The sequence below is a fragment of the Cohnella silvisoli genome, assembly GCF_021190915.1.
GTDB lineage: Bacteria > Bacillota > Bacilli > Paenibacillales > Paenibacillaceae > Cohnella > Cohnella silvisoli.
Map to the genome: position 1 here is coordinate 516,675 of NZ_JAIOAP010000002.1, position 57,671 is coordinate 574,345.

Here is a 57,671-nt window from a genome sequence, read left to right on the forward strand (position 1 = left end):
ATAATAACCCGTTGTCTGATAGCCCCATGAGCGATCAAGCGGATGCTCGGTGATTGGCATTACTTCGATATGGGTATAACCCATAGAACATACATAGTCGACAAGCTCTTGCGCCAATTGTTCGTAGCTGCGCAATTGCTCAGGTGCGTCCATCCGCCATGAAGCGAGATGAACCTCGTAAATAAGCATCGGCTTCTCGTAGGGGGGATGTTTTCTTCTATTGTCTATCCAGTCCCGATCCTGCCAATCATAATGATTGAGCGAGGCAACGACGGAAGCCGTATTCGGGCGGAGCTCGCTTTGGAAACCGAAAGGATCGGATTTAAGCAGACGCTCTCCGCCGGCGTTCACGATCTCATACTTGTAGCGGTCACCTTCATTCAGGTCGGGACTGAACCCAACCCATACGCCTGTAGTCCCTACTTGCGCCAAATTCACGGGACGGCTAGCGCTGCTCCAGCCATTGAAATCGCCAACGACGGATACTTCACGGGCCGAGGGTGCCCATAGAACGAAACGGACGCCCCGACAGCCTTCGTATTCCATTGGATGTGCCCCGAAAGTGCGATAGGCGCGGAATAGCTGCCCGGTATTGAACAAGTACAGGTCGTCGGATGAAACCAGAACCGGCGAAGCCTGCATGCGAAGTCACCTCCCGACGGATAGGGCTTGCTGACAAGCGCTGACATTTGTACGTTTCGTGTTAACTACGTTAACTATCTGTTAATATTCCTAACAAATTACACGAAACTTACATTTATTATAGCGAAAATTATGAAAAGTTTCACCTCATTTTCAAAAAAGTCGTAAGAAAGTTCGCGGCGCTATCCTCCACGATCTCCTAAGCCTATGCAGATGGATCGATGGCTATTCCAAATTTCAATTTAAGGGAGAGGGCTAACTACTATGCCGCAAGGAAAATGGTTTCGCATCGGTTACGGATTAATCGTTATCCTGCTTATCGCTTTTCTAGCCTCGAAGGTTGACTATCTGTTTGATCCGATAGGCTCAATGCTCGCCGCGTTATTCGTACCTATCGTGATTTCGGGATTGTTCTATTACATGTTCCGTCCGCCCGTTCGGCTGCTCGCGAAGCGGCTTCCGCTTTCCTTGTCTATCGTTATTGTCTACTTATCCGTACTCGGCCTCATTTTGCTGTTTTCCTGGTTGATCTGGCCGCCTATCCGCGATCAGTCGCTTACGCTTGTGCAGAATTTCCCGGATATCGTCGAATCCGTCAAACAGTGGTTAATCTCGGTCCAGAAACACCAATGGGTGCAAAATATTAGCAAAGACGATACTTTCTCTACCGGAAATCTTTCGTCTCAGCTATCTACAATGCTAGGGGATTTACTGAACTCGGTAGTCGGAAGCGTGCGAAGCGTATTCAATATCGCGATGAATTTTTTCTTGCTGCTCGGGCTCGTTCCGTTCATCATCTATTACATGCTTAGTGAAGGCCACAAATTCCCTGCTCTCGTGCTGAAGTTTATTCCCGATCGTTGGCACAACGAAGTACTGCCTACTTTGAAGGAAATCGACACGTCTATCGGTTCCTTCATTATGAGCAAAGTCATTACATCGCTCATAATCGGAACGCTCACTTTCTGCGGTTATTTGATTATCGACCTTCCTTATCCGTTGCTTCTTGGACTCGTAGCCGCGATAACTAACGTTATCCCCTACTTGGGTCCGTTGTTTGCAGCCGTCCCTACCGTTATCGTTGCTCTAACCATATCTCCAATAACGGTTCTGCAGGTATGCGCGATAATCGTCATTTCCAATCAGATCGAAGCGAACTTGATAGCACCGAAAATCATGGGCAAGCAGCTAAATGTCCACCCTCTTACCATCATGCTGCTTGTCATCGGCGTGGGAGCGATCATCGGGCCGCTCGGCATGGTTATCGTTGTTCCTACTTACGCCATCCTCAAGATAATCGTGATCCGCGTGTATAATTTCAATAAGAACAACAGAATTAATAAGGAGCCGAATCTGCTCCCTCCGCCCCCTCGGGCGAAATGACAACCAAGACCGGCAGTGGATAGCCGTATAATAAATACCCCGTCCTCAGAGTGAGTGAGACGGGGTATTTATCCGTTATCCGATTATACATCATTAACATTATGATGAATGTTTACTTCCAAGCAATCTGACTCCAACGCAGCTCGTTGCGGAATTGAACCGGATTCGTATTGCTGTCGATCACGACGCACTCTATGCCGACGATTTCGGCGAAGTCGAGCATTTGTTCCGTCGTAACGGCGAACGAATATACGGTATGGTGAGCTCCTCCGGCTAAAATCCACGCTTCGGCTCCTTGCTGCAACGACGGTTTCGGCTTCCACAACACGCGAGCGACAGGAAGGTTCGGCATGGCTCTATCTACTTTTAGGCCATCTACTTCATTGACGATCATCCGGAAGCGATTGCCTATGTCGACGATAGAAATGTTAATGGCGGCTCCGCCTTTACCGTCGAAAACGATACGTGCCGGATCTGATTTGCCTCCGATTCCGAGCGGATGAACTTCAATGCGCGGTTTGGATGCCGCTAAGGTTGGGCATATCTCCAACATGTGCGCACCAAGAACCAACTCGTTGCCAGGCTCGAAATGGTACGTATAATCTTCCATGAAGGAAGTGTCTACGCCGCCGGCGATTATTTTTACGAGGCGGGTAAGCGCGGCGGTTTTCCAGTCGCCTTCCCCAGCGAAACCGTATCCTTGCTCCATGAGGCGCTGAACGGCTAGACCCGGCAACTGCTCCAATCCGTGCAAGTCCTCGAACGTCGTCGTGAAAGCGGTAAAACCGCCTTCTTCCAAGAACGATTTGAGCCCAAGCTCGATACGCGCTTGGTAAGCGATCGCATCGCGAATTGGCCCCGGCGTGCGACCCGCTTCTACAATGTCATATTGCTCGGCATACTCCCTCAGAAGTTGATTTACCGCTTCTTGAGGTATTGCACGCATGCGCTCTACGAGATCGCCTACGCCGAAACCGTTCACAGCCCAGCCGAATTTAATTTGTGCTTCGACTTTATCGCCTTCAGTAACGGCAACCTGTCGCATGTTGTCTCCGAAACGAGCAACTTTAAGCTGTCGGCTTTCCGCGTATGCTGCCGCTGTACGAACCCAACCACCGATTCTCCCCCGCACTTGAGCATCCTTCCAATGGCCGACGACGACTTTGCGGGCGATGCCCATCCGTGCACCGATAAAGCCGAATTCGCGATCGCCATGAGCAGCTTGGTTCGTGTTCATGAAATCCATATCGATCGTATCCCAAGGGATATCGCGGTTATACTGCGTATGGAAATGAAGCAACGGCTTGCGTAATTCGGATAGTCCGGCAATCCACATTTTAGCCGGCGAGAACGTATGCATCCATGTGATAATTCCCGCGCAAGTTTCGTCCGAATTCGCCTCGATGCATATTTTACGGATTTCCTCGGGCGTCTTGACGACCGGCTTGAATACGATTGGAAACGGAATACTTGCATCTTCCGCCAATCCCTTGGCTATTTCTTGGGAGTGGGCTGCGACCTCTTCCAAAGTCTCCGGGCCGTAGAGATGCTGGCTGCCTGTTATAAACCAGAATACGTATGGCTTCAATTGCAACATAAGGAAATCCTCCTGATAAAATATTGTCTAGATCGTTCAACTTGTACGTACATCATTCAAGTCTTAGTTTATAGCTAATTATGAGTAATTACAACAATTTATTTTGTTAAAAATGCAAAATACACATTCATGGTTTATCTATAAACACATGTTGTACATACGAGTTTTCTAATGAAAAAGGAACATGGAATTAGCCTGGTTTTTCGAGTAACTCACCCCCTATAACCCATCCACGCACGAATTAGCCGGATTCTTCGAGTAACTCACCTCCTAAAACCCATCCACGCACGAATTAGCCGGATTCTTCGAGTAACTCACCCCCTAAAACCCATCCACGCACGAATTAGCCGGATTCTTCGAGTAACTCACCCCCTAAAACCCATCCACGCACGAATTAGCCGGATTCTTCGAGTAACTCACCTCCTAAAACCCATCCACGCACGAATTAGCCGGATTCTTCGAGTAACTCCTCGCCTATAACCCCTCCCGCGCAAGAATTAGTCGATTTCGAACAACTCTCCGCCGAAAACCCTGCCGATGACGCAAAAAAAGTAATCTGGTTTTCATTTTTCGTCACGCAAAGAAACCGCCTTTCGGCGGTTCTTGGGTTGCCTTCTAGAATGTTGGCAGCTGATCTAAATTGTTGTCCGTGCGTCCATCCGCGTCAGACCTCAGATGCTCATCGCCGTCGCGACCCTTAAAAACGTTAACATTCTCGATTTGGTCATTTTTGGCCATCTGCTGGGCTTCTTTGTACCCAACGACCTGACCGGACGACAACTGCAGTTCCACGATGTCGCCATCGCCGTTCTTACGTACGGCGACTATTTGCTGCTTTCCGCTTTCCTGATCCATTTCGACCACCTCCATTACATAGTCTTTGAAAAAACGAAACTATTTATGCAAAAGAGAAGGTTTGATACAGCATGCGATACGCGGAGGCAATTTTGTGACCTTCATGACATGGAGATGCAATACACTCGAAGAGCGTAGGCACTTTTTTGGCCTTCGCAATGCGGAATCTCCATCCCACCGAAGAGCGAGGGCACTTTTTTGGCCTTCACAGCGCGGGATCCCCATCCCACCGAGGCGTGAGGGTACTTTATTGGCCTTCGCAATGCGGAATCTCCATCCCACCGAGGCGCGAGGGCACTTTATTGGCCTTCACAGCGCGGAGAATGCAAACAGCCCCCGACTTATTGAAAAGTTGAGGGGTTGCACGATTCATAACTCACACGCGGATAAAGCGCCACACAAAGCTCTGATAATCGCCTTGGAGGCGAGGGACGGGAAGTCCGGCGTACATAAGTTGATCGCCAGCGTATATAACTCCGCTGCCGGCAAGACGATACTTCGCTCCCGCGTCAAGTCCCTTGAACTTCAGCCAATCGAGCGGTGCAGCAGGTTCAGCCAGCACTCGGAAGTACGCAGCGAATGCCTCAGAGCCATCCTCGGCGACCATCATCCATCCGGTATCGTTTCCTTCGAACGGGCTGCGAAGCCGGAAGAAATCGCCGAATTGCACGAGATGGCGGATTTCTTTGTATTGCTCGATCTGAAGCTTTACTTCCGCTTTTTCCTCCTCCGACATTTGGGTCAAATCCAACTCATAGCCGAAGTTGCCCGACATCGCGACATTACCGCGGGTTGATAACGAAGTCATGCGATGCACCTGATGATTGGGCACGGCGGACACGTGGGCACCCATCGTGCTAATCGGATACACCATGCTTGTGCCGTATTGTATCCGCAATCTGCTGACGGCGTCGGAGTTGTCGCTTGTCCATGTCTGAGGCATGTAATAGAGCATGCCCGGGTCAAACCGACCGCCGCCGCCTGAACAGCTCTCGAACAGAATGTTAGGAAACTCGGAAGTGATCGTCTCCAACACCCGGTACAATCCGATCATATAGCGATGAGCGGTCTCGCGTTGCCGTTCGGGCGCTAATAACGCTGAGCCGATTTCCGTCATATTGCGGTTCATGTCCCACTTCACGTAGGTAATCGGTGCGGATCGAAGCACAGAACTAACCGACTCGATCAAATAATCGCATACGTCCTCGCGCGATAAATCGAGTATGAGCTGTTTGCGGCCCTCGGTTCTCCGACGATCCGGAACGTGCAGACACCAGTCCGGATGAGCCCGGTACAAGTCGCTATCCGGAGATACCATCTCCGGCTCGAACCACAGTCCGAACTGCATATCCAAGCCGTTCACGCGCGACGCCAAATCAGCCAACCCGCCAGGCAATTTACGATAATCCACTTTCCAGTCGCCTAACGAGGAATCGTCGTTATCCCGTTTTCCAAACCACCCGTCATCCAGCACGAATAGTTCGATGCCGAGCTCTTGTCCGACTTTGGCGATACTCTCGATTTTATCCGCGTTGAATTGAAAATAAGTCGCTTCCCAGTTGTTCACGAGCACCGGTCTCATCTTGTCCCTGTAGATGCCGCGGCATAACCGACTCCGGTATAGACGATGGTAGATTCGCGACATTCCGCCCAGCCAAAATTCACCAGTTTTACGGATCTCACGATGGCGTCATGTTCAGCGAAAGCAGTATAGGAAAGCACGACGCGAAGTCCCGTTTTCCCATCCTCTAGCGTAAGCTCCAGCGTCTCCGCTTCCTCCGCCTTCTCGGCATACGTGGATGGCAAGCCTTCAAGCCCCGGTTTCCCTTGTACGATCCGATGCCCCACGTAAGCAAGTTCCGTAATCGTTGATCCGTCCGCTAATTGAACCTGATAAGCAGGATGGCGGAAATCGCTCGTTCCGTATGCCGGATATTCCTGGGGAAGCGTATCGAAGGAAACGGAACGATCGTCCGGATACGGGTTAGGCGAGAAGGATGCTCTCTCCTGATAGTCCAACATGCCGTCCCAAGGAGCGTCAGCGACTTTACGCCCCCAATAGGCATGCACGGGAACACCGCTCTTATTCAACTGAATGATATAGCTCGTATTCGGAGTCTGTAGATGAAATAATCGATTTTCTGAATGATATCGGATACTCATTTGATGCCTCCTAAAAATTTTCTCACGATCAGTTTAATCGATAATTCCTTTCAGCACAAAAGAATAAGCGTACGTTCTGTTCGCGTGTAAAATATATATGAAAAACATTTATGCCGTTGCGATAACAGGACGCCCGTTCGTCGGCATGGAATGCTCGAAGCTTCTATACGCCTTTCTTCTCGATCTTATGAGAAACGTATGGACTAGCGCACCCTCGGCGACGCACAGCTACTTGAAGCTTCACCCGGTTATCCAATTTATCGAAGCTAATTGCCATCGCGCCATTACTATCGACGAGATGGCGAGTTGTATCGGCGTAAGCGCCCAGTATCTCTGTCATCTATTTAAAATAACGCTGAAGATGCGGCCGATGGAGTACGTGAATCGGGAGCGGATTAATAGAAGCAAAGAGTGGATGTTCCTCGAGCCTAGCTTGAGGATGCAGGAAATTGCCTCGCGGACCGGTTTCGATAACGCGAGTTATTTTAGTTCGGTATTTAAGAAGGTAGAGAGAATGAGTCCGGAGCAATTCAAAAAGTTTCATCGAGCCATTTCCCAAAAATCCAAGCTTTGAACGACAGCAGTACCTCCAACGGAAAACAACTCGATCCCCGTACTGGCCGGATCGGGGAAAATAAAGCCGGACATCACGGCGTCGCCTTCGTTAATGAATAATTCCAATGTAGACCGATCAAGGAACAATTGCAGCTTCAACGTCCTATCCCGATCCGCTTCGACCGCGCATTCTCTCACTCCTTTGTCCCCTTCGCCGGAATGGGTTCGATCGATCGAGACGCTTCCGGTTTCGGCATCATAGCTGACGACCGTTTTCTCACGTCCATCCTTCGACCTACGTACATGCAAACCGAATTGCTTCGCATCCGTTCTGTGCAGATCAAATACGACGATCATCTCGATACAATCTCCCGAAATTCCCCGGAACGCATGACGGCGATGATCCGTAATGAAGTATTCTTCAACCTTCAGATGATTTGTCCGCAGCAATTTCATCTCATCCACAGGCTGTATTTGCAGCCTGTTTCCGCCTGTATATTTCAATTCCCTTGGGAGGGTCATGCAGCCGGCCCAGCTTTTGTCCAAACTCTTGCCGTTCATCGGCATCCAACCGAATAAGATCCGCCGGCCCCGATCGTCCGTCATCGTCTGCGGCGCATAAAAGTTGAATCCATAATCCAAGCGCCGAAAAGCTCCATGACGGAAAACCCCTTTGTCGTAATCGAGTTCTCCGATACTATAACCGGATAAACTTTCCCCTCCCACGCCCTCCGGCGAATAAAGCAGCACGTCCTTTCCTCCGAGCGGGAAAAGATCCGGGCACTCGTGCATGTGGCCAAGCGTGCCGTCGCTCTCGGTCAATACGCCAAGAAACTGCCATTGTATCAAATCTGCGGAATGATAAAGTACGACTTTTCCCCGTCCGTGTTTTTTCGTGCCGAGCACCATGTACCAAGCATCCCCGCGCTTCCAAACCTTCGGGTCGCGGAAATGATTGGTCTGACCGATCGATTCGGGCGGAGCCGCGATTACGGGATTTTGTTCGATTTTGTCAAAGTTGATTCCGTCTGAAGAGACGGCGACGCACTGCTGCTGTATCAAATCGTCGGGCAAGCCTTTCGCAGACGTGAACCGATTAGCCGTGTAAAACAAATACAAGCGGCCCTCATGCTCTACGGCGCTCCCGGAAAAACAACCATCGCGGTCATATTCTTCACTGGGCGCCAAAGCCATCGGCAGGTGCTCCCAATGAATAAGATCCTTGCTTTTCATATGCGCCCAATGAATGGATCCCCACTCGACTCCATAAGGATTATGCTGATAAAACAGGTGATACTCCCCTTGATAATAAATCAAGCCGTTCGGATCGTTCATCCAAAAGACCGGCGCGCTTGCGTGATAGGTTACACGATGCGGATCTTCCATTACGAATCCGACGGCTTCTTCCACCGAAGCTCCGGCAATGTTCAGTGCTTCTTGATGAGATAATCGATTCATTTGCAGACACCTTTTCTTTAGCTATATTTTGGATTAAAGGAAATGACCGACATTACCCTTTTACGCCAGTGCTGGCAATGGAGCGGATGAATTGCTTTTGAAACAACAAAAACAGCAGAAGAATCGGCAATGTCGCCATCGTGGCAAATGCAAAAATGTCCCCCCAATTGTTACGGTTGATCGTAAACAGCGCCTGCATCGCGAGGGGAAGCGGACGTACATCTTCACCGCGGGTAACGAGCACCGGCCACATGATGTCTCCCCAACGGCCCAACGCGTTGAAAATAATGACGGATGCAAAGACCGGCTTGGACAAAGGGAGTATGATTCTTCTATAAATTCCAAAATAACTGCTCCCGTCGATAATCGCCGCCTCCATGATTTCTTTGGGAAGCTCCTTGAAAAATTGATAAAACAAAAAGATGAAAAAGGGTTCCGCGACAAACGGGATGATCTGAACCGCATAAGTGTCGATGAGTCCCATTTTATTTACAAGCAGAAGCAACGGTATGGATAGCGTTTCGCCCGGAACGATAATAAGCGCAATCATGGCCGGCAATAAAATGTGTTTGGCTTTAAACTCCAGTTTGGCCAGCGCGTAAGCAAACATGCTATTGAAGCAAATACCGACAACAATTGTGGATACCGTGATAATGACCGAGTTCGTGAAAAATTTGAAGAAATTCATGCGTTGAAATACGTTTACATAGTTCTCAAATCCCATCGGTCCGTTCGGCAAAAAAGCTTGGATGCTGCTCATATCTTTAATGATTTGTATTTCATCTTCCTTAAACGAAGACAGAATCATTAATACGATCGGAGAAATGAAAATCAAAAAGAAAAAAATCAATAAAACGTAATGATAAACGTTCTGCCTTATTTTTTTGACCTTTAATCTGCCTATCCGTTTCATTTATTATCCCTCCCGGTTCACTTTCGTCAGCTTCATTTGGACAATGGAGATGAGCAGCACGATAAGGAAGAACAGCACTCCGATGGCGGAGGAGTATCCGATCTTCATTTTGGTGAACCCTTCGGAATACAGTAGATAAACGAGAGTCAATGTTGAATCCTGCGGTCCGCCATTCGTTAATACAAGAACTTGAGTAAACAATTTGAAGGCGAATATCGTCGTTGTAATCATAATAAAAACGGATGTATTTCTTAATTGCGGAAGGGTGACATAAAAAAATTGCTGTATTTTGCTCGCCCCATCCAACCCGCTCGCTTCGTACAAATCTTTCGAGATATACTGCAAGCCCGCCAAAAAAATAATCATTTGAAAACCGACGCCCTGCCAAATGGAAAACATCATAATGGCGTACAGTGAAGAATGTTTGTCAAACAACCAGGCTTTCGGTTCAAAAGCGCCGAAGGTAATATGACTGAGAAAGGAATTGATGAATCCTTCCGGACCAGGAGCCAGCAGCAGCGACCAAATAATCGATACGACAACCATCGTTATGACGACGGGGCTGAAAAAAACGGTCCGGAAGAAGTAAATGAACCGGAGTTTCGAATTGATCAGCAAAGCTAGAAGCAAGGCGAGCGTCGTCTGAACCGGGACGACAACCAAAGCGAATTTCAAAGTATTCATTAAAGCAATGAAAAAATCGTTCTGCTCGAGAATTCTCCGATAATTTTCCAAGCCGAGAAACTTCGTAGATAGATGCGGAGGCATGATCAGCATACGGTTCGTAAACGAAAAGTACACGGACATCAATAACGGTACGATCATAAACAAGAGTAAAATGATCAGAGCCGGAGCACTCATGAACCATGCTGTCATTTCCTGCCTTAAATATTTGTTGGTTTTGGTACGCATTCGAACCACCTCTTCATCGGATCCCGTTTCGGGAACATTCTGCTCGTTGGCAAACATAAGGAGTTGTCGACCCGTCGCCTTAAGGATGACCGGTCAACAACTCCATTGCTCCGCTACCGGATGTTTACTTACTTATTGTTGTAACCCGCATCGTTGATGCTTTGATCAATCGCTTTAGCTGCTTTGTCCAGCATTCCTTTTACGTCCGCGCCGTTCACGATGTCCATGGCGGCTTGGCCGATCTCTTTTTGGAATACGGAGAAAGCGGGAGTGACGGGACGTACGATGCCATTCCCCTTCTCCAATTGCTCACGATACAAATACAGTCTGCCGCCCTCCTGATAATCAGGAATCTCGTTCAAGACGGAAATCCTCGCGGGAACCGCACCGTTCGCGGCACTGACGTTCTTGATATTCTCCGGTGACATGAAGTGGCTAAGCACTTCCCAAGCCTGTTGATCGACGCCTTTTTCTTTAGCGCTGGCGGTAATGGTCCAGCCCAAGCTTCCGATGCCGGTGAAGACGCCTTTGCCGAAATTAGGGAACGGAACAAGAATGGCGTCATCCCCCAATTCTTTTTTATGCGTAGGCTCCATCCAATGTCCGACCAATGACAGCGCGGACACTTTCTTGCCGAAGAAATCGTCATCGTTCGTTTGCGTCGGATTGACATAACCTTTATCAATCAATGTTCGCAAATATTGAAACGCTTCGACGGTTTGCGGACCGTTTAACGTTCCTTCGGACAATTTCGTGTCGGCGTTCATATAGTTTCCACCAAAACCGGCAACCCACGGCAGGTAGGAATAAATCCAGTATCCGGCACCATAGTTGATTTTCAAATCCAGCGGAAATTTTATTTCCGGGATCGCCTTCAACTTTGCAAGCGCATCATCGAATTCCGTTTTCGACCAAGCATCGTCTATCCCTTTGGGAATTCTGACTTTTGCTTGTTCTAGCATTTTTTTATTCGCCCAGAAGCTTAAACCGCTGTCGAATTGTCCAAGCAAATAGAGCTTACCATCCGAATACGTTCCCTGCTTGATCAGAGATGGCAGAAGATCCTTCTTCAAATCGTCTGGCAAGTACGTGTCCAAAGGCGCAAGGAACCCTTGATAAGCCATGTAAGACATTTCCGTTCCGTCGAGATAAAGAAGATCCGGAAGTCCTTTCGAGAGTCCCGCGGCATGAACTTGATCATGATAAGTATCGCCCGGGAAAGTCGTTTGCTTGATTACCAGCTTCTCTTGGCTTTTATTGAAGGAATCAACAAGTTCATTGAAGTATTTGTCTTCTTCTGGAGAGCCTATAGTCCTCCACATGGTCACTTCCACTTTTTTACCGCTGCCTTGAACCGCTTCCTTGCTGGCGGTTTCGCCGTTTTTGGAAGAGCCGCATGCAGCCAACGTAAACACTAGAACAAGACTAAGGATCATCAATACATTTTTTCTCAAATTCATTACCCCCTGAAAATAGTTGATTAGATTTTTGCATCAATTCGGAAATGATTCATTTCAGCAGACGGGATCGTTATCTAACCACCTCCAACTTATAATCTGGTAAATTATATCAGGAAAACCTTTTCCCAATTAATCAAAAAAAGAGGAATTCCGCTTGACGAAGCTCCTTTTAATTCCTTTCGCTTACACTGTTTCGAATCGAAAGCGACGGCATCAACAGGATATCGCCGACTACCTCATCCGGTTGCCGATTTAACAGCTTCAGCAGTTGTTTGCCCGATTGGAATCCCGACTCCACATAATCTACATTTACGGTCGTTAGAGACGGTCTGAGCAACGAGGAAACCTCAATGTCGTCAAATCCGATGACCGAACAATCTTCAGGTATAGAATATCCATTATCGTAAAGATAATTCATAGCACCGATTGCAATGCGGTCGGTGGCCGCGAATATTGCCGTTGGCTTGACAGACAGCTCCATTAGTTTTTTCGCGGCGTCATATCCGCTGCTTGTTTTGAAAGAGTCTGCAACGACAACGCTCTGTCTGGAGATCGGCAATTGCCATTCCTTCATCGCTTTCTTGAAGCCTTCCAACCGGTTCACCCCGACCGCAATGTCAAATAATGGAGCTGAAATATACCCGATTTTTTTGTGCCCTTTATTTAACAAATAGGTTGTTGCCATATGGGAGCCTGCGACGTTCTCGATATTCACGAAAGGAATTCCGGAATCCCGGAATTGCTGGCCGGATACAATGATTGGCATCCGGGTTTTCTGGAAAAAGTGTTTATGGTTTTTCGAATAGCTGACACCGGACAAGATAATGCCGTCAATTTGCTTATCTTCAAACAATTGCAGGTACTTCAATTCGGTTTCTTCTTTTCCATTGGTTATTCCTAGAAACAGACTGTAGCCATTCGGTTCTAAAACGCTTTCAAGACCGTTTACAAAACGAGAAAAAATCTCGTTGGATATATCGGGTATCATAACACCAACAACGTTCGTTCTTTTACTGATCAAACCTCTCGCCAACGCGTTTGGTCTGAAATCGGTAGCTTCGATAACCTTCATCACTTTTTCCCGCGTTTCCGGATTGACCCGTTTCGTCCCATTCAGGACCCTGGAAACGGTAGCAATCGATACGCCGGCCAATCGGGCAACATCTTTAATGTTAAATTCCTGCATTAATCTAACCTACCATCATCGGAAATTAATAACGGGAAAACGTTTACATTGATAATTTAGCATGGCCTATATTTGATGTCAATAGTAAGATTTCATTTTGTAAGATGTCATTTCTACCGTTCGTTCGATTGACACTTGATCTTCTATTGGTTAGGATTAAGTCAATAAATTGACTTTTGGAGTAATCGTTGTGGATAACCAAGACCAGCTTCACGGCAGTATCGTCGTTAATATTTTCCGCTGCTCGAACCTGCTTGAGCGGATTGGCCGCAAGCTCGTTTCCGAGGCGGGACTTACGAGCGTGCATCAGTGGTTTATTCTATCGGCTTTGTCCAACGGCGACCTTTCCTTGAAGCAATTAGGGAAAAACACGCTCGTGACGAAGCAAAATATGACCGGAATGATCGAACGCCTGAAGCAAGGCCAGTACGTAACGACTTACGAGGCGCAAGGCGACCGCCGGGTTACTCTGGTAAGCCTTACGGACAAAGGGAAACAAGCGTTGCATCATCTCGATAGTTGCGGCATTGCCAACAACGAAGCTTCGTTCGAGCATATTAAACTGGAGGAGCTCTCTTCCTTCAACAAATGCCTGAAGCAATTGATCGAGAATATGGACGACAAGTAACACGCGCATGCAAATGGAGTTGCAGGTTTCTTATGCCTATATGGTCAATATATTGACCATAATTTACAGAATGGCACGAACGCAGCTGCACAATTAGGGAGGTATTTATCGCATGAACTCATCCAACTCCGTAACTTTATCCATCCTTGATCTCGCATCGATTACCGAAGGCAGCACGCCTGCCGTCTCTTTCCACAATACGCTAGATCTTGCCCGCCATGCCGAAAAATGGGGTTATCACCGCTTCTGGGTTGCGGAGCATCATAATATGCCGGGTATAGCTAGCTCGGCAACTTCCGTCGTCATTGGATATATAGCCGCCGGAACGTCGACCATTAGGGTCGGCTCCGGCGGCATTATGCTGCCGAACCATGCCCCGCTCGTTATCGCGGAGCAATTCGGCACGCTTGAATCGTTATATCCCGGCAGGATAGATTTGGGATTAGGCAGAGCTCCCGGATCCGACCAAGCCGCTTCGCGCGTGTTACGCCGAGGGTTAGGAACCGGCGGCGAGGACTTCCCCGAGCTCTTAAGCGAGCTTCGGTCTTATTTCAACCCTGCCGCCGGAACCGTAAACAATGCCGTTCGGGCCATTCCCGGCGAAGGCCAGAACATCCCGATATGGCTGCTCGGCTCCAGCGGATTCAGCGCGCAATTGGCCGGTCAATTGGGATTGCCCTTTGCTTTCGCTAGCCATTTCGCCCCCGACTATTTATTGCCTGCCTTACAGTTATACCGCAGCAACTTCAAACCATCCGAAGTATTGGAAAAGCCGTATGTCATGGTTGGAGTGAGCGCCATTGCCGCCGATACGGAGCAGGCTGCCAAGCGATGGGCGACTTCCCAGCAGCAAACGTTTCTAAATCTCATCCGCGGCCGTTTCGGTCAGCTCCCCCCGCCGGTCGACAGCATGGATGAACTATGGTCGCCTCACGAGGAAGCCGCCGTGCGCAAGCAGTTCAGCTATTCCGTCGTCGGCAACAAGGAGCAAGTAAGCAACCGACTTCAAACCATTGTCGATGAGACCGGCGCCGACGAACTCATCATCGCTTCAATGGTTTACGACCATCAAGCTCGTTTAAGATCTTACGAGATTATGGCTGAAATCACACCAGAGCTACGCTAACCAATAACGCGATGCTTATCGTCAATACAGCAATGTCAGCAGGGCGTATCCGGTATTCACTTATCGGAGTACGCCCTTCTTCCCCCCGATATCCGCGCGACTCCATCGCGATCGCTAAATCCTTCGACGAATAAAAAAACCGAAGATACTTAGCGCTTACGCTAAATATCTCCGGTTCGTCCGGTAGATATCATACTTATCCGATTGGTTTTTATTAATATAGCACAAAAACAGACCGTGTCAATGGATTGACAGCGAATTGCGAGGGTGGTATGATCGTCACTATTATTCATAGTATTTCCATAGGATATTGGAGGATTAAACATGAAAAATCATTTACAGCTAGGCACCAAATTGCTTCTCGCGTCCGCCATTTTATTGTCTACTACCGCTGTAGGCTCCAACTCGCTGGCTACAGCATCCGGCGTTCCTGCTTCCACTGTCAGCTTAGCATCTTCAGCCATCGCTAAGGAATACGCCCTTTTCCTCAAGGAAAAATACAAAGTCATCCTTCAAGAGAAGGTTACGCGAGGGCAATATGCTTCAGCTATTGTGGCCGTTCTCGGAACAAATCCCTCCATTGCCGCCGTCTCCGCATCGGCCAAAGCATCCGAGCGTCTTAGCGCGATTGAGGCCGTGCAACTTGCATTGAATGCATCGGGTCTCGAAGAACTCGCCTATACATACCCGAAAGTCAAAGTTCAGAAAACTCTCGCCTCGTTAAAGTTAAATTGGAAGGCGAACGCTTACGGCTCCAAAGTCGCACAACAGCTAGCCGCCGCCGTTGATACCGGACTTCTGACCGCCGATTATTATGGTTTAATCAAGAACAATTCCGCTGCATCTTCCTCGCTAACAACCGTATTATTAGGTAAAGTCCTGGAGGCTAAAGGCGAATATAAGCACTACATCGGTTATTCTTCGGATTCCGATATCTTCAGCAAACTAAACGATGCCTACAGCACATCCGATATCATTAAAGCTCCCGAGCTGCAGAAAATCGTGGACGAAGCGCTTAAGCAAAATCTCGTAACCGGCTATAACCTGAAGGACAGCCGCTTCGACGCCAACTTCATTGACTCCTTGTCGCTTACTTACGGTCACTCGGACCTGAAGCACGCGCTCCAGCTCATCGGTCTTCTCCGCAGCGAAGGGATCAAAGCCAAAGTCCAATTCGAGCCTAAAACTTCCGCCTTCATCTACTTGAAGGAGTGGGGAGATCCCGGCGTGTCCGACCTGTATGAAGTCGTTCAGATCGAGAACGGGAACTATATCGAATATGCCAAAGAGTACGATATCGCCTTTGAGTTCGGTACGGCGTCGGACAAAGCTAGGTTCGATCAAATCGTACTGCAATATGCCAAGAAGAACGAAGACAAGCAACCCGGGCTCATCTATGGCTCATGGTGGCAGCCGCTGTACTACTCCTTGACGGAACTTAATAACTACAAGAAAATATCCAACAACAAAATCGAAAAAGGCCATTATTACGCCCAGTCCTTCTCCTTGAAGGAGCAATCGGCGACGGTTACGTCCGGATTCAAAAAACTCGATCCGACGGTAAAGGTTATCAACTATGATTTCTGGGTAGATGGACCGTTCTTTAATTACTTAAATGGCGAATCCAAATAAGCAATAGAACGCTCAAAACCTCCAACTTCGCCATCGCGGTGAGATTGGAGGTTTTTTTGTTTCATTTTTATGTATTGTCTAGCTTTACAACTAGCTTCTCGACCTCGCCTCCACCATCGAACGGCTAAAGGCATTGGCAAGTCCTTCGAGGTAGTTGTAGTCCGTCACTCCGATCATTTCCTTCTCGCCCGAAGAGAACACCAGCATGAGTTTGTGTACGGGTTTAACGAAGATATAAATTAAGATCGAGGCGATCAAGCCAAGAAAACCAAGCAGCGTTACGAGCGAATGAAACTGAAAATCCCAGACGAATCCGGAGGCAATCAGCAGCAATTCGATAACGAGCAACGTATACGGAACCTGCCTTTTGGATTTAATTAATTTTATCGAACACAAGTGTTGAATGGCGAACCGAGTATTGCCGCTAATGAACAGTTCCTTCGTTATCGTAAAATTATTATCTTTGTAGATAGGCTGATTGTCCATTCGACTTCCTCCTCAAAGATGGGTTCAACTTGTTATTTCGACATTCGAATGGAAATACCTACTTCATCTTCTGATCGGAGTTAAAAATGGGGGGGTCGGCCAATAAAAATCCCTATACAAAGGTTTCATAGCAACCGATAGCGATCAGCAAAATGCTTCCAAACCATTCAGAATACCGCCCCATCCAACTATTCGCCATTTTTAATCCGATACGAAAACCCAAGCCTACAGTAATTAGAGAGAAGATGCCGACTGACAAAGCTGTGTACACCGGAGAGACTCCGCTGGCGCCGGCCCCGAAACCGGTAGCGATGCAATTAAGCGCCAGCGCCAAACCTAAAGAGATGGATTCTCGCCAAGAGATGACGTGATTTCGGTCTTTATCAGCTCTTTCTGGATTCCGCGCAGAACGGCGGCTGTTCTGGCCTTCCCGCGATCTTAAACTGGACAAAATTCCCCATCCACCCATCATGATGATTATGATGCCGCCAATTAAGTTCGACCTATCGGGAGGGAGTATCCTTGATATTAAAATTCCTGCCGACATCGCGATATACGTCGCAATCATTGAAAGCAGCGCGATGACCAAGTTCGACATGATCGTCACCCTCGTTGACCGTGCGCCGAACGCCAACCCGATTCCTAAATTATCCACGTTCGAGGCGATTCCAATAGCCAAGATGGAAAACCAATGCATTGCTATTACCTCCGATATTTGTTAAGTCCTTTACCTTATGCACAAAGAGCCCAGATGGCACGAAAAAAAAGCAACCGTACACAAGCGCGTGAACGTAATAGGTCAGACTATTTTCTAACATGCTTGTTCCTTGATAAATCATACTGATTTGCTATATTGAGATATATAGTACGCGAAAGAAGGGTTAGTTTGAACGATTTCGCAGCACGCATCTTCGAACGCGGGAAAAAAAACGTCAAGTTTGTTTTACCCGTCCTGATTTTATTATTTCTATTCTGGCAGACGCATCAATTCCTGCAGGAAATCAAACCCGGCATCGCGCTGCATATTATGGGCCGTTTGAAATTCAGGGACCATCTGTTGCTGCTCGCCGTCAGTCTTTGTGCCGTCGCGGTCATGACTGCATACGACTTTTTGCTGCTGAGATGGAATCAGATGAAATTGCCTCTTCTCACGCTCTGGAAAATCAGTTGGATCGCTAATACATTCAACAATGCAATGGGTTTCGCCGGTTTCACCGGAGCGGGCTTGCGTCTGATGATGTATCGTAAAAGAGGATTGCAAACCGCCGGCCTGCTTAAATCGGTGTTGTATCTGACTCTGTCCATGATGACCGGGTTGTCTTTTCTGGGAATCCTTCTTTTAGCCGGCGTGTGGTCCGATCACGGTATGCTGAAAAATCATTTATGGATGACAATCGTCGCTATCGCTTTTTCCGTTTATATCGTTGTATTTCTCTTGCTTCCACGAATGCCAAAGTTGAAAAATGCGATCGGTTTGGAGAGTGAAACCGATTCCCGTTGGACTGTTGCCGTTGGGACCGTCTTCACTTCGATCATCGAATGGCTGGCAGCCTCTTTTACTTTCTGGGTGGTTGTACATACGCTCCATATTCACCTCGATTTCAGAGAAACGACAGGCATCTTTGTCATAGCCGCAATGGCGGGAATCGCTAGCTTCGTCCCAGGGGGCCTCGGATCCTTCGACGTAATCGCCCTGCTAGGCATGCAATACTTCGACGTAATGCCTGGCCGTGCGTTCGCTGCTATTCTGCTGTTCCGGGTGTTCTATTACTTTATCCCATGGACGATCGGCCTTGTACTTGCGACATCGGAGTGGATGCCGAATCGGGAAGTGCGGGATACCGCCACCCAGCAAATACTTAAGCCCGCTGTCAAGCGTTGGCACGCCTTCTGGCATTGGCCCGATCAGGCGGTCATTCTGAGAGATATCGGCAATTGGGCGCTTTCGGCACTCGTTTTTATAAGCGGGCTGCTCTTGCTCTTATCGGCGGCAACGCCGGGAGAATGGCACCGAATGCAGCTTCTAGAGCAATATGTGACCCCGGTGACGATGAGATTTTCCCACCAGGTCACTGTTCTTGTCGGCCTTCTGATGCTCATCGTCTCGGAAGGAATCTGGTTGCAAGTGAAGCGGGCATACTATGCGACGCTTGTTCTTTTAATAGCTGGCTCTATTTTTTCACTCCTGAAAGGTTTTGACTATGAAGAGACCCTTTTTTTCGGAATCGTTTTCCTTCTCTTATGGATATCCAAAAGCCGGTTTCATCGCCAACAAGCCGTGTATCCACTCAGGAAAATGATGCTCTGGACAGCAGTTATGCTTCTCGTAACCGTACTCTATTTGTCGGTCAGCAACTTGACCAACAATGGTCCGAAGTGGTGGTTTCCCGCAAAGTTGCAAGACCGCTATTTATTAAGGGATCAAGAGCTTGTCCGTGAAGCCCTTTTTGCACTTCTGGCAAGCTGGATGGGCTTGACGGCAAGATGGCTGCTTCGTCCTCAGCTTCCTTCCAGTCCGCTGCCGGAAAGCCGGCAATTCGCCAAGCTTCAACATTTTCTGCAGACGAATAGCGGGAATTATTTGACTCATCTCCATTTTCTTGGGGACAAAAGCTTCTTCTGGACGACGGATGAGAAAGCGATGTTGGCATATGGCCAAATTGGCAAATCGTTGATCGCCCTCGGCGATCCGATTGGGGATCCTGCTTCCATCCGGCTTGCCGTCCGGCAGTTTCGGGAATTCGCAGATCAACATGCGGCGGTTGCCGCCTTCTATCAAGTAAAAGCCGAGTTTTTGCCGATGTACCACGAATTCGGATTCCGTTTCTTCAAGCTGGGAGAGGAAGCAGTCGTCATGCTGGATCAATTTCATATGAGCGGCCGCAGAAAAGCAGACTTGCGAGCGGTTAGCAACCGATATGAACGGAAAGGCTACGTTTTTGAAATCGTCCTGCCCCCTTTCACTCCACTGCTGATGATGGAAATGAAGGAAGTATCGGATGAATGGCTCAAGGAACGCAATGAAAAAAGTTTCTCTCTCGGAGCGTTCCAAGAGATCTATTTAGAGTTGGCACCGGTCGCGCTGCTGCGAGATCGGGAAGGACGGCTTACCGCATTCGCGAGTTTGATGCCTACCTATGAAGGCAAAAAATCCATTTCCATCGACTTAATGCGTTACCGAATGGGCCTGCCTAACGGAATTATGGACATGATGTTCGTGCATCTCTTGCAATGGGCCAAATCAGAAGGATACGAACGATTTAACTTGGGGATGGCACCTCTATCCAGTGTTGGAGAATCGGTCTATTCCCATCGTGGGGAACGGATGGCACGTTGGATCTTTTTGAAAGGCGATCATTTCTATCGTTTTCAGGGAATTCGCCAATTCAAGGAAAAATTTGATCCGGTCTGGGAACAAAGATACTTGGCCTATCCGAAAAACGCTTCCTTCTCCAAATTAGCGTTTCAAGTGACAAGACTTATTGCAAGAAGAATATCCTCTCTGAAAAGATAGAATCAAGTGTTTATCCTATAACAAAAAGCCCGCGATAAACGCGGACTTCTTTGTTATCCCGTATTCACAAAGTACCTTACTTGATTTCTTCCAAATATTTATCCAGATTGTCCCAAGTTTCGGTAATACCTTGGAGCATTCCCATATCCATAACGGTCTTGAGTGCTTCGGCCGATGCATATTGAGCGTGATTAATCAGTTTTGTCTTGCCTTCATGTTCGACGAAGGTCATCGTGATCAGCGTTTCCGGCATATCCTTGACGATATGGCCTTCCGCATCGGAAAACGAGTCGACGTAAACAATCCGCTCCGGCTCCACAATTTCGTGGTAGACGGTTTTACCCCAAGATTCTTGGCCGTAATATTCATTGCTCTCATCTGTGCATTTCATGCAGTAATGCCAGACCCCACCCGGACGGAAATCGAGGTTGCTAACCGGAAGTGTCCAGCCTTTCGGCCCAAACCAGCGCTTTAAGTGTTCAGATTCCGAGAAAACCTTAAAAACTAGCTCGCGTGGCGCATCGAAGATACGCTCCAGTATAAGCTCCCGGCCTTCTGCCCTCGAAGTCATTTTATTTGCGGCGTTATCGGTGGTCATTACAGTAGTTCCTCCTCGGTTGATTTCATAATGATTTTCTAATGTTCTGCATGTTTTTACTCTTGCTGCAATTCCGACAGGTAAGAATCTAAATCGTCGAATCTCTCGTTCCAACCGCGTCGGTAAGAATCCAACCAGTCGTCCAGTTCTTTGAATGGCTCTGGACGCAACTTGTAGATACGGCGATTGGCGACTGCTTGTAGCTCGACTATCCCTGCTTCAAGAAGGACGCGGAGATGTTTGGACGCTTGAGGCTGTCGGAGCCGAAGCCGATCTGCGATAACCCCCACAGTGAGAGGGCCTTCGCGCAATAGTTCAACTATGTGTAAACGGTTGGGTTCAGCAAGTGCACTCAATGTTGTCGTATCCATCACACGGTCATCCCCTCACAGACCGATTGTCCAGTCCTCCTGCCTTCATTTCTTAAGTCTTTGTATTTATATTGAAAATATACATGATAAAGAATATTCCTGTCAAGGAATACTCTTTATACTCTAAAAATTCGGCTCTGGTATTGCAAAGTTAGTTTATGGCAGCTATATATTTCTACGTCCATACACAAGGATAGAGATGATCCAAGATATGAACATACTAACCAGACAAATGCCTCCCTCCCAATAAAGATTTTTTTCACGGTATAAATGATCTAGAAGAATATGCGGATCTTCTTGGTTGCGAAGAAAAAAGATAGGTATTACCGCTAGGGCAAAAGCGATAATATATTCGATAATTTGTATGATCCGAGCGCCGAATGCAAAGTAGACGGGGAGCCAGAGCAACATAGTCAGGAATGCCAATATGGTGAACATAATGATTCCCCAATACTTGGCGGTTACAATATCCCGTCTGCGAATCGGCAATGAAGCTAGCATTCGCCCATTGTTATTTTTTCATCCGATTTACTTGAAGTTAAAATAAGTACGTAGCTGAAGAGCGCTAACGGCAAGGCAAGCGGCAACCCTTCCAAAGCGCTGTTTGTTAAATATAAGAATAAACCCGTGCAAATCCAAGCAGAAAATATTGTTTCGAAATTCTTTCGATTCTACATATGCTTTTATTTATTTAACTCTAGTCGCCAGTCGTTGCACTGCATGATATTCCCTGGCGGGTATTCAAATTCGCACTGACTCATCAGCGAAAAGTTGAGCTTCCGACAAACCGCGTTCGACGCCGGGTTGTGAATAGACGGGAACGCATGAATAAACCTATGCTTCTGCTCAACACCGGCACTGGCTATAGCTTCTGCGACTCCTGCGGTCGCTAAGCCTCTGCCTTGATATGGCGGCAGGATGCTCCAGCCTATCTCATAGACGCTCTCTTCTTTCCACTTGCGATCCCAGTACCCGACACTGCCGACGGCTTCGAATTCCGGAAGCAAAACAATACTGAACATGCGGCCGGTCCCTCGTCCGCCGATTTCGAGATACCGCTTGTCGCATTCATTTGATCAGACATTTCTCTCACTCCAAAAATTGAAATAAGTAATAAATGTATATAACTGAAATATACCCGTCTGCTTCTGTAAGATATCGCTTATAATGGTAGCATTAACGAACAAGGAGGCAATTTACATGGAAAAATTGATGAATCACGCCACCATACCAGCATATAAGGGTGGAACACTTACTTAAATTTGTTAACGGTGTACGCCCTTATATGTGTTATTTAATTAACACGAAAAAGGGGTAAAACCATGCATTTTCCAGTAAAAAAGTTTTTTTCTTATTACAAACCGTATTTATCGTTATTTCTTTGGGTATTGGCCTGTGCTTTTGTCGTATCTGCTGCGACTTTGGTGTTTCCGTTGCTTGTACAGCATATTACGAAAGTTGTTCTGAAAGGGGACTTATCCTCTGCGCTAAGCAGCGTGTATAGGATTGGCGGGCTGATGCTTGTTTTAGTCGCGATCCAGAATATCGGGAACTACTTTATAGACTACAAAGGTCATGAAGTCGGCGCTCGTATGGAAAGTGATATGCGCAGCGAGATGTTCGCGCACATGCAAACTTTTTCCTTTGGTTTTTACGATAAGGAAAAGACAGGTCGGCTCATGTCTCGAATAACGAACGACCTGCTGTTGCTTTCCGAGCTATACCATCATGGTCCAGAAGACTACGTCAAATATCTCGTTCGCTTTATTGGAGCATTTGTCATTTTGTTCTCGATTAACGCGCCCTTAACCATTGCCGTATTCTGTTTCTTTCCGATCTTAGGTGTCTATTCATTGTATTTCAATAAGATGTTGAACAAGGCATTAAGAAGAAACAAAGAACGAATCGGGGACGTAAACGCTCAAGTAGAGGATAGTTTATCGGGAATCCGCGTAGTCAAATCGTTTGCCAACGAGCATGTCGAGATCGAGAAGTTTAACCGGGCAAATAATCGTTTCCTCGATAGCCGGAAGAAAACGTACAAGGCTGAAGCGTATTATTTCAATGGTGTCGAAACGATTATCCAACTGATTACGATCACGGTGATCCTCTTTGGCAGCGCCAGTATCGTCGGCAACACGCTCGATTTAGCGGATTTGATTACTTTCTTGCTATATATCAGCTTTATGATTGAGCCCATTCAACGATTGACGCATATGAGCACTCAGTTTCAAGAAGGAATCACGGGCTTCCAGCGTTTTATGGAAATCATGAATTTGAAGCCGACGATCGAAAACAAACCGAATGCCTTGATCCTTTCGGAGGTACATGGCGAAATTGAGTTCAAGCAAGTTTCCTTCCGTTACGAAGACCATTTGGACAGTGTATTGGTAAACCTGTCGCTTCGCGTGCAACCGGGAGAGTACGCTGCGTTGGTGGGGCCGTCTGGTGCGGGAAAAACGACATTATGCTCGCTCATCCCTCGCTTTTATGAAGTGACCCATGGGGACGTATTACTAGACGGGATTAGCGTCCGGGATATCGATCTTCGGTCATTAAGAAATAACATCGGGATCGTACAGCAAGATATTTACCTTTTCGCGGGAACGGTAATGGAAAATATCCGCTATGGAAATCCAGCTGCGAGCGAAGAAGCAATTATCGCGGCCGCCAAACACGCCAATGCCCATGACTTTATCATGAACTTGCCGAACGGCTACCACTCCTATATCGGACAACGAGGTGTCAAGCTGTCCGGCGGTCAAAAGCAGCGGCTAAGCATCGCTCGCGTATTCTTAAAGAATCCACCCGTTCTCATCTTTGATGAGGCAACGAGCGCGCTTGATAACGAGAGCGAGAGCATTGTCAAGGAATCGCTTGAATCATTAGCAAAAGGGCGTACAACCATCGTCATTGCCCATCGTCTTTCCACGATCCGCAATGCCAAGCGAATTATCGTATTAACTGAGGACGGTATTGCGGAACAAGGTACGCACGAAGCGTTGCTGGCACGCGATGGCGTGTATGCGCACCTTTATTCCAAGCAGTTTGAATTAGCGTGAAATTGATGAAACTTACCACAAATCTTTGACTTCGATCGTCCACACTTGCGTTTGTTTATCGGTTACTTTAAGAACGCCATTGGCATCATACTCGCCAACTCCGAAGTCGTTATCGTTCGCGATGACGATCGTGTTCTTGTTCAGTACGGTTAAGCCCTCGAATTTCTCAAACGGATAGTTCAGCTTGGTAAGATCGAGAACAAGTTCTTTCGGAGCTGTTGCGATGCCTGCAGCCTTAAGTTGATCCAATGAAGTTCCTTCGACGGTTTTGCTGATTTCGTTAGTTAGAATGTTCGTCGCTTTGGATAGATCAATTTTGTATACGCGTTTGATTTGCGCGGCTGCGCCTTCGTTTTTGTCGCGCTCGTCAACAAGAAGCACATCGGCAGCCAAAGCGTGAAGGTCGGAAATGACGACATCCTTCTGGGCTACGTTAACGAAAGATTTCGCGTCTTCAGCGGCATATACGAATTCGCCTACGATTTGCTTTGTCGACAAATCCATTTTCAAAATTCGAAGGTTGCGGGAAGCTTCGCCAGTCGCTTTATCCGGCACGGCCATTGGGCTTTGGATCGAAGCGTACAGAAATTTACCGTCCGGAGAAATCGTTACCCCTTCAAATCCGCGGTTAACGATACGTTTGGAGTAAATAGCAGGAATAGCTTCATAAATAGGCGTTTGCGCGCCTTTAAGCTTTTCTTTGTCGCCGAATGGAACATAGCGGCCAAGGAGAGTACCATCGCGTTTGATTTGAATAAGGGAAGGACGGTACTCGTCGCTTATCCAGAACGTATCGTCGGACGGGCTGTACGAGATGCCTTCGAGATCCAATCCGTCCGGATCTAGAGGAAACAGCACCTTACCTGTGTTGTCGTATGATTTCTCGTCCGTGCCAATATTGCTGAAACCCGTAATGTAACGGTTTTTCGTATACACGTCAGCTTTGCCTTCGGGCAGTTGCAGCTTTACTGTCTCCAGAATTTTAATTTCCGAGTCTTTTAACTGGATTTTGTAGAAACGCGGAGCATAATCGGGTGTTGGGAACGTACGGTTCACAGTCTTATCTACCGTGATTTGCCCATTCGGTCCACGGTCGGCGATCGAGTAGAATACGTCATCCGGATCGCCCGGAATGTGAATCAGTCCGGAGAAGCCGCCTTCCTTCAGGCCTAACCCGAGATCCGGAGCGTTTTTCCAAGTGTAGACGCCTGAAGTAAACGGATATTGTTGCAGCGTAAGCGTTTTGTTGACGTTGTCCCAAGTCGCTTTTTGACCGAGAGCGTCTCCAAACGCTTTAACCGGAATATATAAACTGCCGTTAACGATGACGGGCTCCTTGGCAAGCTTTACTTCCCCGCCGTTGATGATGACTTTGGCTTTGACGGAAATGGCTTTCAACGCGAACTCGGTTGCTTGCGCGATTTGTGTACTAAACAAGAGAACGAGAACCAACGTTAATGATAATAACATGAATCGTTTTTTCGCGAGAAACTTCATTCTTTTCTCTCCCTTGATAAATATGGTTTTATAATCTAAATAATAGAGTTCCAATGTTAACTTATGGTTCGATATTTGTTAAAAATTGTAAACCTAACATTAAAAAACCCTGAGCCCACTTATGAGTGGAGATCAGGGTTTCATTGATAAACAGCCTATCGTTACTCCTTAATTACGCCTTTTTTCAAAATCAAATTCGCGTATAATGCCCCTTCGCCTGTCGCGACGATGGCATAGGCTTTCTTAGCCCGCTCGTAGAAGGCGAAACGCTCCACTTCCTCGAAGGGAGCCGTTAATCCCGTGCGAGCTTCAATAATTTCACCATACGTGTCCCATATCGGCGTCTTTACCGTATCTCCCGGCGTAACCTGCATAAGCGAAACCGGTTTGTCTACGTAAGGATCGAGCGGGAACAAGTGGAGTATGGCGTCCAGCAATTCGGGAATGCCGTGCCCATCCGCGCGGATCAATCTTTGCGCATGGCTGGCTCCGGGGAAGTTGCCGTCCGCGATCACGATCTCGTCGCCGTGGCCCATCTCCATCATGGCTTTCAGCAACTCCGGTGAAATCAAATTCGATATTCCGATTAACATGGCAACCCCTCCATTTATACCCTGCCGAATCCGAGAAACAACTCATAAGCTGCAGACCAATCCATATCCGCGTTCGGCTCATACGCTTCAGTTGGGAATGAGGCGGCAACGAGCTTGCGGGCTTCCTGCAAATCTTTGCATTTCCCCTGCGCGATCAATTGCAGCAGCATATTTCCGATAGCGCTGGCTTCAATCGGCCCAGCCCACACCGGGCGTCCTAATGCATTTGCCGTGAACTGGCATAACAGCTCATTCTGAATGCCGCCTCCGACCATATGCAATCCGCCATAACGAATTTCGGTCAATCTCTCCGCCTGTTCAAGCGCTTGCCGGTACCTTAAAGCCAAGCTCTCCAAAATACAGCGGACGATTTCTCCCTCGGATTGCGGAATCGGTTGATTCGTCTCACGGCAGAACGATTGAATCTTCTCCACCATACCGGACGGGGAGAAAAATCGCGGATCGTCCGGATGAATGAGACTGCGGAAAGGGGCGGCATGTTCAGCCAACCGAACCAATTCCGGAAAGCCGATCTCTTTGCCTTGCTCATCCCATTCGCGTTTGCATTCTTGAAGCAACCAGAGACCCATGATGTTTTTGAGGAGCTGGTAGGTCCCCCCGACGCCGCCTTCATTGGAAAATTCCAGTTCCATCGTCTCGCGGCTGAGCAATGGCTTGGCCATTTCCGTGCCCAACAACGACCAAGTCCCGCAAGCGAGATAGGCAAACGGCTCGTCTCCCGCCGGCACGGCTGCGATCGCGGACTCCGTATCGTGCGTCCCGACGGCTACCGCTTGGATTGCGGGCACGCCGAGCTCCGCGGATACAGCGGGCGTTAGGGGTCCAATCATCGTTCCCGGATGAATCGGCTTCAGGAACAGCCGCGACGGAATACCGAGCCTTTCCATTAACTCCGAGTTCCAGGCTTGCGTCTCGGGGTTAAACAGTTGCGTCGTCGTTGCCATCGTAAATTCGCATACTTTAACACCGGTTAACAAATAAGCGAGCAAGTCAGGAGTTAGCAATAACGTCTGCGCAATGTCCAGCTTCGGAGAAGCGGCTTTTTTCATCGCATAGAGTTGGTACAAGGTGTTAAACGGCATAAACTGCAGCCCGCTTTGTTGGAACAAAACCTCTTGACCGACCAAATCGCTGACTTCATCTATAAGGCCTTCCGTATGCGAATCGCGATAATGATAAGGGTTGCCAAGCAGTTCCCCGTTGGCGTCAAGCAAGCCAAAGTCGACTCCCCACGTATCGATGCCGAACGTCGAGGGCGCGTACCCTTTTTGGAAAGCAAGACGGATCCCCTTCTTCATCTCATGCAGCAGCCGCAAAATATCCCAGTGCAAGTGGTCGCCGACTTGGATCGCATGGTTGGGAAAGCGATGGATTTCCGTCACCTGCAGGGTCTGATCGCCGGCGGAATTGTCCAGCAACTGCCCAACCAGAGCCCGCCCGCTGCTGGCGCCCATATCGAACGCCAATACTGTCGTACCCGTTGTCATCTGCAATCCCCCCGACGTTATTTCATTTTCTGCAGCAATTCAATCCGATAGGCTTCGCTCTCCAGCGAAGCGATTTCCTCGAACTCTTCTTTGGTAAGCACTTTCGGCTGCTTGATCGCAGTCGCAATCAGGAAAATCTTCGCGCTTTCCTCGACCACTTCGGTGCGATAGTAAGCTTCGCGTAGGTTGCGACCGGTGGTCACTAAACCATGATTGCCAAGCAATATCGAGGCATGTTCGATTTTAGCGACGACGGCATCGGCCAGTTTGTCGGTTGTCGGCAAGACGTAATCGACGTAAACCGTTTTGCCGACAAGCGCGGCTTGGTCCGGGAACATGATCGGCAGTTCTTTTTCCACGAGCGTAAAAGCAATGCAATAAGGCGGGTGCGTGTGCACCATAGCGCCGATATTAGGGTTTTGCCGGTAAGCGTATAAGTGCATGAGTACTTCGGAAGAAGGACGAAGGCCGATATCGGTAATATGACCCGTTTCAATGTCAACTTCAACCCATTGCTCGGGCTTGATTTCATCCAAAGCGAATCCGCTTGGGGAAAGATACATTTTACCTTCGAAACGAGCGCTAAGATTGCCTCCGGGTCCTACGACGAGTTTGTTGGACACCGTTTTTTGCGCGTATTTGCATAATTCCTCGCGGATGGCTTGGCTGCTCATAAGTTTTTTCTCCATTCTATGGACAGACAACCGCCGCCTGCTTCGACGAGGAAACAGACGGACGGTGTCGTCATTTTATTATTTGTATAAAGGTCCAAAGTTGTTGCATGCACGGTAGTCGGCGCTCTCGGCGTTGTCTGTACCGAACAAGCCCCATACGCGAGGACGGAAAACTTGATCCTCGGGAACGTTGTGCATGGCGACGGGAATACGCAGCATGGAAGCAAGCGTGATCATATCTGCACCGATATGGCCGTAGCTGATCGATCCGTGGTTTGCGCCCCAGTTGTCCATAACGTCGTACACGCTGCTGAACGAACCTTTGCCTGTCAAGATCGGAGCGAACCATGTGGTCGGCCAAGTGGAATCCGTACGTTTGTCGAGCGTATCGTGCACGTCGGCTGGCAGATCCACGGAATAACCTTCCGCGATTTGCAGAACCGGTCCGATTCCTTTAACCAAGTTCAAACGGGACATCGTCATCGGCATTCCGCCGCGAGTCAGGAAATCCGAAGAATAACCGCCCCCACGGAAGTATTCAACCGACGCCGGACGCCAAGATGTGACATCCAAGCACTTCTGCGCTTCTTCCGCGGAAATTTCCCAGAACGGCTTCATTGCCGGTTTACCGTCTTTCGTTTGCTCGCCAGTACCATCGAGCGTGGCCGGGCCGGAGTTGATCAGGTGAAGCAAGCCGTTGGCGGCCGCACCCGTAAGTTTGTGACCCGTTACGCGTTCAACGGAATCCGGGCTCCAATACGTGCGGACGTCCGCAAAAATCTGCGCCGTATTCGTCAGCAAGTTGCCGAACAGCATAACCGCTCCGTTCAGGCTGTCATTTTCCGTTGCAACCATGTAAGGCGCGCGGATGCCATTCCAGTCGAACGAGGAATTGAGGATGGCTTCCATGAAGTCGCCGTTAGGAAAATGATCCGTCCATTGGCGTTGCCCTTGGAAACCGGACACGATTGCATTATGTCCTTGCGCTTCTTCGCCAAACTCAAGTTCTGCCAGACGTGGATTGCCGACCATTAAGTCGCGGGCGATGATCGTCATCTTGACGACTGTCTCCCAGTCCTTGTCTTTGCGTTCGCGGGATGTCTGGATTTCCGGCGGATTGTTGTCCGGACCTTCGATGCAGTTTTCTTTAACCCACGCGAGCGCTTCCTCGAATTCCACCGGATCGTAGATTTTCTCGTCCATGCGGCGCACGAACTCGCTCATATCCACGTATTCGGTACGCAAGCCCAAGTACTCTTGGAAGAAGCTGTCGTTCACGATGGATCCGGCAATACCCATGGATACGGAGCCCATCGACAAATACGATTTGCCTTTCATCAGCGCAACCGCAAGTCCTGCTCTTGCGAATCCAAGCAATTTGCCCTTTACGTCTTCCGGTACATCGGTCGTACCTGCATCTTGTACGTCTTTACCGTAGATGCCGAATGCGGGAAGTCCTTTTTGCGCGTACGCGGACAATACGGCAGCGAGGTAAACCGCGCCTGGACGCTCCGTGCCGTTAAAACCCCATACCGCTTTAGGAATAGCCGGATCCATATCCATCGTTTCGGTACCGTAACACCAGCAAGGAGTTACCGTTATCGATACCCCGACGTTTTCTCTGGCAAACTTGCTCGCAGCCGCTGCGGATTCCGCAACGCCGCCAATACACGTATCGGCTATGACGCATTCCACCGGCGATCCATCCGGATAGCGCAAGTTTTCCGAGAAAAGCTTGGCAACGCCGATAGCCATGTTCATCGTTTGATCTTCAAGCGACTCGCGAACGCCTTTGCGTCTGCCGTCAATCGTAGGACGAATACCGATTTTCGGAAACCCGCCGCTCCATCTGAAATTTTGCTCTGCCATTGTTTGAACCTCCATTGGGGTTAAATAATGTTACCGATAACCTTAAATTATCAGGGTAAGCGCTTGCTGTCAATTCTTTAATTTTGTAAGATAAGAGTAGATATTGACGAGAAGGAGCGCAACTTATGGTTACGATATACGATATTGCGGCCAAAGCTGGTGTCTCCGCGATGACGGTTTCTAGAGTTATCAATAACACTGGAAAAATCAGCGACAAAACAAGGGCGAGAGTACGACGCGTTATGGAGGAACTGAACTACGTTCCGAACCAAATGGCCCGCAGTTTAGTGCTTCAGCAGAGCAACCTATTGTTCCTGCTCATTACGGACATTACGAATCCTTTTTACACGACATTGGCCCGGGGCGCGGAGGATGCCGCCAAGAAACACGGCTACCGCCTGCTGTTCGGAAACTCGGACGAGAACGTGGAGAAGGAAAAGGATTACGTAGACACGATCTTAACGACGAGAGCGGATGGCGTCTTGGTCGCTCCGGCGGGAGATCCTTCATTGCCGCACTTGGAGACGCTGCGCAGGCATCAGGTTCCATTCGTGCTGCTCGACCGGGAAGTACCTGGAATGGACAGCGATGTCGTGCTCGGAGACAGTAAAGGTGGAGCCCGAAAGCTGGTGGATCATCTCACCTCCCAAGGGCATCGTCGGATCGCTTTGATTAATGGTTCGCCTTATGTATCAAGCGCTCGCTTGCGGTTGGAAGGCTACCGGGAAGCTTTGAAGCTTAATGATTTGCCTTATAACGACACCTATGTTCTGGAGACGGCGTTCGAACCTCGCAGCGATTTATCCGACATCGAAGCTTGGTTGGACCGGATGAACCCTTTGCCTACGGCAATCGTAGCCGGAAACAACGTGCTTGCCGTAGAAGTCATCCGGACGCTGCACAAACGCGGAATTAGGGTGCCCGAACAAATGTCACTAGTATGCTTCGATGATTTGGGTCCCTATTCGGAAATCGACCCTTTCTTGACGGTCGTCGCCCAGCAAGCCTACCAATTCGGTTACCTCGGCATGCAGATGCTCGTGGAACGCATACAAGAACGCGGAGAAACCGGAATGCCATGGAAGAAAATCGTCCTGCCGGCCGACATGATCGTTCGCCGCTCGGTGTCGACGTTGTAGCACACAAAGAAGAGCCAATCCTCTGCGATTAACTCGCTGGGATTGGCTCTTCTTTGTACGATCCGTCAGCCTTCAAGCCAGACAGTCTTGGCGGTGCCCGGGATACGCTTGGCGGCAGGTGGCTGCATGTCGGGGTAGCCGACATAGATGAACCCGACGACTTGTTCGTTTCCCTCAAGTCCCAGCGCTTGCTTCATCTTCGGGTGATACGCCGGATCTCCTGAGCGCCATACCGCGCCGAGCCCGTTTGCATATGCCGTGAGCAGCAAATTCTGCACGGCTGCGTGGGTAGCGGCAAGTTCTTCAGCAAAGATCACGCGCGGCGCATCCGAAGGCACGCATATTGCCGCAATGACAACCGGTGCACGGAAAGCTTTGGCAACTCCCTTGTCCAGACGCTGCTTAAGCTCCTCTTCCGGCAACTCCTGAATCGTCTCGTTGGCGATGTCCGCATACGCCTGACCTAACGTCCGCCTGCCTTCGCCAGTCATAACAATAAATTTCCACGGTTCGGTATGATGATGGTTCGGCGCCCAAACCGCAGCTTCAATGAGCTTTTCCACAAGCGCCTTCGGTACGGGCTCATCCTTCACTTTTCCGATACTCCGCCGTCCGCGAATAATCTCCTCTAAGCTAGCCATGAACATCTTCTCCCTCATCCGAATGCCACTGTAACTCTCGAATCTCAACCTACGCTCTGCTGCAAGCCTCCGCCCACAAACTGACTATTGTATAGATCGGCGTAGAATCCGCCTTGGGCGAGCAGTTCGTTGTGCGTGCCTTTCTCGATAATACTGCCCTGATTCATGACCAGAATCAAATCCGCATCGCGAATCGTCGATAAACGATGCGCAATAACGAAACTCGTTCTGCCTTGCATTAACACATGCATCGCTTTCTGAATATGCACTTCCGTCCGCGTGTCAACGCTGCTCGTCGCTTCATCCAGAATTAAAATGGCCGGATCCGCCAATATCGCCCGCGCGATCGTAAGCAACTGCTTCTGACCTTGCGATAAGTTGGATGCCTCTTCATTTAACACCGTATCGTAGCCCTCCGGCAAGGTACGAATGAAATGATCCGCATGCGCCGCTTTGGCCGCATCGATAATCTGATCCTCCGCCGCGCCTTCCCGTCCATAAGCGATATTGTCACGGATCGTTCCGTTAAATAGCCATGTATCCTGAAGCACCATTCCGAACAGACTGCGCAAGCTGCCCCGCTTCATCCGAGTAATATCCGCTCCATCCACCGTAATGCTGCCCTCGTTCACTTCATAGAAACGCATGAGCAAGTTGACGAGCGTTGTTTTGCCCGCGCCGGTAGGTCCAACGATGGCGACCGTTTGCCCGCTCCGAACGTCAATGCTCATATTCTCGATGAGCATGGCGTCTTCCTTATAGCCGAAATTCACATGATGCAGCGACACGTCTCCACGAGGAGCCGCAAGTTCAATCTCCAAGCCCCCGCTAACCTCCGGTACTTCCTCCTTCTCATCCAAAAGCTCAAACACCCGCTCCGCGGATGCAATCGTAGATTGGATAATGTTCGCGATATTAGCCGTTTGAACGAGCGGCATGGAAAACTGCCTGGAGTATTGAATGAACGCTTGGATATTCCCGATCGTGATCGCGTTTCTCGTGACCATAATGCCGCCGACAACGCTTATGAATACGTAGCCTATATTGCTGACCATGCTCATAAGAGGCATAATATTTCCGGAGACGAACTGCGCTCTCCATCCGGAATCGTAAAGCCGTTCATTAATCTGATCGAACTTGGCGACGGAAATATCTTCGTGTCCGTAGGCTTTAACGATTTTGTGCCCGGAATACATTTCTTCAACATGTCCGTTCAACTTCCCAAGCTCCATCTGCTGCGCCTTAAAATGTTTCTGGGATCGGCCTGCGGCTCCTTTAATCACGATAAAAGATAGCGGCAGCGTGAGCAATAAGATCAGCGTCAGCCACGGACTAATCGTTAACATCATAATGATGACACCCAGAATCGTGATCAGAGACGTAATCAACTGGGTCAAGCTTTGCTGCAGCGTATTACTGATATTATCCACGTCGTTTACGGCGCGGCTTAGAATTTCCCCATGTGTTTTGCTATCGAAAAATTTAAGCGGGAGTTTCCCCAGCTTCTCATTCACTTCATTACGCAAGCCGTACACCGTTTTCTGTGCGACCCCGGCCATTAGAAACTGTTGAATATAGCTGAAAATAGAGCTGACGACATACAAACCCGCGAGAAATACGACGATTTGCCATATCCCTTCGATATCGATACGCGCACCCGCAACGCCCTTCATTTTCCCCATTATGCCTTCGAATAGTTTCGTCGTCGCATTGCCCAATATTTTCGGACTATAAATCGCGAACGATGTGCTCAGAATGGCCGTAACAAGAACAGCCAACAATTTGAAACGTTGCGGCCGCAAATAACCCATTAATCTGCGGAGTGTTCCCTTGAAATCTTTGGCTTTCTGGACGGGCATCCCCATACCGCCCATGCCGCCCATTGGACCGCCCATCGGGCCTCTGCCCGGTCCGCCCGCTCCGGGACCCGGACCTTTGTTCCCGGCATTGTGTTCCTGACGTTGCTCACTCATGCGATCTCCTCCTCGGACAGCTGCGAAGATACGATTTCACGGTAGATCCCGCTGCTCTCCATCAATTCCCGGTGTTTGCCGATACCGACGATTTTCCCTTCATCCAATACGATGATACGGTCGGCATCCATAACCGTGCTGACTCTTTGGGCAACGATAATAACTGTAGCTTCCGTCGTTTCTTTTTTGAGCGCGGCTCTTAATTTAGCATCCGTCTTGAAATCCAGCGCGGAGAAGCTATCGTCGAACAAATAAATTTGCGGTTTCCTGATAAGTGCGCGTGCTATAGACAGTCTTTGCTTCTGCCCGCCGGACAGGTTGGCACCGCCTTGTGAAATCGGCGCTTCGAACCCTTCCGGCATCCCGCTGATGAACTCAGTCGCTTGAGCGGTGTTCGCCGCATGATTCACTTCCTCGTCCGTCGCATCGGTTTTTCCGTATCGGATATTATCCGCCACCGTACCCGTGAACAGCAATGCTTTCTGAGGAACGAGTCCAATCTTGGAGCGCAACTGCTCAAGCGTTAGATCGCGCACGTCTACGCCGTCAATGCGGACAAAACCATCTTCAATATCGTAAAATCGCGGAATCAAGCTGACTAAAGTAGATTTGCCCGAACCGGTTCCGCCGATGATCGCGGTCACCTCGCCCGGAAGAGCTCGGAATGAAATATCCGAAATCGCGGGATTTTCTGCCCCCGGATATCGAAACGACACCTGCTCGAATTCCACGATACCTGCATGCTCACTATTCGAAGCAGACTGAATATCGACTTTTCCTTTTTCCAAGCTGCCCTTCTCCGTAATGACTGGCTCCATGTTAAGCACTTCATTGATCCTGACCGCGGAAGCCGAACCGCGAGGCACCATAACGAACATCATGGAAACCATAAGGAGAGAGAACATAATTTGCATCGCATACTGCAGGAATGCCATCAAATCCCCGACTAGCATATGCTCGCTGCTCACCCTTAGTCCTCCAAACCAAATAATCGCGATCGAGGAAAAGTTCAGGATCAGCATCATCATCGGCATCATGAAGGCCATAATCTGGTTCACTTTAATCGCGGTTTGCGTCAAATCTTCGTTGGCTTCCTTAAACTTTTTGGTCTCATGCTCGAAGCGGTTAAAGGAACGAATGACCCGAATGCCCGTCAATCCTTCCCGCAGCACCAGATTAAGCTTATCGATTTTTTTCTGCATGACTTTGAAATAAGGAATGCCCTGCCGAGCGATAATCAAGATGGTTAAAGCCAAGATCGGAATTGCCCCTACGAATACTAGCGATAAGGTAGCATCCTTGGACACCGCCATAATTAATCCCCCGATACACATCATCGGCGCCATGACCATTAGCCGCAGCATCATGATCAGAACCATTTGCACTTGCGTAATATCGTTGGTCGTGCGGGTGATGAGGGAAGCCGTTCCGATCTGATCGAACTCCTGCAGTGAGAAATTTTCCACGTGCCTGAATGTTTTGCTCCGCACATCCCGGCCAAATCCTGCCGATATGCGGGATGATAAATAGCTTGCCGCGATGGATACGACAGTACCTACCGCCGTGAATACAAGCATAAAACTGCCGATTTTCCAAATGTACGGAATATTCCCTTTAACTACGCCGTCATTGATAATATCCGCCATTAGGGTCGGCAAATATAGCTCGCTGAGCGATTGCAGCAGAACAAGCACCATAACGGCGGCTACTGCCAAGCGATAAGGCTTAAGATAACGAAACAGCTTAATCAATCGACATCATCTCCGTATCCATATGTAAATATTATAATATGGTTTAATTATGAACTGAATATGAACGGAAAACAAATCGACACTTAGATGGCAATTGAGCCATCTAAGTGTCAAAAAACGCCCAACTTCAGGTTAACCCAAAGCCGTCCTAAGAAATCTTTTGTATCTTACAAGCGCTACTATCAACCCCAAAGCGGCAATAATAGCGAGTACGAGCAGTGAATTAACGATTCCGGAGATGTGGACCCCTCTTAGCATAATGTCCTGGAATGCTTTCTGAGCCCAATATTGCGGCGTAAAATGACTGATCGTTTGAATCGTCTTCGGCATAAGGTCAACGGGAAACCACAACCCGCCTAGAACAGCCCCGCCCATCGTAAGCAGCTGCGTGAATGCCATTCCTTGATTATCACTGCGCACAAGCATGCTTATCGCAAGACCGATCCCGGTACCGCAGACGGCCAGCATGAATACAAGCACGCAGATAGCGAATAAATCTCCAAGCTGCAGATCATAGACCAAATGCCCGAAAGTGAGCAGTACCGTACATTGAATTAACGTGATGACTAAGTAGGATAGCCACATTCCGAGCAAATAGCTCATCGGACTCATCCGGGTGCTGCGCAGACGGGCGGTCATCCCCGATTCCTTATCCCCGAGAAACCGTTTAAGCATTGAGATGATGACGAAAAAGACGAACATGACCGTATAACCCGGCACGACTTGCGTGATCACATTATACCCTGATCCGTTCTCCATTCGATCCTTTATCGTGAACGGTGCCGCAAGAACCTGCTCGCGCGCTTCCTTCGTTTGGCCGGATTCGGCTAAGGCATTGTTGATTTTCGTTTCACGATAACCGTTCGCCAAGTTTTCTAACACTGCGCGAAATGGCGCGATAACCGAATCGCTTGTGGCTTCGCGGTAAAGTTCAAGCGAGATCGGATTGCCATCGCCTTTTTTAACGCTTTGCTCGAACCCTTGGGGAATGATAAGAAGTGCTGTGCCTTTGCCATCCCGTATCTTATCGATCTGATCCTGCATGCCTTCCGATTGGTGCGCTTCCAGCTTGTAGCCGCTCTTGTCGCCAACCGTTTTAAGAAAGCTTTGGGAAGTTGGTGTATGATCCATATCGATATAAGGGAGAGTTACCGATGAGCTTGACGCAATTCCAAATACGGATCCGAACAAGACGATAAACATAATGGGCATCCCGAGCAACCAGAAGAACGTCCCTTTTTCCTTGAGCAGCAGCTTCCATTCTTTTTTCGCAATATTAAGAATCATTACATGAGTTCCCCTTTCCGTATCCTACTACGCATTAATTATCCCTTAACGTCGTTCCCGTCAGCGACAAGAATACCGCTTCTAGCGTGGGACGGACGATTTCCAGTTGTTTGACTTGCAAAGATGCGGACTGGCAAGCTTGCGCCCACTGGCTGAGAATGGAGAGCGGATTCGTGGTCTCCAGCAACCATCCTCTTCCCTTCTGAGCAGGCGCGCCGGATCCCGGCAACGAAGGAGGGCGCTGACCATCCTGTAATTCCAAGTAAACGGCCTGAGTGCCGAAACGGTCCAGAACTTCGATCAACTCCCCCTGCGCGATGACTTGACCATGATCGATGATCGTGAGGTCATCGCATAACGCTTCGACTTCTTCCATGTAGTGGGTCGAATAAAGAATGGTTACTCCGTCATTCTTAAGCGTGCGTATCATTTCGAATATATGATTGCGGGATTGCGGATCGATGCCGACGGTCGGTTCATCCATAATAATAAGTTTGGGGCGGTGAAGCAGGGCAGCTGCGATATTAACGCGTCTTTTCATCCCGCCCGAGAAAGTAGTTATCGCATCCTTAGCCCGATCCGCAAGACCGACCTGCTCTAACACCTCGCCGATTCTTCGTTTCAAAGAAGCACTCTGGACGCCATACATCTCGCCGAAAAATTGTAGATTATCATAAGCGGACAGTTTCTCATACAAAGTAATCGATTGAGGAACATATCCGAGCCTATCTTTAACTGCATTACCCGCCTTCCGAATACCCTGACCGAACATGCTCACCGTTCCCGTATCCGCATCCAGCAGTCCCGACAATATTTTCATAGTCGTCGATTTACCCGCGCCGTTCGGACCCAGCAGCCCGAAACAGCTGCCCTCGCGAACTTTAAACGAAATATTGTTCAAGGCTTGCTTGCTCCCATAAGATTTAGCTAGTTGATTTACTTCGATCGTATTTTTCGTCATCGTTTCCCCTATCCTTTCCCGGTTCAAACCTGAAGATATTTATTGCACACGTGCACGGTTGCGGCGAATAGCAGTGCGGCTATCATCCAAACGGGTATAATGCATAACCAAATCCAATCCGGAAGAGATCCCGAGATCAATCCATTTGAATTTCCGGATTCAGATAACGAATTGAAGCTCGAAACCCAGCTAAATATATTGCCGAATAGACCAAAGGCGATCCAGATCATAGGAGTTAACGGTTTCATGACTGAGCGTCGGACTACTGTTGCGAGCAACCCTAGTGCCAGCATAAAGGGCGATACGCCGATAAGAATACCCGCGTATTGCAATTCCGTCGCGAATAATTCTCTAATTGGGGATAGGCCCTCACCGTGAATAATGAAGCTGTAAATACCTAACAACAGAACGGTTATAAAAAACAAACTATAACCTGCGATCACTTGAATCAAAGCAGAGACCGCTTTGGCCGCTAGTAGTCGGAACCTGGAGTAAGGAAGCGTCAGCCACCAACCGTAAGTCCCCTTTTCCCATTCCCGTTTTAACGTCTTTACGGAAATTCCGAATACAAGGAAAGGGAACATGTACGTTGAGAACAGAATGTACGTAGGATTAAACTTATCGTTGCCTCCCCAGATCGTTAAAGCCGTACCTGCCAGTATAAGAATGATCGCCACGTATACCCATATCCATATTTTCTTATAAAATCGACTAATCCCCATCGCTAGCTCATGTTTGATTAAATATCTAAAAGAACCGTGATGCATGCTGATTTCCTCCTATCCATATAACTGACGATAGATGTTTTGCATGGAGCCGCGTTCGGCGCGCAGCCGTTCTACGTCGCCCGAAAGAACTGCCGTTCCTTCCTGAAAAAAGACCGCGTGGTCGAACAAACTTTCCGTCTCGGCGATTTCATGCGTGCTGATAAGTACGGTTTGCTGACGCTCACTGAAGGAGTCGATCAGCGCCGCTATAATTTTCTCGCGGGAAATCATGTCGATTCCGGAAAAGGGTTCGTCTAACACGAGCAGCGGAACATCACGGGCTAGACACAATGCCAGCATGAGACGCGCTTCCTGTCCTCTGGACATTCCTTCAACCGGAGTGGCGGCATCCAATCCGAACGACTTCATCAGTTCCCAAGCCCGTTCAGCATTAAAGCCGGGATGAAGGTTCGTTGCCCACTCGATTGCCTGCCCGACCCTGTGATTGCCGTACCATCGCGCGCGATCGGGCAAATAGGCGATCGATCGATTCACTTCCCAAGCCGGCGTTTGATCTAATACGGTGAGGTTACCGGCACTCGGCTTCACCATTCCGGTAATCATCCGCATGAAAGTCGATTTCCCGGCACCGTTCGGTCCTAGAATCGCCGTAACTGAAAATTCGGGTATCGACACGTTCAAATGCTGGATAGCGTTACGAGAACCGTACTTTTTAAATACATCATCCGCTTGAATCACAACTTTACTCACGTGCTTTCACCTCCATACTTTCGCAAAAGCTTCTCGATTGCTTGCGCGTCGAAACCAAAACTGGCCATCTTTCCTAGAAACTCCTGAATAGCTTGTTCTGCTGCCCGATATCGTATTTGCTCCACTCTGGCGCTGTCCGTCGTAATATAAGTTCCCTGTCCGCGACGGGTTTCCGTCAACTGATCGCGTTCCAGCTCTTGATAAGCTCGCATCACCGTATTAGGGTTAATTTTCAATGCCTGTGCCATCTCCCTTACGGAAGGTATTTTACTTCCCAATGCAATTTCGCCTTTCGCAATAGAGCTCCTTACTTGATCCAATACTTGTTCGTACAGCGGCTGGCTTAAATCAAGCGTAAACCGCATGCCTCCAATCTGTACTTCCTCCAAGAGGTTTCCTCCTCTCAAGCTGCTGGTATAAGTGCATTATATCACTTAATACACTTAATGCAATATCAAAAACAAAACCACGTGTCACGGACCTTTGAAGGTCACTCGCACGTGGTTTTTATTTTCGCCGATTACCGCTTATCGCTAATCCCTTCTCCTTACTGGAACGTATAGATCGACCTTTGCTTTACCTTCGGGGTCCTGCTTGGGGTTATTCATGCAGAACTCAAGACAATGTCGATTATCAGCTTCGTATTCGCTTCCCGGTAACCATTGCACGTATAGACTTTGGTAAGCAATAGCTAGTTTATCGATCGTGTCATAGAAAGAATGCAATGCATACAGTCCTCCGCTCAACTGCTTATACTGAATGTCCGGATGCTGATCCTTTCGAAACCCTTCCGGCACAGTCACGCAGGCATCGTAACGACAAGCATATTCTTCAACATTACTCGGATCATCCAAGGAAATTCCGATGAAGAAACAACTCGTTGGGTGAAGCTCATGATGGGCAGCCCACTGTCCTAGCTTGTCCCAAGCTTCCCACGTGTCCAAGTAACTGCCAACATGCCTCACAAAGGCGACCTCATAGGATGGAAGTTCCTTAATGGTTATGTTCATCTCCCAAATCCTCCTCAAAAAGCGATTATTATCTCTTTCATCGTAACGCGGAGAATTCGAAAAAACTCCTTGCATCTTGCTGTAATCTAGCGAGAAATTGCGGATCTGCTTATTGTTTTTCCGTACTTGGCTTGGCGTTTGGTCAAAATGTTTCTTGAACACCGCGTTATAGCTTGAAGCGGAATCAAAGCCGCACAGGTAGGCGATCTCCAATATCGAGTGCGAGGACTCAAGCAAATAATAGACTGATTTCTGCAGCCTTTTGCGAGTAACGTATACGATCGGCGTGACACCGACTACGCCCGTAAACACTCTGCTGAAATGGTATTTGGATAGATTCGCCATGCTTGCGAGAGTATCTAGATCAAGCTTATTCGAAAGATTTTCCTCAATAAATCGAATAACGCGAATTACTCGAACGGTGTCTTCACCACTCATGCATACGTCCCCCAACCTAACTCTCGTTCTTTTATAGATTAATGATTTGAGCGAGAACGAACATTGACATAATGTTGTCAGGGTTCGTCGTTTAATATAAAAGTGCAATAACAACGGTCCCAATATAAGTCCAATTCTAAGGAGGCTGTTCTAATGATGACTTCTAAATAAGCTTTTGTAAACTTAATTTGAACGACGCTGAACAGCACCCGATTTACTGATCGGCGACATTTGGGCGTTCTTCAGCCCATTTCGTTAATGAAGAAGGTCATTGCAACAACTGCGTAGAAAATATAAGTACCCGAAAATGAAATGATCCGTTTCCGGACGAGGAGGAACATCGCGTGAAGCTTGATCGGTTGCTTGCGATTACGATGGCTTTATTAAACCAAACCCGTGTCAGCGCGACCGAGCTAGCCGAACGGTTCGAGGTTTCCTTGCGCACGATTTATCGCGACATGGAGTCGATCAATCAATCCGGAATCCCCATCGTTTCGTTTCCCGGTTCGGATGGAGGATATGAAATCATGTCAGGCTATCGGCTGGACAAACAAATCCTTTCCCTTGAAGATTTTTCATCTATTTGCATGGCATTGCGCGGGGTCAAGTCGGCGACGGATAACCCCGATATCGACGGATTATTGGAACGAATAGGCGCTCTGATGCCTAATAAGCCCGATCAATTGGATACTTCGGCAAAATTAAACATGGAATTCGCGACGTCGCAAAGCGAGAAGAATAAGATTAGCACCCTTCACCGAGCGACTAAAGATCAACATATTGTTACATTCGAATATATCGATATTAAAGGCACCGAAACGGAAAGAAAGATCGAGCCGCATGGTCTTTTTCTTAGAGGATATGCTTGGTACGTATACGGCTATTGCCTTACCCGGTTTGAACCTCGCGTCTTCCGGCTATCCCGCATCATACAGCTTAAGGAACATCCTGAGAAGTTTGAATCACGGAACATCACGCTTCAGGATATTGAGCAACGGTTTGTAAGCCAAGCCGATTTCACGAAAATAAGTGTTGTTCTTTGCTTTAATACCGCCGTCAAAACAAGGGTAAGAGACGAATTCGACATTAATCTGATCAAGGAAAACACGGATGGCACCTTGCAAGTGACAACGCAATATTCTTCAATCGAACGTGCGGTCCAACACGCCCTCAGCTATAGCTTTAATGTTCGAATCGTGGAGCCGCCTGAATTAGTCGCAGAGGTGCAACGTCATATCCTGAGCATGAACGAGATTTATAAGAGTTGATTACGTGCGGTGTTCATAGTTATCTGGTATAACGCAAAAGAACCGTCAGAGAAAACTGACGGTTCTTTTGTTTATTTTGAATCAACGAGACACGTATTTAAGCGCTTCACGGGCGCTTAACGGTGAGAGCGGATTTTCCGCCACAAACAGACGCACCGCGGCTTCGTCGGTTTTCGAGTATTCCCGGAGAGCCCAGCCGATTGCTTTGCGGATAAAAAAATCTTTCTCGTCCATGCATCGGCGAATATAATCGAACAGCCGCTCGACATCCGTGCGTTTCTTATATCGCAATTGGTACAAAATCGCGGTTCGACGCAGCCACAGATCGTCCGACTCTATCCATCTTTCCGTGTAGCTGTCTATTAACTCCGGGTATTTCGTCAGGTGATCCCCTATTGTATGAGATGCTAAATAATCGACGGTATCCCACCATGATTTCGTCGTCACCAATTGCTCGAACACATCGATATCCGATTTCTCCGCATGTTTGCCATGTTTTTCGAGAAAAGCCATCGCTACGTTCTGGAATTCGCGTTCCGGCAATTGCCATAATTGTTTTACGACCGCAAGCAACTCGTCTCCGGCGGGAATTCCGTGCTTTAACCAGAACTCTTTGGTCAGTCGATTCCGTTCCGGCGTCTTGATGCCGAGAAAAGTGTATTGATTGCGCATGTAGGCTTCCATTTGACGAGCTTTTTCTTGATCCGCATGCTCCCTAAACCACGCCGCTAGCTCTGTTGCGTAGCTATTTGCCATGTATGCCAACCCCCCATGACTTCCACATTCCAATACTAAGAATTCAACCGCAGCCCAACTTTATCCGCAACCGCCCGCATTTGCGCCGGAAGCGGCGCTTTGAACTCGCGGCCGTCAGGCAGCACGATTCGCCAAGCGTGCAGCAATTGGTGATTTACGTCTCCGAATCTTTTGCCTCCATATTTAATGTCGCCGAGCAGCGGATGTCCGATATCCTGGAAGTGGGTGCGAATTTGATGCGTACGCCCGCTGATCAACTCGATCTCAACGAGAGAATAGGAACTTCCCGTTTGCAGTACCCGATATCTCGTCTCGGCCGATTTCACCTGCTCAACTCCGCCGTGACGCGAAACAACGGCCGAATCGTTCGCGACGTGCGTTCGGTTTTTTTTCTCATCGCGAATAAGATCCCCCGACAATGTCCCTTCCCCAGCGAGCTTTCCTTCTATGATCGTCACGTAATATTTCTGCATCTCATGCTTCTGAATCCATTGATTAAGCTGATGGAGCATTCCGGCCGTCTTCCCCACAAGTACGATTCCGCTCGTGTTCCGATCTAATCGGTTTGCGGTCGCCGGCATGAACAGCGGGCTGTCCAACTCGCCCTTCCGGTATAGATACGCATGCACGCGATTGACTAACGTATCCTTCTGGTCGGCCTGATCGGGATGCGTAAGCATGCCCACCGGTTTGTTGACGACCATCAGCTCGGCATCCTCGTATACGACGTCGATATTGGCATTGACTCCGACATACTTCGTCTTCTTCTGACCGATGCTCGCTTCTTCATATACGGCTTCCTCAACGTACAAAATCAGTTCGTCGCCGGCAACAAGCTCGTAATTCTGATTTTTTCTTTTTCCGTTCACCTTTACTTTACCTGAATCGATCATCTTGTATATTTGTCCGAGTGGAATATTAGGCATCAAACTTCTTAAATAGCGATGCAGTCTCTTGCCGCCCTCCGACGGGGTCACTTTGCGGTTAATCATGCTTTCTATCTCCTCTGGCTGTAATACATGCGAAATTGTATATCTTGATTATAATTACCAAACCCCGATCCGTACAAAGTGAGTCCCCCTACATGTTGGGCATCCTCTTCGACGGTGAAACGAATTGTCCAGAAATGCTTCTCCAACCTCAAGTCGTCCAATTTCGTATCCGAAATTTTCTGCCCATCCATATACGTTCCTGTGTTATTTACCCTAAGCGCCTTCCATAAACCGAATTGATTAAGAGGAATCGCCCACCAATCGGGCGTAAATCTTCCCCGCGAATCTCCTCCGTAGTCCCCCGGGCTCGTCCACTCTCCAAGCCGAACGTCGTTTATGTAAAACCGAATATCCGATGGCCACTGATCGTTCGAACCGGGTGCCTCCGAAGCGATCTCGAACGAAATTTCCAACTCTTCCGGCTGCTGGCTCGGCAATAAATAATTCGGCGTCTTATATTCCACGAACCCTTTGCCAAACCATATAATCGCCGCATTCACCCGCTCAGGGTCAAGAAAATAACGAGGATCGTCAAATTGGCCGATAAGCTTCTCCCGCGTAGCTAAACCGCATGTCGGGTGCACGTCAAAGGATGTATAATGCCCGACAGGAATATTTTGCTCATAAAATAGTCTTTCTTCCGTCCCGGCATGAGGAAGCGCGATTTCCACGCTAGTCTCTGCCAAGGAACAAATCTTGTGCGTGCCCCCATGCTTGCGAACCATTTTCGTATCGATTAATCCCGATAGTTCAAGCTTGCGAATATGCATCGTCAGAATCGCGCTGCTCAGCTCCAGCCGCTCGGCGATTTCCTTCAAGTTCATCGGTTTTTCCGCTAGCAGTTCCAGAATCCGCAGACGAACTTCACTCGCTAACGCCTCATACAAAGGCAACCATTTGCGGTCGGTATTCGCTCTGATCATTGGGGACCTCCCCGTTCAAATCACTACTCAATTAATATAAATATAAATCCTAAAAAGATCAAATAAAAAGTTGAAAATAGAGTATTGCCAAATGAGTGCATATAAGTTTTAATAGTTGTTGAGTAGTTGTTTATATTTAATGATTAATAATTTTATTAATCCAAGGAGAGAAAATCATGTCGTATAAAGCCAAAATGATCGTGGACAAAGACTTCATCATTAGCCCGATCGATGAACGCCTTTACGGCTCTTTCATCGAGCATCTCGGACGCGCGGTTTACGGAGGTATTTACGAGCCCGGTCACCCCGAAGCCGATGAACAAGGGTTTCGCAAAGATGTACTGTCCCTTATTCAAGCGCTTCGCGTTCCGATTATCCGTTATCCGGGCGGAAACTTCGTATCCGGTTACGATTGGAAGGATGGAATCGGGCCGAAGGATCAACGTCCAAGCCGGTTGGAGCTGGCATGGAGAACTATCGAACCCAACCAGTTCGGCTTAAACGAATTCGTGGACTGGTCACGCGCCGCGGGAACGGACGTGATGTGGGCAATCAATCTGGGAACGCACGGGGTTGAAGAAGCACGTAATGTTGTCGAGTATGCGAACCATCCCTCCGGCTCATATTGGAGCGATCTTCGGGTTAGCCACGGCTACAAAAATCCGCATGCGATCAAAACTTGGTGTCTAGGCAACGAAATGGACGGTCCATGGCAAATCGGTCACAAAACCGCGGCGGAATACGGTCGGATTGCTACGGAATCCGCCAAAGTCATGAAATGGGTCGATCCGACGATCGAGCTCGTCGCTTGCGGCAGTTCCAATCGGGAAATGATCACCTACCCGGAATGGGAATCGACCGTTCTAGACCACACTTACGAGCACGTCGAATTTCTGTCTTTGCATAGCTATTATGGAAACCACCAGAACGATACGGCGACTTTCCTCGGCCGTTCGCTCGAGATGGAAGATTTCATTCGAAGCGTAACCGCAACCTGCGATTACATCAAAGCCAAGAAGAGAAGCAAGAAAACGATGTACCTTTCCTTCGATGAATGGAACGTCTGGTTCCACTCCAACGAAGCCGACAAGAAAATCGAGCCTTGGCAAATTGCGCCTCCTCAGCTTGAAGATATATACACGATGGAGGATGCCCTTGTCGTCGGTTGTTTGCTGATCGCCTTATTGAAGCATTCTGATCGCGTGAAAATGGCGTGTCTGGCTCAGCTTGTCAATGTCATCGCCCCGATCATGACCGAGAATGGCGGGCAAGCTTGGGCTCAGACGATTTATTATCCGTACATGCACGCTTCCGTTTACGGACGAGGCAATGCGCTTGTTCCTATCGTGCAATCGCCTAAATACGATACGAAGGATATTACGGATATCCCTTATTTGGAATCCATCGCGGTGTACAATGAAGAGTCCGGCGAAGTGACGATTTTCGCGGTTAACCGCGATTTGACGAACCCATTGCCGCTCGAAGTCGACCTGCGAAGCTTCGGCGCTTGCAAAGTGCTCGAGCATATCGTTCTCGAGAACGAAAATCTTAAAGCAGTGAATACAGCCAGTGGGCCGAATCGCGTCAAACCGCACACGCTCGGCAATGCTAAGTCCGACGGTTCTACTATTAGCGCTAATTTAAGCAAAGCTTCTTGGAACGTCATTCGTTTAAGCCTTCAATGAGCTGTGAAACCACTGCGGAAGGGGTCGCTCTCCCTTCATCCGCAGTGGTTTTCTTTCCTGCGCGGCCGTCCCTGTGGACGATGCTGAGGCAGGCAACGCCCCATTTCCGGCGCTTTAACTAAGAAAGTGCAACAGAGAAGTAAGTTTTTAAATTGTAAAGGAGATGATGCCTGTAAGGCACCATCTCCTTTAAAGTCTCTTTTATCCTAATCTTATTTGGAGGCTTCGCTATATTTTTTAAAATTGTCCAGAATCGCCTGCCATCCAGCTTGTTGCATATCAACGGGGTTGGTGGATTCTGCATCAAACGTTTCAATTACTTTCGTGTCGTTTCCTTGACTTACAAAAGTAATCGCAACTTTTCTTCCATCGCCCATCGTGTAAGAAATAAACTCGTTTATTCTCACCTCATCATATACACCGCCAAATTCAAACCCAAAGCTGCCATCTTTAGCTTCCATTCTTGTAACGAATTCCCCGCCGACTCTCAAATCATTCTCGGCTTTCGGCGCATGCCAGTCGTCGGAAGCAAACGCCCATTGTGTGATATGCTGCGGCTCCGTCCAATAGTTCCACACTTCTGCAACCGCCTTATGAATCGTAGTTTCAACCGTGATGGATACAGGATTACTTGTTTCCATTCATTTACCTCCTCCATATTTTCGTACAGTTTTTTTTCCTTGCCGTTCGAACATCTTTAATATACACTAATGAGAATATTCCAGTCAAGGAATATTATAATTTTTTAAGAACGCACATGTATGGGCGCCCTGCCGGACGTCCTTTGTTCTCGTGTATGCCTTCATGTCTACTGTGATCTTACGAGCCTAACGGAATGGGAATGAGCTTCCACTGTACGTTGGCATTGGTATTCGTGTGCTGGTCAATCGGACGAGCCGATCCTCTTTCGTTTTCGAGTGCAGACGATAGCCGTTCGCTTTGCTGTCGATGGCACGACTTTCACTTAGGCCGGAAGAGTTTGACGCTTACATTTTTTAGCACAATTCCTCCGCCGCTGCCCCCTCCACGCATGAGTTACTCGACTTTCTAGCACAATTCCTCCTCCGCTCCCCTCCCACGCATGAATTACTCGATTTTTTAGCACAATTCTCCCCCCGCCGCCCCTCCACGCATGAGTTACTCGATTTTTTAGCACAATTCTTCCGCCGCTGCCACACTATTGTGTCCCACTGCGCATAATTTTTGTGATAATTTATAATTTCTTTAGGAAAGTTACCCAAAAAGCTAATTTTCATGTTATACTGAAAGCGCTACCAACGGATCATATTTCTAAGGGGGAATTGGAACGATGAACGTAGCGCTACAGCAGAAAAATGTGTACGAGGATTTCGAGCCGCGCAACGATACGTTATTTTTCAAAGTCGGAGTGCATGGGTTAATCAGCTTTCACGGTCGGAATTACAACATCAAAAAAAGGCTGTCCGCCGAAGAAAGAAATCGCCTTATCTCTGATACCTCGACCTTCTTCAAGGTTTCGTCGGATTGTTATGTGAACGTGCGCAATATCTCGGTCATAGGCGACGAATACCTATTCTTCGGAGACACCTCCAAGCGGTTGTCCTGCTCTCAACGGAAACAACAAATCATTCGTCAAATGATGGCTCAATAAACCGTGAACCTGACGGTTAACTAGCCGCAAACGCAAAGCCTGAGTGAACCAAGGGATTATTCTCCCCCTCGGTTGACCCAGGCTTTGTTGTTGTTCCCGGCCTACCATGCGTAAATTTACCGATTTATGTATACTCTAACTTCTGTCAATAACCCCTACTTAACTAACGTTTGAAGTAGCGGTTTGTGACAACCCAATCGTGCAAACGTCTTTCGACTCCGATCTTTGGCTGTTCATTAAGGACTTGGTGTCACATCTACGGAAAGCTTATGCTTACCGACGGGCAGATTGACAGCTACCCTGCAAGCATAGTCATGCTATGCTTGTACCTTCTTTAAGGTATGCCTTTCCTTTGGCTAGAAGGTTCATCGCCGCTATTCGGTCATCGTTGCTCTGATAGCCGCAATTCCGGCAACAAAAGTGATGCTTTTTCTTGTCTCGATTGGCTTTCTCTTTGTGGTTACAAAGTGGACATTGTTGAGAGGTATATTTCGGGTCCACTGCAATTATCCTAGATCCTGCAAGTTGTGCCTTATACTCTACCATCTTGCGCAGTTGGTGGAACGCCCACGATACCGATACATAACGGTCTTTGAGCTTGACCTTTTCTGTCGCGTTGCGCACGCCCGTCAAATCCTCCAGCACAAACAGCGTATTCGCTCCATATCGGCTAACGAGTGCCTTACTGACCGCGTGATTCACATCGGTCATCGTCACGGTAGAGATGCCGGTTACCCGACACCCCCCGCACAGATCCCGGCGTGCGGATTTCCCGCACCGGGCTCTTCAAACGTATTCGCTTCCATACTTCCGGCGATCAGAAATAAAATTGCAACTGGATCGTGCTAGACTCCATTATTCGGGGTTTGGGTATATGGTATCTCTTTAAAAATACGGTAAGTTCTGTTAAGTTGAAACTTCGTCGCTGACTTCTTCGGTTCAACCACTTATGCAGACTCTTTATCGCCTCTACATAGAATTGATTCAGACTGACATAGTTTCCTATGAGGCCATAGTAGTTGTAATATCCCTGTAATTTGGCTTTAAGAATTGGAAACAGTCGCCGCAACCTAATGTGTCGCTTCTCTCTACACCATGCCTTAAATGCTGCTACTGATTTTCTTAGTTTCTCGCGTGCTGTTCGACGCTTTATTGTATTTTTCTTTGTCCGAGAAACTCCCCAGCGAAACTCGAAACCCAGAAAACTGAAATGAGTGTTTTCCGTTTTGCGGAATCGGGAGAAACTGATGATATTCGTCTTCTCTTCCGACAGGCTCAGTTCGAATTTTCCTAGTCGACTTCCTAACACCCGGTAAAATCGTTCAGCATCATGCTTATATTGGAATGCACACACAAAGTCGTCTGCATACCTGCAGAAGTAAGCCTTCCCCTCACTTCGGGGCTCTACGACTTTTTCAAACCAAAGATCCAGTGCGTAGTGCAGGTAGATGTTAGCCAAAATTGGACTAATCGTGCCCCCTTGCGGGCATCCAGTTACAGGATGGATTACTTTCCCGTCTGCCTCCATTATTCCTGCTTTCAGCCATTTTCGGATCAGGTTTAGAAAGGCTTTGTCAGCGATTCGCAATCCCATCATCTCTAGCAGCCAGTCATGGTTGATGGTGCCGAAATAATTCGAGATATCAGCTTCCACAATATAGTTGTATTTTCCGAAGTTTAGCTCGTGCGTCAACTCTTTTACCGCTTTTTGTGCTCCCGTATTTGGTCGATACCCATAGCTCTGCGAACTGAACACTGGTTCATAAATCGCTTCGAGTATTTTGGCCGCAGCATGTTGAACAATTTTGTCCGAAACAGCGGGTATGCCGAGAGGGCGCTTTTTGCCTTGACCTTTGTCGATATACACTCTGCGTACCATCTTTGCCCGATATTGTTTCGTCTTGAGCTGCTCTACCGTCTTTTCGATGTTTCCTGCTAAGTTTTCTTGATAATCTACAGCCGTAATGTCATCTACACCCGCAGCTGCTTTCTTCTTCAAATGTTTGAAGGCCATGTGTAGTGCAGGAACATCGAGTAGTTGGTAGAGGTTTTCGAACCGATGCGCCTTGTTTTCCTTCGCCTTCATTGCTATTCCTCGCAGTGAGGTTTGCCTATGTTTCTCCAGCCCTACTTGTCCGGCATAGGTTTCCTTTGCAAGCTGCATACGTCTGTTCATCCCTTCCCCATGTGGCCGGCTCTCCCGCCTCGGAGTACTATGAATGAATCCGAATCCCTTATCTGCCATTGGCCTTCCTCTTTTTCGATTGTCCGGCCTACCATTGCCCATTTGGCTCAGGAGCGATTAGGGTACCTCCCAAGTTCCTGTTTTCTCTCTTCTTACATGCCACGTTCTTGTACCCCAGCAGACCCTTGGGAATCTTGCCTTTTGCGATTCCTTTGTGTTGACTTCCGTTCCGTTGACAACGTCGTCATCTGCGCTTTGTCTGTTTCCAGACGAGATTGATGAGGCTGAATATGCTTCGGGAGGTATGGCTCCCTATGGCCTGCGAGATTCTCTGTGTACACTTCACCTAGTGGTCTCCCATTTCGGTGCAACACTCGATAAAGGTGGCTGGCTAGGCCTTACCTTGCAAGGACTTTCACCTTGCCAGAGCTAACAAACTTGCTTGGCGTACCAACGGGTTTCTCGTTGCCCGATTTGTTTGAGCTTACGGCGGGCGGATGGGGTTTGCTTCTTCTGCAATTGCTGGCGCATTTGTTTGTATTTCGCCCGCTTGCGTTTAATCGCTCTACCCGGAAAAAAGATGGTTTTGCCCTGCTTGTCATAGGTTGTCGCGAGAAAGTTGATTCCCAGATCGATGCCTACAATCTGTGTCATTTCTTCCAACTGCGGTTCGGTCATTTGCTTGGACATTGGAATATGCAGAAACCACTTGTGATGCTTGCGGACAAGCTTCGCGGTTCCGAACATCCAGGAACCATCGAAGTAGACCTCCATCACCTTCCTCTCAAAGGGAACCTTGATTCTCCCTTGCAAGGTGTTCACTGAAAACAAACCGGAGCTTAACGAATAGTCGCGATTCCATACGAGATCGTACTCCGGCTGCTTAAACTGAACTTGTGTCCAATCGTGACCATTGCTTTGATTGGTCTTGTATCTGGCAATGACGGTCTTCATGGCCGATTGGGCCATCTGGGAACGGAGGCCAATAGTGCTGCGAAGCGTGTTGTAGGTGATTTGGTGCAGTGCAGGCTGCTTTAATTGTCTAGTGGTAAACACCACCGAAGATACGAGGTTGCAGCCTTTACGGTAAGCGAAGACGGTTTCCAGCAGCGCTTCTGCTTGAGCTTGCGTTGGCTTGATTTTTATTTTCGCCGTCACCATTACGAGCATATGTTCGTCTCCTCACATGCTGATTATAGCACATTTCAGAGGAGAAGGAAGCATCCAAAAAAGGCATTCAGGCTCACGCCTGACGCTCATTCCTCCCCGACTTATAGAAGATCGGAGTATCCTGAGCGATTTTTGATGAAATAGGAACCGAATTTTTTAACGCGGAAAAATGTTGATCAACGGGAAAGATATCGTGTCCATGAGTCCGCAGCAATTAAGGGAAGTTAGGCGCAGGAGCATGGCCATGGTGTTCCAGAAGTTCGCTTTATTTCCCATAAAACCATAATCGAGAACGTAGAAAACGGACTCGAAATTAAAGGGATGGATATATCCTCCCGTCATGATAAAGCGCTGCAGTCCCTTCAACTGGTTGGCTTGGAAGGCTTAGAAACCCGTTTTCCAGACCAATTGAGCGGCGGCACACCTCCGGACAAAGCGGCTTCCGAGTGGATAACGGACAACCCGGATTTAGTTAACGAATGGATTAAGAACACTCCCGCTGTATCCGGTCAAAAATTAAAGCTCGCTTATGTCGCATGGGATTCGGAAATCGCCAGCACCCATGTCGTGAAGGCGGTATTAGAAACACGGCTTGGTTACAAGTTCGATATGCTCCAAGTTGAAATCGGCCCGATGTGGGCAGGAATTGCGAACGGCGACGCGGATGCCATGGTTGCCGCCTCGTCCCGAAGTATATGGACATTCAATCGATAGAAGATCTGAAGGATTAATGAAGCAATGTAAAAAGCCGTCCCAAGGCCTACAAGAGAATCTCTCTCTTTGCCCTTAGAACGGCTTTTATTAAGGTACCAGCATTTCCATAATAAGTCCGGCCGTTTCTTCGATCGCCTTCTCCGTCACGTCGATTATCGGACAATTCAATCGATCCATGATCTCGGAAGCGAATTGCAGCTCCTTCTCAATTCGTTCGATCGAGGCATAATGAGCTTGGCTAGGCAAGCCTAACGCTTTAAGTCTCTCCGTGCGAATTTTGAGCAATCGCTCAGGATGCATGGTCAAGCCGACTAGAAGCCGGTTGGAAGCTGCGAACAGCTCCTGCGGCGGCTTGACCTCGATCGTTAGCGGGTAGTTGGCCGTCTTGATTCCCTTATGGGCCAAATAAATGCTTAGCGGCGTTTTCGATGTGCGCGATACCCCCACAAGCACCACTTGCGCCTGCAGCAGCCCACGAGCGTCTTTGCCGTCATCATATTTGACCGCGAACTCGATCGCTTCGATTTTACGGTAATAGTTCTCATCCATTTCGTGCAGCAAGCCGGGTTTATACTTCGGAGAATCATTAAACGTATCGATGAAAGCTTGCATCATCGGCCCCATCACGTCTACTGCGCGCACGCCGCTGCGAATCGTCTCTTCGCGCATCGTCTCGCGGAGCTCCGGCTGTACAAGCGTATAGGCAATGAAGCCTCCAATCGACGAAGCTTCAACTATGATCGATTTGATCTCGTCTTCGTGTTTAATGTTGCCGTATCTTTTTATTTTGACCTGCTCGGTCGCAAATTGACGGGCTGTCGCTCTCGCAACGGCTTCCGCGGTTTCCCCTACGGCATCCGAACATACGAATATAACCTTCTGCCTTGGCTCCGACATCCTTTCTCCCCCTACTCAGCGATAAACCCCGAAGTCAAGTCCACCAACGCTTGCGTCATAATGGTTTTCGTAATTCGTCCGACCACCTCAAGACGGCTGCGATCGCCGTGAGATACGACGACCGGCATGCCCCCGACTTGATGCTCCAGCATTTTCTTGGCAGCTTCCAACACCGGATCATCGGGAGCGACAAGCACGAGACGCGGCACTCTTGTCATGACCATGCTAATCGGGATAGCCGCGGCGTTCGGATTTCCTAAGGTGACCTTAAGTAAATCCTTCAAGGAGACCATGCCCGTAAGTGCCCCATGCTCATCAGTAACAGTCAAAAAACCGGTATTTTCTACGAATAAGGAAATGACGGCATCGTTTACCGTTGCGCTTTCCACGATAACTACAGGTCGGTTCATAACATCTTTGACTTTCAAATTCATGAATTTGTCGTTTAATTGGCCTTCGGAGGTCATGACCTTGCCGAGAAAATATCCGACTTTCGGCTTAGCATCGATGTAGCCGAGCATGACTAACACAGATAAGTCCGACCGGATGGTCGGACGGCTGATCCCCAAGCACTCGGCAATTTGCTCGCCGGTGATGGGGGCGTGTTTTTTTACAAGCTCAATGATCGTCAATTGCCTTACTGTGAGTTCGATAAGAAGCTCACTCCTTTACAGCTCGCTCATTCCTTATCATTTAGGAACTTTTTCCCAATCCTTGAGGAAACGATCGATCCCGTTATCCGTTAACGGGTGTTTCCAGAGAACCGGAAGCAGCGATCCCGGAATGGTAGCGATATGAGCGCCCGCGAGCGCCGCTTGCTCGAAGTGACCGATATGGCGAATGCTTGCCGCGATAATCTCGGAAGCTAGTCCATATTGATCCAACACTTGACGAAGATTTCTGACGAGCGCCATTCCGTCAACGCCGATATCGTCCAACCGGCCCACGAACGGGCTAATGTAAGTCGCGCCTGCTTTAGCAGCCAACAAACCTTGCGCCACGCTGAATATCAAAGTGACGTTCGTCTTGATGCCTTCCTTGTACAGCTGTTGCGTAGCTTCCAGCCCCGCTTCGGTCATCGGCAATTTAATGACGACGTTCGGCGCCCACTGCGCGATTTCATGAGCTTCCTTTAACATGCCGGCGACGTCGAGGCTAATAACCTCCGCGCTGACCGGACCTGACACGATAGAACAGATTTCTTTGATTACGTCTTTGAAAATACGGCCTTCTTTAGCAATCAGGCTCGGATTCGTCGTGACTCCGTCTACCAAGCCAAGTTTTACGATTCTTTTGATTTCTTCCACGTTACCCGTATCCAAATAAAATTTCATATCTGTATTTCCTCCTCGGATTGAAACATTTTGTCGCTATTTATGGTATACCACAAAGCGATATATGACACAATATTTAACCCGGATAATTTATATGTTGTCATAATTCTCGATTTGTTCTATACCTTCATCGCCCGTTCTTTCCCTTTGTCGGCTTCGCCGGCATTTTTGTTGGCTGCTTCGCGGTCCTGTTGCATTTCTTCTACCGATTTCACCTTCAACCGAACAGCCCCCCGGTAACCTTCATTCGTTGGAATGAGATTGCCTGCGGCAAGCCGCCCTTTAGCTTCGGAAATGGCAACCGCATATTGAGGAAGCCATTTCTCTTGGGCAACCAGCATCTCGTCCACCATCTGCCATATCTCTTTCGGGTTACAGACAGCGCCCACCAGCGGGTCCATCATGAAAGCTTGGCGAAGCAGCTTGTCATCTCCATGAACGGCAGCTTCAACCGCGAGCCTTTGTACCGAAATGCTGACATTGCACACCGCGGCCGGACCAAGCGGCAACTTGCCGACGATCGGCATGGAAATGCCATTGCGATCCACGTATCCAGGGGCTTCAATAATCGCGTCCGCTGGCAGATTGGCGATTACGTCGTTGTTCACCACATTAAAGTGTCCGCGGTATACCCTTCCGGTTTCCAAGCCTTCGATAATATAAGAACCATGCTCTTCCCCGCGTTCTTCCGCAGCATACTTCATGGCAGGCTCCTTCATCCAATTCGGAAAATCCGTCTCGAACCAGTTGCGGCCTTCCGTGCATACGCGAAGATATCCGCCCGTTTCTCCGTTGATCCAGCTGCCGAGGTCGATCCATTGTGAGATTTCGTCCGGACGTTTGCGGTACCATGGCACATATTCGCTTAGATGACCGTTGGATTCTGTACTGTAATAACCGAACCTGCGCAGCATGTCTATGCGTACCTTCTCTGTCCGGCTGAAATCCGGATGTTTCTCGAAGGCTTCAAGCAGCTTACCCGTTAAATCTTCGCCGTTATGGCGAATTTGGATGTACCAGGTTTGGTGATTGATGCCCGCGCAAATGATATCGACTTCTTGCTTATTCAATCCGAACGCCTCGGCGATTTGCCAATGTCCGCCTTGAACTCCGTGGCACAGTCCGATCGTACGTACGCCCCCGTACTGATTGCAAGCCCACGTTAGCATAGCCATCGGATTCGCGTAATTCAGCAGAGTGACATTTGGGCTTGCGACCTCGCGGATGTCCTTGCAAATATTAAGCATTTCCACGATTCCCCGTTGACCATACATGATTCCGCCTGCAGACAACGTATCTCCGACACACTGATCGACTCCGTACTTAAGCGGAATATCGACATCGGTGGCGAAGGCTTCCAAACCGCCCACCCGGATCGTGCAAAACACATATTTGGCGCCCTCCAGCGCTTTGCGGCGATCGGTCGTTGCTTGAATCTTAATGGATAACCCGTTTTCCGATATATCCCGTTGGCATAACTCCGTTACCATCTCCAGGTTATGAGCATTGATGTCCGTAAAAGCAACCTCGATGTTGCTGAACTCGGAAACGCTAAGCATGTCCCGAAGCAATCCACGGGTAAAACCGATACTTCCCGCACCGATAAAAGCAATTTTGAAAGCCATAATAATCGCCCTCCAGTTCGTTTTCAAACGAAATTCGTCCGTTTGTTCCATTGTAGCAACCGCTCGGAGGAAGCGTTATCAAAATCATGACCTTAGATTGAAGTAACTGTCAGATATTCTCACCTTTATCTAAAAAGCGATGCGTATTTATCGAATTCCGAAATTCAATCGGAGTCTGCTTCGTATGTTTCTTGAACAAGGCGTGAAAATATTGACGGCTCCCGGCGCCCACATAATCGGAAATGTCCGCGATGGGAATATCGGTTTGCTGAAGGAGCATCTTCGCTTTTTCCATTCTCACGGCAGTCAAATATTCCATTAACGTTTGCCCGGAGTGCGTTTTGAATATTCTTTGCAAGTACCCCGGATGCAAACTGACATGAGCAGCCATCTCATTCACGCGAATGCTGCGGTCGTAGTTCTGATGCATAAATTCAATGCTCTGTTTCACATACTGCTCGACTTGATGGCTGGCGTTGTTTTCCGTTTCGCGCCTCAGCCTGCTTATTCGAATCAACAGCTGCGACATCAGCATTCGGTCCAGCACGCCCCCGTCGCTGCCTCGATGATCCAATTCCAGTGCCAAGCTTTTGAGCAAATGATAAACATCGTCCGGATCGATCAGCATTAAATAGGACGTCGGAGCGGATATCATCGCACGGAGCGGCTCCTCTTCTGCTGCCAATTGCTTAATGGAAGGTACATAACCGCTGTGATCGCTGAATCCAAATTCAACGTTAAGCATTCGGCACGTGTTCTCAACGATAAGCCGATGCGGAACATTGGCGTCCAGTAATATAAACTCGCCTTTTTTGAGCTTTACGACCTTTTCTCTGCCGCCAGTCCCGCCGTCCCATTCAACCAAGCAATCTCCTTGGATCACATACATGATTTCCGTAGAGTCATGCTGGTGGAAAGCCATGTGAAATTCGTTCCACTGCTTGTAATAATAGGCGTATATAATCGGGGAATAATCAGTCTTCAACAAATTTTCATCGAAAATGCTCCCGTTTCCCATAGCAGCCTCCAAATAAAAACGCTCGAGTGATAGCCGTAACTTGTTTCTTTTTACTATGGGCAAATATCGTTTTAGAGTCAATCTGAAACTTCTTTTCGAAACAACCTCACATTG

Annotated in this window: 48 protein-coding genes and 5 pseudogenes (1 of these 53 only partly in view); 12 read left to right on the plus strand and 41 right to left on the minus strand. The window is 48.4% G+C overall.

Going from position 1 to position 57,671, the window contains the following annotated elements:
• Positions 1–642 carry the start of a 1,4-alpha-glucan branching protein GlgB gene (glgB, locus tag K7P76_RS06055; protein ID WP_232184260.1) on the minus strand. 1,266 nt of this gene lie to the left of the window's left edge, so 642 of the gene's 1,908 nt are visible here — the first part of the coding sequence; the start codon lies at positions 640–642; the stop codon falls past the left edge of the window.
• Between the two features lie 264 nt (positions 643–906).
• On the opposite strand from glgB, the gene K7P76_RS06060 reads away from it, so the two are divergent.
• A complete protein-coding gene (locus K7P76_RS06060) occupies positions 907–2,025 on the plus strand; it encodes an AI-2E family transporter (protein ID WP_232184261.1) in 1,119 nt (372 codons plus the stop codon).
• Positions 2,026–2,137: 112 nt separating this feature from the next.
• Here the strand turns inward: K7P76_RS06060 and araA are convergent, their stop codons facing one another.
• The 3 genes and pseudogenes from araA to K7P76_RS06075 all read right to left on the minus strand — a co-directional run bounded on the left by araA (position 2,138) and on the right by K7P76_RS06075 (position 6,640).
• Positions 2,138–3,622 (minus strand): L-arabinose isomerase, encoded by a 1,485-nt coding sequence (gene araA / locus K7P76_RS06065; protein WP_232184262.1) that lies wholly within the window; start codon positions 3,620–3,622, stop codon positions 2,138–2,140.
• 615 nt (positions 3,623–4,237) lie between these two features.
• The gene (locus K7P76_RS06070; RefSeq protein WP_232184263.1) at positions 4,238–4,477 is read right to left on the minus strand and encodes a DUF3892 domain-containing protein; all 240 of its coding nucleotides are present in this window, start codon (positions 4,475–4,477) and stop codon (positions 4,238–4,240) included.
• Between the two features lie 376 nt (positions 4,478–4,853).
• A pseudogene (locus K7P76_RS06075) lies at positions 4,854–6,640 on the minus strand (alpha-galactosidase).
• 97 nt (positions 6,641–6,737) lie between these two features.
• Here K7P76_RS06075 and K7P76_RS06080 point away from each other — a divergent pair.
• Positions 6,738–7,214 carry a helix-turn-helix transcriptional regulator gene (locus tag K7P76_RS06080; RefSeq protein WP_232184264.1) on the plus strand — a complete coding sequence of 159 codons (477 nt, stop codon included), beginning with the start codon at positions 6,738–6,740 and terminating at the stop codon, positions 7,212–7,214.
• Here K7P76_RS06080 and K7P76_RS06085 read toward each other — a convergent pair.
• The 5 genes from K7P76_RS06085 to K7P76_RS06105 all read right to left on the minus strand — a co-directional run bounded on the left by K7P76_RS06085 (position 7,181) and on the right by K7P76_RS06105 (position 13,124).
• Complete coding sequence (locus K7P76_RS06085; protein ID WP_232184265.1) at positions 7,181–8,653, minus strand: glycoside hydrolase family 32 protein; 1,473 nt, start codon at positions 8,651–8,653, stop codon at positions 7,181–7,183. The two genes, K7P76_RS06080 and K7P76_RS06085, sit on opposite strands and share 34 nt — an antisense overlap.
• A gap of 52 nt (positions 8,654–8,705) precedes the next feature.
• On the minus strand, positions 8,706–9,566 hold the full coding sequence (locus tag K7P76_RS06090; RefSeq protein WP_232184266.1) for a carbohydrate ABC transporter permease: 861 nt from the start codon (positions 9,564–9,566) through the stop codon (positions 8,706–8,708).
• Between the two features lie 3 nt (positions 9,567–9,569).
• On the minus strand, positions 9,570–10,478 hold the full coding sequence (locus K7P76_RS06095) for a carbohydrate ABC transporter permease (RefSeq protein ID WP_232184267.1): 909 nt from the start codon (positions 10,476–10,478) through the stop codon (positions 9,570–9,572).
• A 128-nt stretch (positions 10,479–10,606) separates the two neighbouring features.
• Positions 10,607–11,932, minus strand: coding sequence for an ABC transporter substrate-binding protein (locus tag K7P76_RS06100; protein ID WP_232184268.1), 1,326 nt, complete (start codon positions 11,930–11,932; stop codon positions 10,607–10,609).
• A gap of 175 nt (positions 11,933–12,107) precedes the next feature.
• Complete coding sequence (locus K7P76_RS06105) at positions 12,108–13,124, minus strand: LacI family DNA-binding transcriptional regulator (protein ID WP_232184269.1); 1,017 nt, start codon at positions 13,122–13,124, stop codon at positions 12,108–12,110.
• A 190-nt stretch (positions 13,125–13,314) separates the two neighbouring features.
• On the opposite strand from K7P76_RS06105, the gene K7P76_RS06110 reads away from it, so the two are divergent.
• The 3 genes from K7P76_RS06110 (at position 13,315) to K7P76_RS06120 (ending at position 16,510) form a co-directional block, all read left to right on the plus strand.
• A complete protein-coding gene (locus tag K7P76_RS06110; protein WP_232184270.1) occupies positions 13,315–13,752 on the plus strand; it encodes a MarR family winged helix-turn-helix transcriptional regulator in 438 nt (145 codons plus the stop codon).
• Positions 13,753–13,864: 112 nt separating this feature from the next.
• Positions 13,865–14,878 carry an LLM class flavin-dependent oxidoreductase gene (locus K7P76_RS06115; protein WP_232184271.1) on the plus strand — a complete coding sequence of 338 codons (1,014 nt, stop codon included), beginning with the start codon at positions 13,865–13,867 and terminating at the stop codon, positions 14,876–14,878.
• 324 nt (positions 14,879–15,202) lie between these two features.
• Positions 15,203–16,510 carry a hypothetical protein gene (locus tag K7P76_RS06120; RefSeq protein ID WP_232184272.1) on the plus strand — a complete coding sequence of 436 codons (1,308 nt, stop codon included), beginning with the start codon at positions 15,203–15,205 and terminating at the stop codon, positions 16,508–16,510.
• A 90-nt stretch (positions 16,511–16,600) separates the two neighbouring features.
• Here K7P76_RS06120 and K7P76_RS06125 read toward each other — a convergent pair whose 3' ends face one another.
• On the minus strand, positions 16,601–16,996 hold the full coding sequence (locus tag K7P76_RS06125) for a DUF6232 family protein (RefSeq protein WP_232184273.1): 396 nt from the start codon (positions 16,994–16,996) through the stop codon (positions 16,601–16,603).
• Positions 16,997–17,108: 112 nt separating this feature from the next.
• Entirely contained in the window at positions 17,109–17,693 is a 585-nt protein-coding gene (locus K7P76_RS06130; protein ID WP_232184274.1) for a manganese efflux pump, read from the minus strand.
• A 189-nt stretch (positions 17,694–17,882) separates the two neighbouring features.
• On the opposite strand from K7P76_RS06130, the gene mprF reads away from it, so the two are divergent.
• Entirely contained in the window at positions 17,883–20,510 is a 2,628-nt protein-coding gene (gene mprF, locus K7P76_RS06135) for a bifunctional lysylphosphatidylglycerol flippase/synthetase MprF (protein ID WP_232184275.1), read from the plus strand.
• 76 nt (positions 20,511–20,586) lie between these two features.
• Here mprF and K7P76_RS06140 read toward each other — a convergent pair whose 3' ends face one another.
• The 4 genes and pseudogenes from K7P76_RS06140 to K7P76_RS06150 all read right to left on the minus strand — a co-directional run.
• Positions 20,587–21,108 carry an SRPBCC domain-containing protein gene (locus tag K7P76_RS06140; RefSeq protein WP_232184276.1) on the minus strand — a complete coding sequence of 174 codons (522 nt, stop codon included), beginning with the start codon at positions 21,106–21,108 and terminating at the stop codon, positions 20,587–20,589.
• A 56-nt stretch (positions 21,109–21,164) separates the two neighbouring features.
• Complete coding sequence (locus K7P76_RS06145; RefSeq protein WP_232184477.1) at positions 21,165–21,479, minus strand: ArsR/SmtB family transcription factor; 315 nt, start codon at positions 21,477–21,479, stop codon at positions 21,165–21,167.
• Positions 21,480–21,644: 165 nt separating this feature from the next.
• A pseudogene (locus tag K7P76_RS33625) lies at positions 21,645–21,983 on the minus strand (ABC-2 transporter permease); the annotation flags it as partial.
• A 179-nt stretch (positions 21,984–22,162) separates the two neighbouring features.
• Positions 22,163–22,540: pseudogene (locus tag K7P76_RS06150) on the minus strand (GNAT family N-acetyltransferase); the annotation flags it as partial.
• 261 nt (positions 22,541–22,801) lie between these two features.
• Here K7P76_RS06150 and K7P76_RS06155 point away from each other — a divergent pair.
• Entirely contained in the window at positions 22,802–24,541 is a 1,740-nt protein-coding gene (locus tag K7P76_RS06155) for an ABC transporter ATP-binding protein (RefSeq protein WP_232184277.1), read from the plus strand.
• A 12-nt stretch (positions 24,542–24,553) separates the two neighbouring features.
• Here K7P76_RS06155 and K7P76_RS06160 read toward each other — a convergent pair whose 3' ends face one another.
• The 5 genes from K7P76_RS06160 to K7P76_RS06180 form a co-directional block, all read right to left on the minus strand.
• Entirely contained in the window at positions 24,554–26,038 is a 1,485-nt protein-coding gene (locus K7P76_RS06160; protein WP_232184278.1) for an esterase-like activity of phytase family protein, read from the minus strand.
• 161 nt (positions 26,039–26,199) lie between these two features.
• The gene (locus tag K7P76_RS06165; RefSeq protein WP_232184279.1) at positions 26,200–26,631 is read right to left on the minus strand and encodes an RbsD/FucU family protein; all 432 of its coding nucleotides are present in this window, start codon (positions 26,629–26,631) and stop codon (positions 26,200–26,202) included.
• Between the two features lie 14 nt (positions 26,632–26,645).
• Complete coding sequence (locus K7P76_RS06170) at positions 26,646–28,139, minus strand: rhamnulokinase (RefSeq protein ID WP_232184280.1); 1,494 nt, start codon at positions 28,137–28,139, stop codon at positions 26,646–26,648.
• Between the two features lie 17 nt (positions 28,140–28,156).
• Positions 28,157–28,813: a class II aldolase/adducin family protein gene (locus K7P76_RS06175; RefSeq protein ID WP_232184281.1), complete on the minus strand. Its 657-nt coding sequence runs from the start codon at positions 28,811–28,813 to the stop codon at positions 28,157–28,159.
• 78 nt (positions 28,814–28,891) lie between these two features.
• Entirely contained in the window at positions 28,892–30,682 is a 1,791-nt protein-coding gene (locus K7P76_RS06180; protein WP_232184282.1) for an L-fucose isomerase, read from the minus strand.
• A gap of 125 nt (positions 30,683–30,807) precedes the next feature.
• On the opposite strand from K7P76_RS06180, the gene K7P76_RS06185 reads away from it, so the two are divergent.
• On the plus strand, positions 30,808–31,821 hold the full coding sequence (locus K7P76_RS06185) for a LacI family DNA-binding transcriptional regulator (protein WP_232184283.1): 1,014 nt from the start codon (positions 30,808–30,810) through the stop codon (positions 31,819–31,821).
• Between the two features lie 65 nt (positions 31,822–31,886).
• Here the strand turns inward: K7P76_RS06185 and K7P76_RS06190 are convergent, their stop codons facing one another.
• The 9 genes from K7P76_RS06190 to K7P76_RS06230 form a co-directional block, all read right to left on the minus strand.
• Positions 31,887–32,462, minus strand: coding sequence for a nitroreductase family protein (locus tag K7P76_RS06190; RefSeq protein ID WP_232184284.1), 576 nt, complete (start codon positions 32,460–32,462; stop codon positions 31,887–31,889).
• Between the two features lie 44 nt (positions 32,463–32,506).
• Positions 32,507–34,435: an ABC transporter ATP-binding protein gene (locus K7P76_RS06195; protein ID WP_304518387.1), complete on the minus strand. Its 1,929-nt coding sequence runs from the start codon at positions 34,433–34,435 to the stop codon at positions 32,507–32,509.
• Positions 34,432–36,186, minus strand: a complete 1,755-nt coding sequence (locus K7P76_RS06200; protein ID WP_232184286.1) for an ABC transporter ATP-binding protein — start codon at positions 36,184–36,186, stop codon at positions 34,432–34,434. The genes K7P76_RS06195 and K7P76_RS06200 overlap by 4 nt, the downstream gene beginning before the upstream one ends.
• Positions 36,187–36,318: 132 nt before the next feature.
• Positions 36,319–37,473, minus strand: a complete 1,155-nt coding sequence (locus K7P76_RS06205; protein ID WP_232184287.1) for an ABC transporter permease — start codon at positions 37,471–37,473, stop codon at positions 36,319–36,321.
• A gap of 34 nt (positions 37,474–37,507) precedes the next feature.
• Complete coding sequence (locus K7P76_RS06210; protein ID WP_232184289.1) at positions 37,508–38,434, minus strand: ABC transporter ATP-binding protein; 927 nt, start codon at positions 38,432–38,434, stop codon at positions 37,508–37,510.
• 23 nt (positions 38,435–38,457) lie between these two features.
• A complete protein-coding gene (locus K7P76_RS06215) occupies positions 38,458–39,201 on the minus strand; it encodes an ABC transporter permease (RefSeq protein ID WP_232184291.1) in 744 nt (247 codons plus the stop codon).
• Between the two features lie 12 nt (positions 39,202–39,213).
• Positions 39,214–39,912, minus strand: coding sequence for an ABC transporter ATP-binding protein (locus tag K7P76_RS06220; protein WP_232184293.1), 699 nt, complete (start codon positions 39,910–39,912; stop codon positions 39,214–39,216).
• Positions 39,909–40,301 (minus strand): GntR family transcriptional regulator, encoded by a 393-nt coding sequence (locus K7P76_RS06225; RefSeq protein ID WP_232184295.1) that lies wholly within the window; start codon positions 40,299–40,301, stop codon positions 39,909–39,911. The genes K7P76_RS06220 and K7P76_RS06225 overlap by 4 nt, the downstream gene beginning before the upstream one ends.
• Before the next feature lie 144 nt (positions 40,302–40,445).
• Positions 40,446–41,360: an AraC family transcriptional regulator gene (locus tag K7P76_RS06230; protein ID WP_232184296.1), complete on the minus strand. Its 915-nt coding sequence runs from the start codon at positions 41,358–41,360 to the stop codon at positions 40,446–40,448.
• Between the two features lie 344 nt (positions 41,361–41,704).
• On the opposite strand from K7P76_RS06230, the gene K7P76_RS06235 reads away from it, so the two are divergent.
• On the plus strand, positions 41,705–42,628 hold the full coding sequence (locus K7P76_RS06235; protein WP_232184298.1) for a helix-turn-helix transcriptional regulator: 924 nt from the start codon (positions 41,705–41,707) through the stop codon (positions 42,626–42,628).
• Between the two features lie 81 nt (positions 42,629–42,709).
• On the opposite strand, the gene K7P76_RS06240 is transcribed toward K7P76_RS06235, so the two are convergent.
• Genes K7P76_RS06240 through K7P76_RS06250 form a run of 3 tightly spaced genes read right to left on the minus strand, consistent with a single transcriptional unit; the run spans position 42,710 to position 45,299 of the window.
• Positions 42,710–43,384, minus strand: coding sequence for a DNA alkylation repair protein (locus K7P76_RS06240; protein ID WP_232184300.1), 675 nt, complete (start codon positions 43,382–43,384; stop codon positions 42,710–42,712).
• A gap of 35 nt (positions 43,385–43,419) precedes the next feature.
• On the minus strand, positions 43,420–44,376 hold the full coding sequence (locus K7P76_RS06245) for an RluA family pseudouridine synthase (RefSeq protein ID WP_232184301.1): 957 nt from the start codon (positions 44,374–44,376) through the stop codon (positions 43,420–43,422).
• Between the two features lie 5 nt (positions 44,377–44,381).
• Positions 44,382–45,299, minus strand: a complete 918-nt coding sequence (locus K7P76_RS06250) for an ArsR/SmtB family transcription factor (protein WP_232184302.1) — start codon at positions 45,297–45,299, stop codon at positions 44,382–44,384.
• A gap of 176 nt (positions 45,300–45,475) precedes the next feature.
• Here K7P76_RS06250 and arfA point away from each other — a divergent pair, with 176 nt between their 5' ends.
• Positions 45,476–46,984, plus strand: a complete 1,509-nt coding sequence (gene arfA, locus K7P76_RS06255; protein ID WP_232184303.1) for an arabinosylfuranosidase ArfA — start codon at positions 45,476–45,478, stop codon at positions 46,982–46,984.
• A 212-nt stretch (positions 46,985–47,196) separates the two neighbouring features.
• Here arfA and K7P76_RS06260 read toward each other — a convergent pair whose 3' ends face one another.
• Complete coding sequence (locus K7P76_RS06260; RefSeq protein WP_232184304.1) at positions 47,197–47,625, minus strand: SRPBCC family protein; 429 nt, start codon at positions 47,623–47,625, stop codon at positions 47,197–47,199.
• A 668-nt stretch (positions 47,626–48,293) separates the two neighbouring features.
• Between K7P76_RS06260 and K7P76_RS06265 the strand changes: the two genes are divergently transcribed.
• A complete protein-coding gene (locus tag K7P76_RS06265) occupies positions 48,294–48,614 on the plus strand; it encodes a hypothetical protein (protein ID WP_232184305.1) in 321 nt (106 codons plus the stop codon).
• A 312-nt stretch (positions 48,615–48,926) separates the two neighbouring features.
• Here K7P76_RS06265 and K7P76_RS06270 read toward each other — a convergent pair.
• From K7P76_RS06270 to K7P76_RS06280, 3 genes and pseudogenes are all read right to left on the minus strand, one after another.
• Positions 48,927–49,325: pseudogene (locus K7P76_RS06270) on the minus strand (RNA-guided endonuclease TnpB family protein); the annotation flags it as partial.
• A gap of 106 nt (positions 49,326–49,431) precedes the next feature.
• Positions 49,432–50,778, minus strand: a complete 1,347-nt coding sequence (ltrA, locus tag K7P76_RS06275) for a group II intron reverse transcriptase/maturase (protein WP_232184306.1) — start codon at positions 50,776–50,778, stop codon at positions 49,432–49,434.
• Positions 50,779–51,249: 471 nt separating this feature from the next.
• A pseudogene (locus K7P76_RS06280) lies at positions 51,250–51,969 on the minus strand (transposase); the annotation flags it as partial.
• Positions 51,970–52,290: 321 nt separating this feature from the next.
• Between K7P76_RS06280 and K7P76_RS06285 the strand changes: the two are divergent.
• Positions 52,291–52,683, plus strand: a complete 393-nt coding sequence (locus K7P76_RS06285; RefSeq protein ID WP_309244734.1) for a glycine betaine ABC transporter substrate-binding protein — start codon at positions 52,291–52,293, stop codon at positions 52,681–52,683.
• Positions 52,684–52,770: 87 nt separating this feature from the next.
• On the opposite strand, the gene K7P76_RS06290 is transcribed toward K7P76_RS06285, so the two are convergent.
• From K7P76_RS06290 to K7P76_RS06310, 5 genes are all read right to left on the minus strand, one after another.
• Positions 52,771–53,580 (minus strand): pyruvate, water dikinase regulatory protein, encoded by an 810-nt coding sequence (locus K7P76_RS06290; RefSeq protein WP_232184307.1) that lies wholly within the window; start codon positions 53,578–53,580, stop codon positions 52,771–52,773.
• Positions 53,581–53,591: 11 nt separating this feature from the next.
• On the minus strand, positions 53,592–54,212 hold the full coding sequence (locus K7P76_RS06295; protein ID WP_232184308.1) for a helix-turn-helix transcriptional regulator: 621 nt from the start codon (positions 54,210–54,212) through the stop codon (positions 53,592–53,594).
• Between the two features lie 57 nt (positions 54,213–54,269).
• Complete coding sequence (fsa, locus tag K7P76_RS06300) at positions 54,270–54,914, minus strand: fructose-6-phosphate aldolase (protein WP_232184309.1); 645 nt, start codon at positions 54,912–54,914, stop codon at positions 54,270–54,272.
• Between the two features lie 119 nt (positions 54,915–55,033).
• Positions 55,034–56,539, minus strand: coding sequence for an alpha-glucosidase/alpha-galactosidase (locus K7P76_RS06305; protein WP_232184310.1), 1,506 nt, complete (start codon positions 56,537–56,539; stop codon positions 55,034–55,036).
• Positions 56,540–56,648: 109 nt separating this feature from the next.
• A complete protein-coding gene (locus K7P76_RS06310; protein ID WP_232184312.1) occupies positions 56,649–57,557 on the minus strand; it encodes an AraC family transcriptional regulator in 909 nt (302 codons plus the stop codon).
• Between the last annotated feature and the right edge of the window lie 114 nt (positions 57,558–57,671).

Excerpts from the sequence above, each read along its gene's own strand:
- K7P76_RS06240 (WP_232184300.1), bottom strand. The coding sequence starts at position 43,384 with ATGGCAAATAGCTACGCAACAGAGCTAGCGGCGTGGTTTAGGGAGCAT.
- K7P76_RS06170 (WP_232184280.1), bottom strand. The coding sequence starts at position 28,139 with ATGACAACGGGTACGACAGTATTGGCGTTCGATATGGGCGCCAGCAGC.
- K7P76_RS06180 (WP_232184282.1), bottom strand. The coding sequence starts at position 30,682 with ATGGCAGAGCAAAATTTCAGATGGAGCGGCGGGTTTCCGAAAATCGGT.
- K7P76_RS06290 (WP_232184307.1), bottom strand. The coding sequence starts at position 53,580 with ATGTCGGAGCCAAGGCAGAAGGTTATATTCGTATGTTCGGATGCCGTA.
- K7P76_RS06250 (WP_232184302.1), bottom strand. The coding sequence starts at position 45,299 with ATGATCAGAGCGAATACCGACCGCAAATGGTTGCCTTTGTATGAGGCG.
- K7P76_RS06105 (WP_232184269.1), bottom strand. The coding sequence starts at position 13,124 with ATGCAGGAATTTAACATTAAAGATGTTGCCCGATTGGCCGGCGTATCG.
- K7P76_RS06205 (WP_232184287.1), bottom strand. The coding sequence starts at position 37,473 with ATGATTCTTAATATTGCGAAAAAAGAATGGAAGCTGCTGCTCAAGGAA.
- K7P76_RS06085 (WP_232184265.1), bottom strand. The coding sequence starts at position 8,653 with ATGAATCGATTATCTCATCAAGAAGCACTGAACATTGCCGGAGCTTCG.
- K7P76_RS06265 (WP_232184305.1), top strand. The coding sequence starts at position 48,294 with ATGAACGTAGCGCTACAGCAGAAAAATGTGTACGAGGATTTCGAGCCG.
- K7P76_RS06080 (WP_232184264.1), top strand. The coding sequence starts at position 6,738 with ATGAAAAACATTTATGCCGTTGCGATAACAGGACGCCCGTTCGTCGGC.
- K7P76_RS06125 (WP_232184273.1), bottom strand. The coding sequence starts at position 16,996 with ATGGACAATCAGCCTATCTACAAAGATAATAATTTTACGATAACGAAG.
- K7P76_RS06185 (WP_232184283.1), top strand. The coding sequence starts at position 30,808 with ATGGTTACGATATACGATATTGCGGCCAAAGCTGGTGTCTCCGCGATG.
- K7P76_RS06195 (WP_304518387.1), bottom strand. The coding sequence starts at position 34,435 with ATGAGTGAGCAACGTCAGGAACACAATGCCGGGAACAAAGGTCCGGGT.
- K7P76_RS06190 (WP_232184284.1), bottom strand. The coding sequence starts at position 32,462 with ATGGCTAGCTTAGAGGAGATTATTCGCGGACGGCGGAGTATCGGAAAA.
- K7P76_RS06145 (WP_232184477.1), bottom strand. The coding sequence starts at position 21,479 with ATGGATACGACAACATTGAGTGCACTTGCTGAACCCAACCGTTTACAC.
- araA (WP_232184262.1), bottom strand. The coding sequence starts at position 3,622 with ATGTTGCAATTGAAGCCATACGTATTCTGGTTTATAACAGGCAGCCAG.
- K7P76_RS06120 (WP_232184272.1), top strand. The coding sequence starts at position 15,203 with ATGAAAAATCATTTACAGCTAGGCACCAAATTGCTTCTCGCGTCCGCC.
- ltrA (WP_232184306.1), bottom strand. The coding sequence starts at position 50,778 with ATGCAGCTTGCAAAGGAAACCTATGCCGGACAAGTAGGGCTGGAGAAA.
- K7P76_RS06095 (WP_232184267.1), bottom strand. The coding sequence starts at position 10,478 with ATGCGTACCAAAACCAACAAATATTTAAGGCAGGAAATGACAGCATGG.
- K7P76_RS06230 (WP_232184296.1), bottom strand. The coding sequence starts at position 41,360 with ATGAGTGGTGAAGACACCGTTCGAGTAATTCGCGTTATTCGATTTATT.
- K7P76_RS06140 (WP_232184276.1), bottom strand. The coding sequence starts at position 21,108 with ATGACCACCGATAACGCCGCAAATAAAATGACTTCGAGGGCAGAAGGC.
- K7P76_RS06215 (WP_232184291.1), bottom strand. The coding sequence starts at position 39,201 with ATGCATCACGGTTCTTTTAGATATTTAATCAAACATGAGCTAGCGATG.
- K7P76_RS06245 (WP_232184301.1), bottom strand. The coding sequence starts at position 44,376 with ATGATTAACCGCAAAGTGACCCCGTCGGAGGGCGGCAAGAGACTGCAT.
- K7P76_RS06305 (WP_232184310.1), bottom strand. The coding sequence starts at position 56,539 with ATGGCTTTCAAAATTGCTTTTATCGGTGCGGGAAGTATCGGTTTTACC.
- K7P76_RS06175 (WP_232184281.1), bottom strand. The coding sequence starts at position 28,813 with ATGAGCAGCCAAGCCATCCGCGAGGAATTATGCAAATACGCGCAAAAA.
- K7P76_RS06060 (WP_232184261.1), top strand. The coding sequence starts at position 907 with ATGCCGCAAGGAAAATGGTTTCGCATCGGTTACGGATTAATCGTTATC.
- K7P76_RS06160 (WP_232184278.1), bottom strand. The coding sequence starts at position 26,038 with ATGAAGTTTCTCGCGAAAAAACGATTCATGTTATTATCATTAACGTTG.
- K7P76_RS06155 (WP_232184277.1), top strand. The coding sequence starts at position 22,802 with ATGCATTTTCCAGTAAAAAAGTTTTTTTCTTATTACAAACCGTATTTA.
- K7P76_RS06310 (WP_232184312.1), bottom strand. The coding sequence starts at position 57,557 with ATGGGAAACGGGAGCATTTTCGATGAAAATTTGTTGAAGACTGATTAT.
- K7P76_RS06115 (WP_232184271.1), top strand. The coding sequence starts at position 13,865 with ATGAACTCATCCAACTCCGTAACTTTATCCATCCTTGATCTCGCATCG.
- K7P76_RS06285 (WP_309244734.1), top strand. The coding sequence starts at position 52,291 with ATGGATATATCCTCCCGTCATGATAAAGCGCTGCAGTCCCTTCAACTG.
- fsa (WP_232184309.1), bottom strand. The coding sequence starts at position 54,914 with ATGAAATTTTATTTGGATACGGGTAACGTGGAAGAAATCAAAAGAATC.
- arfA (WP_232184303.1), top strand. The coding sequence starts at position 45,476 with ATGTCGTATAAAGCCAAAATGATCGTGGACAAAGACTTCATCATTAGC.
- K7P76_RS06090 (WP_232184266.1), bottom strand. The coding sequence starts at position 9,566 with ATGAAACGGATAGGCAGATTAAAGGTCAAAAAAATAAGGCAGAACGTT.
- K7P76_RS06210 (WP_232184289.1), bottom strand. The coding sequence starts at position 38,434 with ATGACGAAAAATACGATCGAAGTAAATCAACTAGCTAAATCTTATGGG.
- K7P76_RS06165 (WP_232184279.1), bottom strand. The coding sequence starts at position 26,631 with ATGTTAATCGGAATATCGAATTTGATTTCACCGGAGTTGCTGAAAGCC.
- K7P76_RS06070 (WP_232184263.1), bottom strand. The coding sequence starts at position 4,477 with ATGGATCAGGAAAGCGGAAAGCAGCAAATAGTCGCCGTACGTAAGAAC.
- K7P76_RS06130 (WP_232184274.1), bottom strand. The coding sequence starts at position 17,693 with ATGCATTGGTTTTCCATCTTGGCTATTGGAATCGCCTCGAACGTGGAT.
- K7P76_RS06260 (WP_232184304.1), bottom strand. The coding sequence starts at position 47,625 with ATGGAAACAAGTAATCCTGTATCCATCACGGTTGAAACTACGATTCAT.